This is a genomic window from Pseudobutyrivibrio ruminis CF1b, from assembly GCF_000424005.1.
Classification (GTDB): Bacteria; Bacillota; Clostridia; order Lachnospirales; family Lachnospiraceae; genus Pseudobutyrivibrio; species Pseudobutyrivibrio ruminis_C.
Genome location: NZ_AUJB01000009.1, coordinates 345,438 through 403,108, shown reverse-complemented (window position 1 = coordinate 403,108; position 57,671 = coordinate 345,438). Strand labels below are relative to the sequence as shown.

Sequence of the window (57,671 nt, the reverse complement as noted above, 5' to 3'; positions counted from 1 at the left end):
CAAATGGATAAAATCCCTGGAACAACAATGTATTTTTCTTTGTTAAATGGTATCTGATAAATACCACATTAAAAGTATCTCTCAAATCAATCCACCTTCCATTTACCGGTTTCAACGTCAAATCTTTGCACTCCGCCACGTGAGTAGCCATCCTCCACAGTGAGGCTCTCGGCAATCTCAGATGTTAAAGTGCCAGCCGCTATTATATCATAGAATAAATCTTCTACAAGTACCGCATCTACAACCTGCTCATCAGCCAGGTACTTTGTGCCAGTGGCATACTGAGTCACATAATCCAAAATGCCCTTCTGAAGCAGCTTCACATCCTCGCTTACAAAGTCATCTCCCTTGAAACTTGGCTTTGGCTGACCATTTTCCATGGTGAAATTAATAAGCTGGCCAAATGGCGCAGATAAAGCATTCTCCAAAAACAGCTGATATTTCATCAGCTTGCTCTCGTCGATGAGACGAGGATCAGTGATTTCGAAGATGGCGTTAGCCTTTCCACCGATACGCTCTGGCTTATTTGAATGAAGAGCCAGGTAGTGTCCTCTGATGTCCCTGCCAGTAAGCTTCATAAGGAAGTACTGGATTGTGCCGGAAAATCCCACGTCTACCACGGCGATTTCCTTTGATGTCAAAAGGAAATCCTCAGCGTAATTCATATATGCAATCTTCTCTTTTTTAGCCCTGTCGAAAATCTCATCCTTGTATGGTTCCAAGGCTGCCATCAGCTCTTCAGGCTTTGTCTCGTAGTCAAACTGGCGGTCAGTATCGTCGCTGTGAAGCTCCAATCCGAAGCGTTCCACCAAAAGATTACTGAATGTGCCCTGATATTTCTGGGAGATAAGCTCTCTGATATCCTCATCATTTTCAAGAGCTGGCACAGCGCAGGCTCTGCGGGATGTAAGGAAATAGTGAATGTCTGGCACCTCGATGCCCTTTCCCTGACAGTATCCGCGGATAAGCTGCTCTAACATATAACCTTCGCGGGCAAGAAGAAGCAGTCTCTCGCCACTCTTTTTATTTTCATCTACAATCCACTCTACAAAGCGGGCCATAAGTGGGCCCATGGTGGTGTAGCCCATGTCGTACATATTCTTAAAGTGAAGCTGTCCCTTATCATCGAAGGCAAATGGAGAGTTGAAGATTCCTCCATTTATGGCCTGGCCTACCACTACAGAATCAGCAAGGCTTCTCTTTGCCAGCTTATCAAAATAAGCAAAATCAGAAAGAGCCAGCAAATCTCTTGGGTTCATTACAATGTGTGTAGCCACATGTCTGTCCATGAGAATCTGTGAATCCGAGCGGAAATTGTCTCCCACATGGATAAATGAATCTGCTGGTACATTTGAAAGCACCAGATTCCACATGCTTCCGTCGTCCTTGCGGGCGCCCACCTCACATGAAATAAGAAGCTCATCATAATATGCTATACCACACTTGTGTAATAATCCTACAACCTCCACACGGTTGAGGTACATATCGCTAACCAGGATTACACGCTTGCCCATTGATTTCAGGGCGTTGTAAACCTCCACCATGTCTTTTCTAGGAATGCATACAGCAGTCTCAATATCGATTTCCAGCTTCTTGATATCCATAGCGATATCGCCGATGGTCTTGTCCTTGGAAACCTCCACGTATATCTTGTCGATTGTGGTGAGGGCACCGTACTGTGCTGCGGCAGCAGCCTCAGCAGATTTTCTCAGTTTCAGGAAATCCACCTGCTTGCCGTACTTATTGGCAATGACCTTCTCCACGATTCTAAACACATCATCTGGCTCATACACTGTTCGAGTGATGAGTGTGTCGAAAATATCAAATGAAATAGTCTCATAAGCTGAAAGCTTCATAATGAGAAGCTCCTTGTCCACCTTGAAATTGCTATAGAATGGACGAAGGCTCTTATTGACCTGTGTATCCTTATCCTCTAAATAAAGGATGAAATCGTCATAACCCTGCTTTCTTGAAATGAAAGGAAGGATGCGCTCCAAAGCGTGAGCAAGTGTGCCGTCAGTCTGGCCTGCCTCCTCAGGGAAATCCTCATAGCTGTAGCCATGATCAAAAACAGGCTTCAGCGCATCGGTACGAGCCCAGAAGAATGAGCCTGCTGGGTAATTGAATACAGATGGCATCTCACCTAAATCGTACTCAGCAAAAAGCTGCTGACCCAGGCCTGCATTAGCAAGCCATGAGTAGGCAATCATAGGTACTTCTTCATGGATATCTGGGTATACCAAACCTGCATTTTTATTCTTAAATAAATCAAATATAGAATTAACTTTCTCAGGAGAGCCTAATAATATCTCAAGTGAGAACTGTCTCCAGCCTCCCTTTTCCTGTCCCGAGTAAAGAGACTTCTTGCTGTGTACATGGAGGAAATAATCGTGCTGCTTTATCTCCTCAGCAAAGGCCACATAAAGAGGTGCGAGATCGCGTCCCCTGTTCTGAAGCGGACGAACCACCGTCTTGTTGGCCATCTTAAGGTCCTTCAACCCGGCCTTAATCACATTGATATCAGCGTCAGGCTGACATGAGATATAAAGGTCAAAGCGGAATGGAATATTTGAAAAATAGCTTACAAACTCTGGAAGTAAATCCACATAGAAAAGATGAAGATGCACTGCGATAGATGGTGCTTCCTCTCCTCTCGCTGCAGCCTTCTTAGCCTCACGGGCAGCAATCTTCGCTGCTTTCTTGGCTTCCTTCTCAGCCTTTTTTGCATCTCTTGCTGGGCTAGGCTTGCCTCGCAGGAATGCTGCCAAGGCACGGAAGCTCTCCAAAGTCTTGTAGCCTCTGGTGTTTACAGTGTTGTCGTATATTGTGCGAAGCTGGTCATTCACAGCCTCGATGTTTCTGATGTGCACATCCTTTGCAGCGATAAGATCCTGTAGCTGCTTTATCTGATAATCACGGCTGGCGATGGCAAAATCAGCGCTTGTCTTGCTGCGGCCTTCCGCATGTTCTCTCAGCTCCTTCAGATTCTTCACATCCTTGAAGCAGTATCTGCTCTGGAAGTGATCCTCCATCTTCTGATACTCTGCCTTTTCTGCATCAGAAATAGCCACCAGATTGCCTGGAAGCTGGCTGAATTTCACCACACGGTAAAGCATGTAATTGATGGGAATAGGGAAATCAAAAGTCCACTCGTAATCAATAATCTGCCATCCCTTGTCAGTCTTGATGATGTTGTCAAAAATTAAATCTATATCTAAGTATTTGCACGCAAGCACTCCCCTAGGCAAATCCACCTGTCCGAAGACCTTCTCGAACTCTGGAGTACTTACAAACTCAGTAGCCTTTGGGATAAATGCCCCCTTCACTGCTGCAAGGAAATCTTCTGCATCTTCCGCAGTCAAATGCTGTCCCTCAAGGAATTCACTTTCAATGGAATCCCCCACAAGCTTACTGTCATTTACGCAAAAATCAGAGCCCTGCAGTAATTCCTGCAAGCCTCTGTAGCTATCGAATACTCTATGTATATGCTCCACAGCCTCTGAGTCGTAGGGCCTTTTCACAACAACCTTTGTGCCGTCACGCTCCACAATATCTGTGATGATGTTGTATTTTGGGTTTCTCTCATTGGAGAGCTTCTCGTATAGTAATCGTTCCATTTTTTATTTAGCAATGAGCAGATAGTCGCCTGCTCCTCCCCCTAAATAATCCTCTGCATATATTTCTGTGGTAAACAGGTAATCTGGGCTCACTCTGAAAGTAGTGATGTCATTGAAGCCCGCTTCTTTTAAAAGGTTCTTTACAAAGTTTGAAAGTCTGTCTTTTTCAGAGAATGCATATACTAGTCTGCCGCCGTCTGACAGGTGTTTCTTCAAAGCTGAAGGAGTCTCTGAAAGGTGTCCAAGATTGATAATGATATTAAATCGTTCTTTAATATCCTCTATGGAATCTTCCATGGCTACAGTAACCTGAGCAGCCTGTTCCTGAAGCCATTCCACCAGGGACTCGCAGTCCGGCTCTATAATAAGCACACTGTCTCCCTTTGTGATACCCACAGGGGAAAGCACGTTGCTTCTCATATGACTAAGATTCTCAATGGCCTCAATGGTTCCCTCTTCAAAGATTCGTCTATTATACTTTTCTTGTATCATAGGCACACTCCTTAAATCAATCCTTAACTTTTGTTACAGTAACCTTTGAATTCATATCATAATATCCCACAGTGTTCTTAGTGCTGACCACTGTAATATTCATAACATCGTAAAGTCTGTGATATGCCACGAAATCCACACCGTCATAACCTGTGCAGCTGATAGACATCAGATACTCGCCGCCCTGCATATCCATCTTCTGGGTGAAGGTAGCCACATATTCGCTGCCCTCCTTGCAAAGACCCACATCGCACTTTTCGTACATGGTGTTGGTGCCTGTCACATCGATTCCTTTAAGAGTCTTAAATGTAAGTGTAAAGATAGGATTCTCGATATCTGTATTGAAGTGCACCTTTGACTTTACTGTGAAGGTGCTGCCCTTCATAATGGCGTTGGTGTAATTGCCATTGTCATCGATAACTGCAAAATCAACGATGCTGGCTCTGCCATCGCCGTACTCATTAACATTTGGATTGAGCTGGTAGTTTGACTTCCAGTTTGTAGAGCCTGGCTGGTCTGAATTAACGATACTGTCCTGGCTGTCTGCCCCAAAAGCGTCTGCCAGATCCACCTTGCTAGAAAGCACTGGCTCCTGACCAACAAGAATCTTTTTATAGATATCAATCATATCCTTTGGTGTGCCCTCAGCCACCTTATCACCCTTGTTGATAAGGACTGCTCTGTCGCAGTATTTGCTGATGGCGCCCAAATCATGGGATACGAAAAGAATAGTCTTTCCTGCTTCCTTAAACTCTTCGAACTTCTTGTAGCACTTTGCCTGGAAGAAAACATCACCTACAGAAAGGGCCTCATCTACGATGAGAATCTCTGGATCGATGTTGATAGCTACTGCAAAAGCCAAACGGACAAACATACCTGAAGAGTATGTCTTTACCGGCTGGAAAACGAAATCGCCAATATCTGCAAAACTAAGGATATCATCAAGCTTTGCATCGATTTCTTCCTTGCTGTAACCAAGCATGGTGCCGTTCAGATATATATTTTCAATTCCTGTATATTCCTGATTAAAACCTGCTCCCAGCTCAAGAAGTGCTGAGATTCTGCCATCCACACGGACATCACCCTTTGTAGGTGAAAGCACGCCTGTAATAATCTTTAAAATGGTGGACTTTCCAGAACCATTGGTACCGATAAGACCCACGCACTCTCCCTGCTTTACAGCAAAGGACATATTTTTGAGAGCATAGTGCTCTTTATAATTCTTTTTTCTTGTAAGACCGAGAGTATCAGCTACTCGGGCTTTATTGCTATCGAAAAGCTTGTAGACTTTGTCTACGTTGTTAACCTCTATAACGTAATCGCTCATATCGTCTCCTATGTTGCTATATGAGTCAATTCTATCATAATTTACAAAAAAAGGACACCGGTTTCCCGATGCCCTCTTTTATCTCAGGTGACCCCAACACCTGAGATGGGTGAAAATTTAGCTTTATAATCATGGCAACTTAAAGCCTCATGATTCCTAAGCCTGCGCCCCCACCAATACTAATTAACTTCCAAATAGTCGGTGATTACGCCGTCCACACCAAGACGCTGAAGGGATAACATCTGTCCCTTTGTCTCTGGTGCATAAGAATAAACCTTTCCCCCTGCCTCATGAATGGCTCTTACTGTTCTAGGTGTAAGAGTCTTCATATTAACCCCGTAATACTCAGCTGGGTATTTGGTAGGAAGTGTAGACTTTCCAAATGAAGCCAGTTTCATAATTGGCTGATCTGGATTAATAGCCTTAATTCCTGCTAGGTAGTCATAATTGAATGATAAAAATACTACCTTGTCTAAAAGTCCGTACTGCTGAACTTTCTCATATACCTGACCTGCAAACTCAGGATCTTCTCCAATATCCTTCAATTCGCAGAACATACGCATATTTGTAGACTGTAACAGATTCAGTACCTGGTCCAGTGTAGGAATGCGCTCCATAGCATATTCCTTGCCGTACCACGCTCCTGCATCAAGCTCCAAAAGCTCCTCATAGGTGTGGTCAGCAATTGTTGTTTCTCCGCCGTCAACCTTCTCTAACGTGTCATCGTGGTAGATTACAAGCTCTCCATCTTTTGTCTTTCTTACATCAAATTCTACCGTTTTTGCCCCGTGTGCATAAGCCCCCGCAAAAGCACTAAGGGTGTTCTCCGGATAAGCCCCAGAATACCCCCTGTGAGCTACTACCTGAACTACAATATCTTCATCAGCATCAGCTGGTAAATAATTGAACTCATTGCAGAATGCAAAAGAACAAAGCAAGGCGACCATGCTGACTGCGACGGTTCTCCCTACTTTAGAAAAAAACTTACCCCTCATACGCAAGTCCCCCCTTCTCTAGCTAGTTATATTTTAGCACATTAGGGCAAAATCAACTTGATTTTGAGCACAAAAAAATGCCCGAAATCATCGGGCATTTTTTAGTAAATATTCCGCCAGTTACTGGCTAATTATTATAAAACATCTGCAAACTGACTCTGTAATTTTTTGAATACATGTGTGCCTAATAAAAATATAACAAGTGTAACCACCCAAAAATATGCTGTCATTACTGGTCTTGTCCAAAATCCAGTCTGTCCAATAATGCTGTCGCGGTATCCGCTTGTGATGTAGAACATTGGGTTCAGCTTAAGCACATAGTTGAGCCAAAGGGGAATCGAACCCTTCTGCACCATATAATCAAAGTTCCACATGATTGGTGTAGCCCAGATACCTACCTGTAGGAAGATATTTATGAGCTGTGCCATGTCCTTAAAGAATACACAAAGCGCACTGGTAAGATAAATCAAACCAATAACAAGCACCATCATGGCGAAGGAATAATAAATACATTGGAAGATATATGGTGTAAATCCAAATCCATAAAGAAAAGCCACCAACAATGTGAATACAACGAAAAAGCCGTGGACAATCAGGGATGAAACAGCCTTTACGATAGGCAACACATTAATTGGAAATACAACTTTTTTCACAAGATAATTGTATTCGTGAAGCACCACCGTTCCAGCTGAAAGCACCTCGCTGAAATAGAACCATGATACAATACCGGCTGAGAGCCAAAGTACAAATGGCGCGTCAATGCCTCCCTTTGTACCCTGAGTGCCCTGGCTCAGCGCCTTATCAAACACTATCCAGTATACCAGGACTGTGATAACCGGCTGTACAAAAGCCCAGATTACTCCAAGTGTAGAGCCTGCAAACTTCTGCTTAAAATCGTTCTTTGCAAGCTTTGTTATTAATTTTCTGTTTGTGATAATGTCTTTAATCATACTTGTAAATCATTACCTCTGAATTATTAAATACTAATTTAAGATTCCGGCTAGTAACCTGATAATCAGGATGTTCCTGCTTTGTAACCACCAGATAATCCACTCCGGTCACTTCAAAAGCAGCATCAACAGCAAGGACGTCCTCACTGTAAAATTTCTCGTTCATTGAAAGCTTTGCTTCTACCTGATCCTCAGCCACATCAGAATAATCATATCCCTCTATGTAACACTGGCGCTCAGCAAATGCGCTGGCGTAGAAGAAAATGCTTCTGTAGTCATCCTTCTGCTTTTCAGAAAGTCTGTCCACCGCGATGACCGAATCCTCAGGAGTGTTTTCCTTAATCCAGTCATAAGCTTCCATAGTCTCGGCAGAAACCATATCAGCCCTGTCTCCAGCTTCCTGCTTATAAACTGCATTTTGCTTAACATCTGCGTAGCAGAAATATACCACATCCACCGCAAGAAGCACAGTTCCTATAGCAAACCATATATGCATTACCCTGTAAAGGAAATCCATGCGGTGACCAATCATATATTTTACAGAGCAATAGAACAAAAGTCCCGCTCCTGTAATCACGAAATAGCCCTGTGAAAGACCCGGCACACTTACTGCAGAAAATCCGATGACGCCCATCAGCACCATACCGATGGCGAACCAGTCAAATATATCTCCGATAACACCTTCTTTAATAAGAGTGCTAAATTTCTCAACTGTAAAAGCCACAAATGTAATCACACATGGGCCCAGGATGCAGATGATAGATAAAATCACTGCGATGATCACCCAAGGGAATGCCATGTAATCAAGGCCAAGCTTTGTAAAAAGCTGTCCCACACGACCTGCCTCAAGAGTACCTTCTGTTGTCACAACCATTGAGCGGTTGTTGGCTCCTGATGGATGCAAACCAACAGTAACAGTAAAGTATGTAAGGATAAATCCTAAAGTTAAAGCTACATTATATAAAAGCTGCTGTATATGGAAATTCTTGGTAATTATCCACTCGATAACAAATACTGACCATGTGATACCCACAAGCATTGTGGCTGTAGTGCCCTTAAAACCAGTGGCCGCTACGGATAAGATAAACAGCAAAATAAGATTTGTGAAAGCCAGCTTGTCGTACCAGATCTCAGCCAGCACGTCGATTACTAGTATGGTCAGGGCAAGGGCCAGTCCCATTGCATTTATATTGCTGAAAATATGATTTCCAAGCCATGATACAGGAAGTCGGCCACCCACTACCACAAGTGGAAGCATGGCAATTCCTGATGCCAAAAGTCCCGAACAATAGAAGAAATATCTAAGAGGTGTAACCTCCTTCACCCCTCTGATTCTGTCTCCAAGTGTAACCAGCGCCATTGTCAGCGGAAATGCACATATAATAGCATTTCCATTAAGATAAAGCCTGAATGCATCTATCCTGAAAATGTGCTTGCACATGGCAAAAATCAGCTCGTAGAAATAATGATAATAGAATGTAAGTCCTTCGATTCTGATATCAGTATTTGGAAATGAGCGGCTCAGGGATACTATATTTCCTGTATGAAACAGCGCATCATGATAAACCTGAGTAGATGCGCCAGAAAGTGCAAATAAATATTTAAACTGGAAATTCATCATCGAAACTATATAGATAAATGCGAAGATAATCACATAAGTCCATCTAAAACGCTCCGACGCATTAAAAACTGAAGGACGGTCATTTTTGAAATAACAAAAAATCCCGATAGCCGAAGTGATAGGGCCTGCAAACATAATGATACCTGTAAGACCTGTGAGAGACTCTATCAAATAGAGGGCCGCCATATATATGAAGCCGATGAAAAATCCGGCTAGCAATCTTGTAGAAAACTTAAATCTTCGCTGCAGAAGCATAGTGGAAAACAGCATACCCGGAATCTCTATCCAGAAGATGCTGTAAAGCAGGAAGACGAAAGTGATACCTAAACTAAAAGTCATTTAATCCCTCCGCTAGTTACACTAACAAGTCTAATGATTTCTTCCAGTCACTAGATGTTCCTTTCAGAAATATTAGAACTTGTTAGTTACTAGCTATTTTATTAATTATCATTAAGCTGTCCAAGCTTAAAATGCTTTCTACATAACGCCACATATGAATCGTTGGCTCCAAGCATAACCTGTGGGCCAGAGCGAACCACGCCGTTTTCATTGTAACGGCAGTTGCAGGTAGCTTTTCGACCACACCAGCATACTGTCTTAACCTCATGAATCACATCTGCGATAGCGATAAGTCTCTTTGAACCTGGAAACAGCTCGTTTTGGAAATCCGCACGAAGTCCGTAGGCAACCACTGGAACATCCATGAAATCAACTATATCTGAAAGATAATCAATCTGCTCAGGAGTAGCAAACTGCACCTCATCAACAATGATGCAATCGTATTTCTTAATCTCCTCCTCAGACATTTCCACTAAGTCCTCAAGAAATACACACTCGTGCTCAAGACCGATTCTGGAATGAACGATTCGCTCTCCATCTCTTGTGTCCACCGCTGGCTTCACAAGAAGAGCATTCTGTCCAACCTCCTCGTAATTGAAGTGTGTCATAAGCGCATTGGCTGTCTTAGAAGAGCCCATTGCACCATAGTAAAAATAGAGCTTTGCCATAAAATTATTTCCCTTTTCCCCTTACATAAATTGACAGAAGGCAAGTAAACTACCTTCTGTCTAATTAATTACATATTTTAATCTTTCTCTAACATCCTGTCAAAATACTTTTCCAGCTCGTAGCCGTTGTGGATGAGTTTAACATTGGCCTTGCCATGCTCCTTAACATAGTACAAAGCGTAATCTGCTGCATTAAGGAAATCCCATGCTCTATTCAGAGGATCAGGAACTCTGTTTACGATCCCCTGAGAAACGGAAATCTGCTCGATTTCTAGCTCCTTACCAATCTTGGCAACCATGTCTCTGATTCTGTCAGCCACCTGGAGAATCTCATCATCTTCCATATCGTAATAGTACAGGATAAATTCGTCACCGCCGTAGCGGGCAACGAAGACTTTCTCGAATTCCTCGTTTATCTCTCTAAATCCACGGCCCATTGCTGCAAGAAGCTGATCGCCCTTGGCATGTCCATAGTTATCATTTACCTGCTTGAAGAAATCCACGTCCATCATCTCGACGCCCAGCTTGTGGCCCTTATCTACAGCCATCATAAACAGCTCGTCGATAACGTTGTTGAGTTTCATTCTGTTGGCAAGACCTGTAAGTGTATCTGTCTCAGCCTGGGCTGAAAGGAACAGATTCTTGGTCTTCTGCTGAACAAGCTCTGTCTTAAGACGAAGTGTTGTGGTAAATGACTTTCTGTTTGCTCTGGATTTCATAGAATCATATCTATAATAATTGTATGAACACTGAGCAATCTTTACTCTGTCATCAATCGCTTCGTACATCTTGATTTTCCAGCTTTCCAAACGGAGACGGATGTTGATTACCTCGTCCTCACCAGCCTTAAGATCAATATGATCAAACATCTTCTCAAGTGTGACGTATTCGCGCTTCTCAAGAAGTAAAAGTACCAGCGCCTCGATTTCATCGAAGTAAACTACCACATCTGTAACCGAATAGAAGGCCTTGATACTGTCTTCCTTATATCTATCTGAAAGCTCTTTCTCTTTAATAGCATCGTAATAATACAGGCGCGCAAGGGAAACTCCAAAGAAGTTTTCCTCATCTGGATATTCCTTATCCAGTCTGTCCATTTCATCAAGAATAGCCTTCGCCTGAGTTAAATCGCCACTGATAACATAAAGCTTTGTAAGCTGGGCATACTCCATAACAAGCAGGCTGTTCTTAAGGGCCTCATCCTCAATAAACTGACAGCACTCGATAGCTCTGTAGTGGTACTCCAAAGCCTCGCCTCTGGCACCCATCTCCTCGCAGAGGGATGCGAAATTACCGCAGGCAAGAGCCTCCTGATAATACATACGATGAGCTCTGGCCATGTCTATACTATTTACATAATTTTCCTGACTTGTAATGAAATGGCCCTCACTCCGCATTATGATACCCATTTCATTGTAGCAACGACAAATAAGACGATATTCATCAGTGTTAATTATCCCCTGCAAACCTGCTGAAAGATAATAAACAGCCTGTGTGAACTCGTTATTCTGGCAAAGCGCATCGCCGAGCGTACAGCTGGCAAAATTGCGCAAATCTTCGTTGCCTTCCTCTTGAGCCATATCAAACAGATCGCACGCCAGGTCAACATATTTCTCATTTTCGACCTTGCGAACAGCCTCCATCTGTTTTATCAGCTCCACCACTTGCGGTGATTTTTTACTTAATAAAACATCATTCAAAACTATCATCCTCGCGTATAAATCCAAACAACTCGGATAGTATACCATAGGTTTAGTTATATTTCCACCACAAATTTGAATTAGTTTTCTAAATATAACGCCGCTGTAAGTTTGCCACCGCCGGCAATTTCATAGACTACGATGTTTTTCTTGTAAGTATTTTTAAATTTTAAATCTAAAGAGTTTCCTGAAATTGTCGCATCCCATCCTTCTGGTAAATAATACACAGGAAGAGAATGTGGGTGTCTTTCTGTAGCGTTTACTCCAGCCATTTTCATAGCTGCATAAATTGTAGATGAAACCTGACAAACACCGCCGCCAACTCCAATTGCATGCTCCTTATTAATGAAAACTGGTGCATCAACAAATCCGTTTTCATGTGTTCTAGGGCCAATGGCCTTGTTTGCTGAAAATGTCTGTCCTGGCTTTACAACAGTTCCATTTACATGTGATGCTGCAATCTCGATGTTTTTGCCGCGGGCTGCCTCTGGATCATACTCTGTTGAGTATACTCCCAGCAATGTGTAGGTTGCTGGTACCACTAATTCAGTGCCTGTAGATGGCGTTCCATCTCTGCCTTCAGCCTTGCCTGCATTTGCATAATGGAAAGCGTAGCCTGGCAGATAATCTCCATAAAGAGCTACCAAATCGGCGTTTTTGTTCTTGTAGTCTGTGGCATTGAAGGTTGCAGATGCATTTCTTCCTTCATATATTCCACAGCGAACATAATGACTTAAAAGCCAAAGCTTGTTGCCATTTGATGCTGCCCCTATATCTGGGTACATTGTAGCGTAATAATCTGCATCAAAAATCTTTGAACATGCCAACAGCTCATCATTATAAGCCGCCTTCACGGTAAGCTTTGGAGACAGCGCTAATACAGCGCTGCAGATCATAACCGACAAGACAGCTCTCATCTTCATTTTCTTCATTTTATTTTCCCCCATGAATTTGTGGCCATTATCAGCCATAATATAAATTACATTTTACAAATTATGTGAATATTCTAACACGTATTGAGTATTTTTAGAATATAGCCTCTGTGAAAATTGTGTTACTTCTATTATGCAAACAATTTAAGTGCGGCATATAATACAAAAAAGGAGCTCTCCAATTGGAGAACTCCTTTGATTTCTGTTTTACTTATTCTTGCTTTCAGCTTCAAGCTCTTTGCGCTTGTTTAATGCCCAAGCTCTGAGGCCCTTTTTCTTTTTAGTATCAACTGGTGCGTTTCCACCGCGAAGACCACGAACCTTTGTGATGTAAAGACCAGAAACTGTAGCCTTTACTTCCTTCTTAACTGGCATCTCGTCAAAAATCTCTGCGTCGCAGATGAGTGTCATCATCTGTGGGCCTACCTTAGCCTTAACAACTGGTATCTTAGAATTCTTAGCATACCATGGTGTAGCTGAGATAACTGCCTCTGGGAGACCTGAATCTTTCATTTTTAAGCGCTTCTTATCAATGATAAGCATAGACACCTGCTGTGCAACAGCTTCCATCTGAGCTCTCTGCTCTTCCTGACGTGTCTGTGCCTTCTTACCCATGAAGTAAAGAGCAACCAATGCTGCAATCATTACTACCAGGATTACAAGCAAAACGATAATTCCTGTGCTCATTAAAATATCCTCCTACCTAAGCCCACTTCGGGCCACACTAAGTGGTATTTTAACATGATAAAGCCTTTAAATCAACTACAAACCTACGCCAGTTACAGTCTCAAGCCTGAATAATGCTCCGCTCGATTAACACATCTCACTGTGCATCATTCAGAGCTTGATACTTACTGGCTTCTTATTATAATTTCCAGATATCCTCATTGTACTGAGCTATGGTTCTATCGCTAGAGAAGAATCCGGCATTGGCGATGTTCTTGATCATCTTGCGGCCCCACTCTGTGCGGTTTTCGAACTCTTTGTAAGCCTTTTCCTTTGTCTCGCAGTAGTCCTTGAAATCTGGGAATGTCATAAACCAGTCCTTGTTAAGGAGCTCATTGTAAAGTCTCTCAAGGTTCTCCTTCTGACCAACTTCCATAAGCTTGTCTGAAACGATGAAATCAACACACTTCTTGAGGTTTGCATCCTTCTCGTAGTAGTCGCGTGAGCAGTAGCTGGCATCAGCGTAACGCTTGATAACTGTGTCTGAATCCTCACCGAAGATGTAAATATTATCGTCTCCAACGAAATCGTGCATCTCAACATTTGCACCATCCATTGTTCCGATAGCAACGGCACCGTTAAGCATGAACTTCATGTTTGATGTACCAGATGCCTCCTTAGATGCAAGTGAAATCTGTTCGTGAATATCGCAAGCTGGGATAAGCTTCTCTGCAAGTGTTACGTTGTAGTTTTCTACCATAACAACCTTAAGGTATGGGCTAACCTCTGGATCCTTTGCAATGATTTCAGAGAGGCAAAGGATAAGGTGAATGATATCCTTAGCGATAACGTAAGCAGGAGCAGCCTTTGCGCCGAAGATTACTGTGATTGGGCGAGCTGGCTTCTTGCCTTCCTTAATCTCGAAGTACTTGTTGATTACATAGAGGGCATTCATCTGCTGACGCTTGTACTCGTGAAGTCTCTTAATCTGAATATCGTAAACAGAGTTGTCGTCGATTTCGATTCCCTGTGTCTTTGCAAGGTAGTTCTTGAGAACTGTCTTTCTTGTGTTCTTTACATCAAGGAACTTCTGAACAACTGCATCGTCATTCATGAACTGCTCAAGTTTCTTAAGCTCTGTAGCGTCCTTCTTGAAACCTGGTCCGATAAGCTCCTCGATAAGCTTTGCAAGCTCTGGGTTGCAATATAATAACCAACGGCGGAATGTGATACCGTTTGTCTTGTTGTTGAACTTCTCTGGGTAGAGCTTGTAGAACTTGTTAAGCTCTGTCTCCTTAAGAATCTCTGTGTGAAGTGCAGCAACACCGTTGATTGAGATACCATAGTGGATATCCATGTGTGCCATGTGTACAAGGTCGTCCTTGATGATGGCTACGTCTGGATCGTTAACCTTCTTTGCGATTCTGTTGTGGAGCTCGCGAATTATAGGCATGAGCTGTGGAACTGCCTTCATCATGAAGTGGATTGGCCACTTTTCGAGAGCTTCTGCGAGGATTGTGTGGTTTGTATAAGCAGTACACTTAGAAACCACATCAATAGCCTCGTCCATTGTAAGCCCGCGAATCTGAAGGAGTCGAATAAGCTCAGGGATAACCATTGATGGATGTGTATCATTTATCTGAATAACTGCGTAATCAGCAAGGTCGTAGAGGTTTGAACCCTTTTCAACTGCCTCATCCAAGATGAGCTGAGCAGCGTTACTTACCATGAAATACTGCTGATATACACGAAGTAATCTACCGTTATCATCTGAATCATCTGGATAAAGGAAAAGTGTAAGATTCTTTGTGAACTCAGCCTTATCAAAGTTGATTCCGTCCTTGATAATGCTCTCATCTACTGTCTCAACATCGAAAAGATGAAGCTTTGTAGATACTGAATCGTAACCTGTTACATCGATATCGTACATTCTTGACTGAACATTGAATCCGCCGAAATCTACCTGGTATGTCTTCTCTGTCTTTGTCATCCAGCTGTGCTCAGACATCCATGGGTTTGGAACCTCGTTCTGAAGATTGTTCTCAAATACCTGCTTGAAAAGGCCCATGTGATATGCAAGACCTACACCATCACCATTAAGTCCAAGTGTTGCAATTGAGTCAAGGAAGCAAGCTGCAAGTCTTCCAAGACCACCGTTACCAAGTGAAGGCTCAACCTCGATTTCCTCAATCTCTGCAAGTGACTTTCCGCAAGCTTCAAGCTCTGCCTTAACCTCATCATAAAGACCAAGGTTAATTAAGTTGTTTGAAAGAAGCTTTCCGATAAGGAACTCTGCACTGATGTAGTAGAGCTTCTTCTTGCCTCCCTTGATTTCCTTATCTTTAGCCTTGTCCTTTACATACTCCAAAAGACCGATGTAAATCTCCTCATTTGTACACTGGTCCATGTGTCTGCCAAATCTTACTTTGATGTACTCATTTGCTGTCATTTTTATCCTCCTTTAAAGTCCTCAAAACCTTCCCCTTGAGCGGAAGCTGTCAGCGCCAGCTGACTGATGAGGTGTTCTCTCCTTTAACTTAATGACATTATAATGCTACATTTCTATTAAAAACTTGCGCTATGCTATTAAAAAGTGATACTATTCTGCTATGATTAATATAAACGAGTATCAAGCCATACATGAAAACGTTAGTCACTTTGACTACAACATAGCGTATAACACTTACCCTTGTACCATCCCACTAGACTTTGAAAGCGTGCCTCTTCACTGGCACGAAGATGCAGAATTTATCTATATAAAGAAGGGAAAAGGCGTAATAATCATTGATGGAGAAGAGCATACAGTTTCCGCATCTGATATTGCATTTATCTTGCCAGGCAAGGTGCATGGTATTTTTCAGGTAGACGACGAATCTATGGAATATGAAAACATTCTGTTTGATGGAAAAATATTCTCTTCATCATTAGATGACTTTTATGATAGTTTTCTACTTCCATTCTTCGAAAACGCAGTGGAGATTCCTCACATATTCCAAAAGGGAGTTCCTGGCTACGAATCTATGCGCCGCTACTTAGACGCCAACGACAACATCTCCTCCCACCGCGAAGGGGCCTGGGGATTGGCAATAAAAGGAAATCTTTATCTGCTTTTATTTGATCTAGTGACTTTGTATGAGAAGAAGATTGACTCTTCTAATAGAAAAAAAATAGACAAGCTAAAGCCTGTCATTAAACATGTGGAGCTCCATTACAGCGAACCTGCCACCGTTGCCGAGATGGCAGATATCGCCGGCTTCTCAGAGTCCCACTTTATGAGATTTTTCAAAGATACCTTCGGGGTAAGTTTCATCACTTACCTGAATGATTACAGGCTGTCCATGGCAGCCCGCCTGCTGCTTTCTTCCGAAGATACTATATTAGATATTTCTCAGCAGGTTGGCTTTGAAAACCTTTCTCACTTTAACCGAAAGTTTAAGGAGAAGTACAACAAGACACCCAAGGAGTACCGTATAAATAAGTAGGGTGACTAAATAATATGAATCGTGTATGCTGCTCAGGTAATGAAATGCCGGGCAGCATTTTTGAATTTGCCTAAGCTCTTTAAGGTCTACAAATACCGGTGACAGTATTGTTGATAGTATAATTAAAACTGGTGTTAACATTCCTAAAAACTTCTTGCCAGCCCCTATGATTCTTATTGCCATAGAAAAGAAAATAGTTGCCAACACGTATAAAAACAAGGCTGGAACCTCTTTTGCCAAAGTGGTAAAGCTGCCACCATAAATCAGGCTCACTACAGTAATAATAGCAGGAGCTATAAAGGCCACAGCGTAGTATCCAAGGTCTCTGAGGAAACCTATTCGTGAACGCCACCAGATGAAGAGGCCATTTTCCTGATCCTCCAAGTAGTACATAGAAGTAGCGATTCCGCACAGCATCAGCCACATTGCAAGAATACCTCGAAGAGGCATAAGGATTACTGGAGTATCATTGATTTCTGCCGAGTCCAGGTAGCTTGCCTGGAAAAGCTTATTTGAAATACTGTAATTCTCAAAGCTGTTCTCAAGGTGAGCAATCACATCTACAGGCAGCTCATCGTTGCCTGTATAATATTTTGTATATTTCACCAGCAGTCGCTTTGCCACCGATGGGTAAATGCGACTGCAGATTATTTCTTTTCCCAGAAGCTGGGTGACTCCCTGCTCACGAACTACCACCTGTATTCTGTCATGTGGATACTGGTTGTCGGCCATCATACCTACCGTGTAGTCCAGATTCTCTGGCACAACCCAGCCTTCTGTAAGAGTCTGATTGGCCACATCACGTCTGAGAGCATATTCCGAATCGTAATAAACATATTTTATAGCGCCGGACTCGTCATCAAGATTCTCTCGAAGAGACTGGGAGCTAGGGTCAGTACCCGGCAGGTAAACACCAATGGTCATAATGTTTTCCTGCCCCTGGCTCATTTCCTTCAAAAGGAACACCATAAATGGCACCAACAGAAGCATCACTATATAACTTTTCTTTCTGAAGAATCGCTTCAGTAATAGTAAATATCTCATTTTCTAATCTTTCTTCCCCTGATAAAAACTGAACCTAATATAAAGATCAAAGTATAGTTAGCCATCATGAAGATACATCCAGGAATACTGACGTACTCTCCCACCAGCATTTTGCTGGATGACAGTGTCGAGAAGGATTCTCTTTTCAGACCTTCCATGTAGGCAAATGCTACACCGGTTGGAAGATTAATTCCTAATATTCTAAGCCCATCTGGAAAAAATGACTTTGGATAAAAGTATCCTGAGATGTATGCCATACCTATGTATAAAATAAAGGCTGCCAAAAACTTGTTAATTACCCCTGTTACCACCTCAAAAATGAAAAATGCAAGGGCTGAAAACAGGATAACTACTAAAATAATATTAAATTCCGATTTAATTAAAATAGTATCTCCTATAATCTCGCCATTTTGTGTTGGTATTATATTTCTTTCTACGAGTTTTCTCACGAAAAATAAGATCAATTCCACGCAGAAAAGATTCATTAAAAAGTAGGCAAAAAATTCTGCCAGAATTTGCCTGCCCGCTCCAAGGCCCTTTGCACTGATGAATTGGTAAGTAGCTTTTTTCTTGCCAAGGAAGAAACTGATACTACAAAATGACATCAAAAGCAGGAAAAACAAACTCAAGGAAATGCTGTAATATTCAGGTGTTGTAAGACCGTTGGCAAGACCTAATTCGGAAAACTCTGCCATATTTCCACGGGCTATCATAGCACCTACATAAAGCAGTAAAAGCTGGTCAACCTGGGCGTTTATAGCCTCTGACGGAAATCCTGCATTTCTTAAATCTTCCTCCAATACCAATAATCCTTTTTCTGAACTTACCACCAATTCAGATGCAATATCAGCAAGTTCATCAATCATGACGCCAGTTATCCCTCTTTGTCCTGATGTTGCAAAATATTCTAAACTTATGTCGTCTGATAACGCATTCACCGAATTTAAAAATTCGTCGGTTATTAAAACATAAGCCGAAACCTTTCCATTTCTCAAAGCTGCCCTGGCATCATCCTCATCATCGAACCTTACGATATCCAGCATAAATCTGCTATCATCATCGTTTTTCAATAGATTGACGCCCATTGTCAGCATGTTACTATCAGTGGAACCTACTATTCCAAGCTTATATCTCATATGCTGATCCTTGTAGCTTTCGCTGTTAACAATAGCATATCCGATAGCGCTGACCGCAAGGCCTACCACCACTGTCATAATCAGAATGCCTGGCAGCAGCCTTATTATTCTTTTCAGTTGTACGATAAAATAGTCCCAAAATCTAATCATTCTAATATCCCAATCAAATGCTGTAAGTCACCATCATATGTGTATGGATGGAGCACTCCATCCTTCAAAATATAACACTTGTTGCAAAGCTCAATTTCCTGGAGCTCGTGTGTGGAAATAATCATGGAGCCGCCAGTACTTCTGAAGCTCTCAAAGTAGTCGTATATCTCATTTCTGCACACCATATCAAGGGCTGCTGTTGGCTCGTCCAAAAGCATCAGCTCAGGACCGCCATTCATGGCACATCCTATGGTGAGACGTTTCTTCATTCCACCAGACATTTTGCTCACTGGTACCTTCAGAAACTCATCGATTCCCAAGAGCTTTAGCATGCCGTTTTTCAACTCTGCCTTCAATGTTTTCGCGTCATACCACATTCTAAGATTGTCCCAGGCATTCAGCTCTTCTATCAATGGATTTTCCTGTGGCACGTAAGCCACTTTCTTATTTCTAAGCTTGCTGTCCCCCAGCAAATCCTTTCCATCGATGGCAAAGTAGCCGCCATTAGACCGCTGTAAACCAGCAAGAATAGACAGCAATGTCGACTTACCGCTACCGTTTGCTCCCAATATTCCCACGATTTCTCCAGGCGCCACGTCAAACGTAACTCCCTTCAAAACCTGCTTTTTTCCATAGTTCTTTGTAACACCTTTGATTTCTATCATTTTAAAAGTCCCTCGTAATCGAATGTCGTGTAGTAATCCTTCTCCACAGCCAGATAATCCTTGTAATTCTCCTTTGTCAGCTGGTCAGTGCCGCTGTAGAGCCAGCCAAGAATCTGAGAGTTTATCCAATCGCCGTGGTGGCACTCGTCTCTATAATTATTTAAATCTGAGACCACATCAAACTCATTATTAAATGAATATAGGTGGATGTTGTCGCACTCAAGCATCAGCTCAATTGCATACTTTTCTACTGCAAGCCAGCGTTCCAAGGTACCCAGCTCCTTCTGAGAACCCCACCAAGCCACTGAGTATGGTGTGAGATAATAGTAGAAATCCACGTCAGGATTTGCCTGGGCCAGCTCCACTACATTCTGTGTGATGTTGGCATCTACCATTTCTTTTACTTCATCTACGAATGGCTGGTTTTGCTCTGGTGCCTTGTACTCTGTACGACCAAGCAGCGCTGCTTCTGGTCCAAACTCTGCCTCCGCCATCCAGTTGGCATAGTCATCAAAAGATGTGATGCCGGCTGCCTTTCCTGCCTGGGCATCCTCCAGCATAGGAAGACAGATGCCATAGAAGATGTCCTTATTGAAAATATAGTTCACATCATTGAATGGATTGTTATCGTAAAGATAATCTGGGTAATCTCCCAAGTCATCACGAACTCGCGCAGGATCATCCATAAGATATGCGTAATCCAGCGGTCTGATAACTATTTTTAAATCAGGATTATATTTAATAGCCTTAGCAATATTGTCGTTCTGCTCCTTGTAGGTACCGCCTGCGAATGGAACTTTTATAAATGTACCACCCCAGAGTCCCTCAGCTTCGCTGGCCTTGAAATTCTCAGACATGGAAGTACCGATAATCATTCCATCATAGCTGAAATGGCGAATGATTCCATCGTTCTGGCTACGCTCGTTATTTAGTTCGTAGTAAAGACCGGCCTGTGGCCCGTGGTAATGAAAATATGGATCCACGTAGATAATCACACCAGCCACAGCCACCAGGATTACCAGTGTCAGAGCCAGCATGCCTGCCAGCCATTTCTTAACACTCAACATCTAAATCTCCTATAAAAATAGCCCATTAGCTACCTTTGCTTTTTAAAAATTAAAATACAAAAATGTACTGATTCCGCTAAATGATAATATACTTGCGGCCATCAAAAAGCCTGCCCAGATCATGTTCTTCCAGTTTGGCTTGAATGCCTTCATCTTCTCGTATGAATTCTTGAATCCAAGCAGGATAAATAAAGCTCCTATGTAATACAGCCCCACGTATATAAATGGCAGTGAGCGGGTCACAGGTGTGCCGTCCAACAACCATTTCAGTGGTGATGTCTGGAATGCATAGAGAATATTTACATCTATATTTGTAAAATCTACATATAATATTTGCTTAATTACCTTTATAGCGTCGCTTACAGTTTCCGCCCTAAAGAATACCCAAGCAAGGCAGGTAAACACCTGAGTTATCATCCATCCCAATGCTGGGTGCATGGCATCAAACTGCTTCTTAAAAATCCTGTTGATGATAACAAAAATTCCATTCATCACGCCCCACAGCACAAAGGTCCAGGCGGCGCCATGCCACAATCCACTCAGAAAAAATACTATGAAGATATTCACAATAGTTCGTACTTTTCCCTTTCGATTTCCACCAAGTGGAATGTACACGTAGCGGGTAAAGAATCTTGTAAGGGTTTTGTGCCATCTCTTCCAAAATTCTGCTATGGACAGAGACTTATATGGGCTGTCGAAGTTCACAGGCAGCTCGATGTTTAACATCTTTCCAAGTCCGATTGCCATGTCGCAGTATCCGCTAAAATCAAAATATATCTGGAAATAGTAAGCAATTGCTATAAGTATCGCATTTGTAGCCTTCAGATCAGCCACATTCTCATATCCCCAGTTTACGGCATTTCCAAAGACATCAGCTATAAGAATCTTCTTTCCAAGGCCAAGGGCAAAAATATAAAATCCCATGGCCATATTATTCCAGTTAATATGCTTCTTAGCTGGGTTTGTCAGCTGTGGAATCATCTCGTCATGAGTGACAATTGGGCCTGCCACCAGCTGTGGGAAGAAGGTAACATAGCAGGCATATGTAAGGAAATCGTATGTAGGCACCTCTCCTCTGTAGGTGTCTACCACGAATGAAATCTGCTGGAACGTGAAAAAGCTAATGCCAAGTGGCAGTACAATGTGCATTAGTGGCCAGTCAGTCTTGGCGATGGCATTCACATTTTCAATGAAGAAATCCATGTACTTGAAATAACCGATGATTCCAAGATTCACAGCCACTGCCAGCACCACAACAGGCTTGCATTTCTTCAGGTGACCGATAGATGCACTTGCCAGATTCTGCAGCTCGTCATTTTCTGTGACAGCCTCCAGCATGGTCTGCTTCTGCATGCGCTTCATCATCTTGTAAAATGTGAAATTGATGCACACGCTGGAAATAATTATCAGCAGATAAGCCGGATTAAAATAGCCATAGAACCACAGGGACATGCCCAGCAAAAAGGCATTTCCCAAGCGATATTTCCCAGCCTTGTTAATCAGAAAATACCCCGCTATGCAAATCGGTAAAAATAAGAAAATAAATATATAAGAATTGAAAAGCATTTTTCCTCCAAATATTTCCAGTTAATGCATTAAATAATCGAATTTTCTTATTCTCTGATAAAGGATAGTTCTCACCCTTTCAATTATCTCAGGAGAATAGTTAGCAACATCCTCCAGCAAAGCATCAACATCTTTTTTATGGAAATTAAAATGTATATTATAGCCAAATGCACTTTCTACAGCATCTAACTGCTCGTCAAAACTGGTACAAATAGTCTTTGCCTTTACCTCATCAATCATCTCAATCACATCTCCTGATAATGGATAATCAATTGAGAGGTCAGACAATAATCCCGCACCATTATCGAAAATAGGACAATACTCATACTTTGAACCAGGCCCCATCAATACTGCAATATTATGCATGTGCCTATCTTCATTCAGAAAAAAGGCGTCAATGGTAAGCATCTTTGAGATATATTTCCCAAAATCATCCAATCCTGTCAGCTGCACAACCTCATCTACGAAGTATTTTAATCTATTTTCGACATCAGAATGATGCCATACAGATTCTAATAAGCTAGCTCCCTTTCGCATTTTATAAAGGCGTTCTAAAGTGATCAGCTGATAACCATCATTTACAAAATTGACGCTGCTTACACCATTAAATATATTTCTCTTATATTTGATTTCCTCTAAATTGTAATCAATAAATTCACTAGAGTCCAAGCTTGATTTTATCAACAGCTTGCTGATAAGATACTCGGCCAATCCCTCATAACCAGCATAATCTGCCTTGTACCAAATCCCCTTATATTCCCACTTTAATTGATTACCTTTAGAAGATTGTCTGGCAAAATCTCTGAGATATTGCTCTGTCAATTCAATCATATCGCAATTACTCCTCTATATGAATCCAAAAATCATCCTCAGCCATTCTTCCTTCAGTCTTTTTCACTATTAAGAACGGGTCATAAAAAAGGAGGCCCAACTCTTCTAAGATGATTTTATTCTTATCTCTATTTCGAGGAAAACACCTTGACTCTATAAACTCCAGGTAGTCAGCATAGTTTGGCTGATTGTTCACCCCAAAAGCTCGAAACATAATATCATCCACATAGTTTTTTACAAATATCTGCTGAGACGCATCATCTACATCTATAAGTGTGCATGGTCGATTTTTATTCATGTACCACATTCTTATAGGCAGCTCTTTTTCTGGAACTTCCAAATAATCCTTAGCCAGTGATGGTCTGTTTTCCAGTATTCGTACAAGAGCAACAACTGGTCCAGTAATGATTCCTTCTGGTTCCCTCTCCCAGCGTTCAATGGTTGGCTTTGAACTGCATATTAACTTTGCAAAATCTTTTTGAGTGCATCCAAGCTTTAAACGGAGTCGTCTAATGTCTGCACCATTTACCTGTTCTTTAATCATTTTACCTTATAAAACAAAAAACAATCATATCAATGGTTTCTTAAGCAAATTATACCATCAATATGATTGTTTTGTAAATATTTCGGTTTTTTATATTATTTAAGAGCCTGTGCAATATCTGCAATAAGATCTGCGCTATCCTCAAGACCGCAAGATACTCTGATGAGTCCTGCTGGGATGCCAGCTGCCTCAAGCTGCTCATCTGTCATCTGGCGATGAGTAGATGTAGCTGGGTTTAAGCAGCAGCTACGAGCATCTGCAACGTGTGTCTCGATTGCGATAAGCTTAAGCTTCTTCATGAATGATTCAGCTGCTGAACGTCCACCCTTGAGCTCGAATGATACTACGCCACAGCCTCCCTTTGGAAGATACTTCTGAGCAAGCTCATAATACTCATCTCCCTCGAGGCCTGGATATGTAACCTTTGCTACCTCAGGCTGATCCTTTAAGAACTTGGCAACTGCAAGTCCGTTCTCCACGTGGCGTGGCATACGAACATGAAGTGACTCAAGGCCAAGATTTAAAAGGAATGCATTCTGTGGTGACTGGATGCAACCAAAGTCACGCATAAGCTGTGCTGTACACTTTGTGATGAAAGCACCTTCTTTGCCGAACTTCTCAGCATATGTGATGCCGTGATAGCTGTCGTCTGGAGTGCAAAGTCCTGGGAACTTGTCAGCGTGAGCCATCCAGTCGAACTTGCCTGAATCTACGATACATCCACCAACTGCTGCACCATGGCCATCCATGTACTTTGTAGTAGAGTGAGTAACGATATCAGCGCCCCACTCGATTGGGCGGCAATTTACAGGAGTTGGAAATGTGTTATCTACAATAAGAGGAACGCCGTGCTCATGAGCAACCTTTGCGAACTTCTCGATATCCAAAACTGTAAGAGCTGGGTTTGCGATTGTCTCACCGAATACAGCGCGAGTGTTGTCCTGGAATGCTGCATTGAGCTCTTCCTCAGTAGCCTTTGGTGAAACGAATGTCACATCAACGCCCATCTTCTTCATTGTTACAGCAATAAGATTGAATGTTCCGCCGTAGATTGATGAAGATGCTACGATGTGGCTGCCGTTCTCGCAGATATTGAAAAGAGCGAAGAAATTTGCAGCCTGGCCTGAAGATGTAAGCATTGCTGCTGCACCGCCTTCAAGTGCTGCAATCTTTGCAGCTACATAATCGTTAGTTGGGTTCTGAAGACGTGTGTAGAAATATCCTGAAGCCTCCAAATCGAAGAGCTTACCCATGTCCTCGCTTGTGTCATATTTAAAAGTAGTAGACTGAACGATTGGGATCTGACGTGGCTCGCCATTTCCTGGAGTGTATCCAGCCTGCACACATTTAGTGCCAATTCCGTTGTTGCTCATAATTAAAATCCTCCTCATAAACTAAAACAGGAGCTCGTAACACACGAGCTCCTTATACTTTATCACACTAAAGAATATATTTCCATATTCTATTTTAAGCGTCTTGCTGGTATTCCGAAATACCTTCCAGCCACTGTGAGATTCTTCACCACCACAGTGCCAGCGCCCATAAATACATCACTGCAAATGTCGATGTTATTGCTGACGATGGCGCCAATGCCAAGCCAGCAATTATCACCCATTGTGACTGTTCCTGCTGTGTGAGCTCCCACCGAGATGTGACAGTAATCTCCGATTACATTATCGTGATCCACAGAGGAAGATGTATTTATAATACAGCCCTTTCCAATGGTAGTGCCAGGATTAACAACGGCCCCGGCCATCACCACTGTGCCAGCTCCGATTTCCACATCATAGGCTACAACAGCTGCAGGATGAATCAGTGTGACAATGTTCACACCTTTTGACTCCAGCATCTCCTGTACCTTTCGGCGGATAGAAGCCTCTCCGATTCCCACAACGAAATCATATTTCTTCTCGATGTAGTAATCCAGGTCCGTATCCTCATCTGCCACCGGATATTCACCAAGCATGTCGATTTCCGGATTCTTATCCACAAAAACTATATCATCATATCCATTTAACAGGGCCAAATCTGCAACCACTTTACAGTGTCCGCTAGCCCCCATAATTGCGATACTTTTCATATTTTATACTCCAAATGCAGCAATTATAATTCCAACAATGATAATCACAAGTCCAAGTGCTTTCTTGGTGCTGATTTTCTCGCCAAGGAAAACCTTTCCTAAAATGGCCACCCAGATGTAGCCTGTAGCCTCAAGGATTGGTCCGATTGAAAGAGGCACCTTCTTATATCCTAAAACTGAGCAAAGGGATGCTCCAAAGAAAACGATGTAAGCCCCCATAACCATAGGGTTTAAGTACTCTGCTATCTTGCTTGGATATTCCTTTTCAGCAGCCTTCTTTAAGATAATCTGTGAGCAGGATGCAATGAATGTGCCGGTAAGCATAATAAGTGCAAATTTAAGCATTTAAACCATCCTCCTTATCATCAGATTTCTTTCCTGTTACTTCCTCGTCACCTGTGACAACGAAGTAAACTCCGATTATTACAACAATCGCTCCAACGATTTTAAGAGGAGTAATCTTCTCGTGGAAAATTAACGCTCCCCAGACAAGGCCCCACAATGTGGTGGCTGCCTTGTTGGCGTATGTTGTAATCAGTGGAAGATGCTTAAGTACCTGCTGCCATGCGATAGCATAAAATCCGAGGATGCAAATTACCAATCCGTAGTACAAAATCCAGTTTGGACTAAGGAATGGGTACTGCGCAGCAGTCTTTGAAAAAATACCATTAACTGAAAAAATCAGAATAATAATATGTAAAATTATAAACCACTTAATGTTCTCTTTTTTCATTATTTACCCCAGTTTTCTAACATTTCCTTAACATAGTCAGTGCCCATGATCTTGTCGATTGTGCCCTGAACATCAAGTCTCTTTGTGTTGTGTGATGTGTAAGAATCAGAAGCCATTGTCTGAACCTGGCCATCAACAAAGAACTTGTCGTAGTTAAGATCACGACCATCAGGAAGTACACGGTAGTAGTCACCCATATCGATAGCACGAACACACTCCTCGTTTGTAAGAAGTGTCTCGTAAAGCTTCTCGCCGTGACGTGTTCCGATAATCTTTGTACCTGTATCGCCAAATGTCTGCTGAACAGCCTTTGCAAGGTCTCCGATTGTGCAGGCATCAGCCTTCTGAACGAATAAATCACCTGGCTCTCCGTTCTCGAATGCAAACATAACAAGGGCAACTGCCTCATCAAGGTTCATAAGGAAACGAGTCATGTTAGGGTCTGTGATTGTGATAGGATTTCCAGCCTTGATCTGGTCGATGAAAAGAGGAATAACCGAACCACGAGAGCACATAACGTTACCGTAACGTGTACAGCAGATTGTAGTCTTGCCTGCAGCTACACGAGCGTTTGCGCCGATTACCTTCTCCATCATAGCCTTTGAAATACCCATTGCGTTGATTGGGTAAGCAGCCTTGTCAGTTGAAAGACAAACTACTCTCTGAACACCAGCCTCAACAGCTGCGTGAAGAACGTTGTCAGTTCCCTCTACGTTTGTACGAACAGCTTCCATTGGGAAGAACTCGCAAGATGGAACCTGCTTAAGTGCTGCCGCATGGAAAATAAAATCAACACCTGGCATAGCATCCTGCACTGAGCGCATGTTTCTAACATCACCGATGTAGAACTTTACCTTGCCAGCAAGGTCTGGATGCTCAGCCTGAAGCTGATGTCTCATATCATCCTGCTTCTTCTCATCACGAGAAAAAATTCTAATCTCCTTTAAATCAGAGTCCAAAAAATGCTTGAGTACAGTGGAACCGAATGAACCTGTACCTCCAGTAATCATAAGAGTCTTATCTTTAAATAATTCACAGTTCATAATTAATCTTTATCCTTTCTAAACCCCTAAGGCTTCCCCTTGAGGGGAAGCTGTCAGCTTTAGCTGACTGATGAGGTGTTATATTTCTTTTCTCCAAACCATCTTGTTAACAATTCCTGTATAACTCTGGATTATCTTAACTACTTTTGTTGACACATTCTCCTCAACATAATCAGGCACAGGAATACCATAATCCCCAGCCTCATTCATATCAATAGCTGTTGTAACAGCCTGAAGGAGTGATGCCTCATCGATACCAGCGATAAAGAAGCAAGCCTTATCAAGTGCCTCTGGACGCTCTGTCGATGTGCGGATGCACACTGCAGGGAATGGCTTTCCAATGCTTGTGAAGAAGCTTGATTCCTCTGGAAGTGTACCTGAGTCAGAAACTACCGCGAAGGCGTTCATCTGAAGATGATTGTAATCGTGGAAGCCAAGTGGCTCGTGCGTGCGAACTCGTGGGTCAAGCTTGAAGCCTGTAGCCTCGAGACGCTTTCTTGAACGTGGATGACAGCTGTAAAGAATTGGCATGTCGTACTTCTCAGCAAGCTTGTTGATAGCTGTGAAAAGGGATGTGAAATTCTTTTCTGTGTCGATGTTCTCCTCTCTGTGAGCAGAAAGAAGAATGTATTTCTTTGGCTCAAGGCCAAGCTTTGTAAGCACATCTGATGCCTCGATTGACTCTAAGTTCTCGTGGAGAACCTCAGCCATTGGCGAACCTGTCACATATGTGCGCTCCTTTGGAAGACCGCAGTCTGCCAGGTAGCGGCGGGCATGCTCAGAATATGCCATATTTACATCTGAAATAATATCTACGATACGGCGGTTTGTCTCCTCTGGGAGGCACTCATCCTTACATCTGTTTCCAGCTTCCATGTGGAAGATTGGGATATGAAGACGCTTTGCAGCGATAGCTGAAAGGCATGAGTTTGTATCGCCGAGAATCAAAAGTGCGTCTGGCTGAATCTCAACCATAAGCTCGTATGACTTTGCGATGATATTTCCAACTGTCTGACCGAGATTGTCGCCAACAGCGTCCATGTAAACCTCTGGGTCATCAAGCTGAAGATCCTTGAAGAATACTCCATTAAGATTGTAGTCATAATTCTGACCTGTGTGAGCCAATACGCAGTCAAAGTACTTGCGACACTTCTTGATAACAGCCGCAAGACGAATGATTTCTGGACGTGTGCCCACGATGATTAAAAGCTTTAATTTTCCATTATTCTTAAACATGTTATACCTCTTCAAAATATGTATCTGGTCTGTCCTGCTCCAAGAGCTCATTTGCCCACATCAATGTCACCAAATCCTCTGTGTCAGAAAGATTGATGATGTTGTGTGTGTAGCCTGGAAGCATGTGAACAGCCTGAATCTTCTCACCGCTCACCTCATACTCGATAACAGGGAATGGATTTCCATTTTCATCAACACCTACACGGCGCTGCTGAATCTTTCCGTGACCTGAAACCACGATAAAAAATTCCCATTTTGTATGATGCCAGTGCTGGCCCTTTGTGATGCCAGGCTTACTTATATTAACTGAAATCTGGCCGTGATCCGGAGTCTTAAGCAGCTCCGTGAAACTTCCACGCTGATCACAGTTCATTTTCAAATCAAAAATCGCTTTGTCCTTTGGCAGATAGCTGAGATATGTGCTGTAAAGCTTCTTTGCAAAGCTGCCACTTGGAATCTCCGGCACCATAAGTGATGCTGGCTGCTCCACAAAGCTGTCCAGAAGCTCAACGATCTCGCCAAGTGTGACTGTGTGAGTCACAGGAACGTATGCGTATTTACCTGCTGTATCAGGAACCACCTTGCCCTCGTCATCATAATCGCAGCGATGCTCATTTCCCTGCAGCGCATCAATCATCTCGTTCACAAGATCATCGATGTACACAAGTGTCAGCTCTGTAGCTGGATCATTCACTGTTATCTCAAGGCCGTTTGCCTTGTTGTTACAGAAAGTAGCCACTGCAGAATTGTAATTAGGACGGCACCATTTTCCGAAAAGATTAGGGAAACGGTAAACCAAGACCTTGGCGCCGGTCTCCTGCTGATATTTGAAAAACAGCTCCTCGCCTGCGAGCTTGCTTGCGCCGTAATCACTGCCTGCATATCGGCCCAAAAGTGTGGCCTGAATCGATGATGAAAGCATCACCGGGCAGGTATTATTATGCTTTTTTAAAGTATCAAGAAGGGTGCTGGCAAAGCCGAAGTTCCCTTCCATAAATTCGCTATTGTCTTTAGGACGATTGACCCCTGCCAGATTGAAAACAAAATCGCAATCGCTGCAGAAGCGGTCTAATTCCTCAGGAGTGGATTCCTTATCGTACTCGTAGACGGTCAGCTCTTCGCCGAAAGCGTGAAACTTGTCGCGCCCATCCGAAGCACATTTAAGAGTTTCCACAAGATTTTTTCCAACAAAACCGGCTGCACCGGTAACCAGAATTTTCAAAATAGTCTCTCCTATTTTCCAAAAGTGCCTAGGCACCCATAATCCTGTAAATTATATCACACTAGTCTAAATAACAAAAGAGGCGCACATGTTGTGCACCTCTTAGAATATCTCATTTATTTAAATAGTCCGAACAGCTTTCCGAAGAATCCTTCATCCTTCTTCTTTTTGCTGAAATCGATCTTTGAATACTTGGAAAGCACATCTGCTTCAGCATCCATTTTTTCTTTGAAAACAGACATCCAAACCACATCTTCATCCTTGCCCTGAAAATGTTCGAAAGCTACTTTGCCATCTTTCAATGAATTGAATCTGGCCTGAAGATGCTGTAATCGCTTGAAGGTGTCATCCCACTCAGGGATATGTTCTCTGGCCTCGGTGTAGCACTCCTTCATTTTGGCCATGTACTTTACGACACCGCCTTCTTCCAGCTTGAATCGCTGGGCAAGCATATCGTCGAAAAGAATGTAAGCATCATAAAATCTCTCGTTAACTATTCTGTTTTTTGAACTAAGCATAACTCAACCCCACTTATGTAAATTACTTAAGTTCTTCCCCGTCTTTTGTAATTATACTATCAACTATGTATATTGGTCTATTCTTAACTTCTGCAAAAATTATTGCCAAATATTCGGATATAAATCCCAAAATTATGAAAAGCACACCGAACATGAAGCAAAGAACAACGATAAGTGTCGAGTATCCATTAGGCGCGGTGCCAAGGAAATACTGCACGATAGAATAAATCATCAATATAAACGCTAAAATCAGCGAGAATACTCCGGCATAGATTCCCATCTTTAAAGGCACATCTGAGAAATTGCAGATGGCGTTAAGTGAAAGCTTTACGAGAGCACGTAAATTGTAATTGCTCTCGCCGGCCACTCTGGCGCTGGCTTCAAACTCAAGCGTAGTCTTTTTGAAGCCTACGTTCTGTACGTAGCCTCTAAGGAATCTTACACGCTCGCGGTAATCCTGTTTAAGCACTAATGCTACGCGGCGTGAAATCGCAAAGAAATCCGAAGAATTATTCTCGAACTTTGTCTTTCCAGAAAGGGCATTCATCACCTTATAGAATGCAGCTGATGTGATTCTCTTGAAGATTCCCGCATCAGCTCTGGCTGTGCGGATCATGGAAACTACGTCATATCCCTGATTGAATTTTTCAACGATAGCTGGAATAGACTCTGGTGGATGCTGCAAATCTGCGTCCATACAAACCACACCATCCCCAGATGCATAATCAATACCTGCAATCATCGCAGCCTCATGACCACGGTTCGCAGCGAAATTAACAACTGCCACCTTCTCATCCTGGCTTGCAAATTCTTTGAGCAAATCCAGGCTGCCATCGCGACTGCCATCATTTACAAAAATCAACTCATAATCCCAGCCAGACTGCTGTGACATCTCTTTCAAAATAGGAGTAGTGTGCTCATAGAACTGTCTGAGCCCCAGCTCCTCATTATATACCGATACTACTACTGATAGTTTCTTTCCCATATTATTTGGTTTCGTCCCTTTATATTTAATATTGTTTCTGCCAAAAGCTAAACATAAGCTATTATAACATTTTTAAAAGCTTTTCCTCAAGAAGATGCGTATTTAAGGGCGCTTTTCTTGTTTCATATGTGATAAGCAGTCTGTCACCTAGATAGATTCCGGCTTTCTCATAATCAGCTATTTTCTTTACATTCTTAGCAAAGTATTCACCATCATCCATCAGGCCCAAGTGCTCGAGATAGATTTCTCTTCTGTTTTTCACATCAAGAATAGTGAAATCAGGGCGCACTGTTTTGAATTTTGAGAGGGCTACTGACTTCTCATAGATGTATGGAATTCCCTTCTCATCTAATATCTTTGAAATGATGACTTCAGATTTAGAGCGCATCATGACTCCCTTGCCATTGTCATAGATAAGGCCTTCGCTCATGAATGTTTCCTCTAATTTAGTGTTTTGTTCCACCCAGTTTTTAATATACTGTTCATCAGGTTCCTTTATCGGCGAAACCAGTTCTGCCTTATAGGGTCTCATACTTTCAATATATGCATCACAATCACCATTTTTATAAAGATCCTTCAGTTTTGCGAGAAGCTTCAATTCTTTTGTAGCTAAATCATGTACCTTTTGATCATAATCCTTTTGTGCCAGAGCTTTCGCCAATGCAATATTCTCTTTTTTTATATATTTCCCCTGGGAATCATTTATATTTTCTCTAATATAATATTGATAAGTTGAATTGTGCTTAACAATTTTGATTTTACCCTTGGGCGCAATTTTAATATCTCTCGATTTTTCAGAAACAATAGCATCCAAATAGCTCATGCGAGAGTTTAACATCTCTTTTGTATTCAATTTATACCTCATTTGGGATTTTCAAAACGAAAAAAAATATTTTGAAGAAAAAATTTTTATAGAAGTTCTTTTATTTTAAGCTCGAGGACGTTATTTATCTATGGGATATTTCAATAAAATTTCTAAATATCACTCTGTTGCATATGTAATAAATGTATAATCAATGACTCTTGGCATAAATAATTAATTAGTGCCGGATATTTATGCCTTTAGGTACTGTGCTGGCATAAAATATACGCCATTGTCTTTATATTTATGCCTATTCTCACTGCACTGGCATAAATATCTAGCCTTTTCACTTTATTTATGCCGCCACAAAGTAATCAGGCATAAATTCCACAACCTTTCCGTCTTATTTATGCCCAGCCATATAATCCAGGCATAAATAATAAAAACATCATTCCATATTTATGCCCAGCCATATAATTCTCAGCACAATAAAACCAAAACAAAAAGCCTGCAGCCACAACGCCACAGGCTTTACTCCCCCAATAACAACAAAAAGCCTGTGGAACCAAATCCACAGGCTTCTTTTTTACCCAAAATCTATTTCTTAATACAACACTCCACCAGGAATATCCACACTATACCATGCTCCATCCACGCAGACCTTGTTAGTCTTAAGATCCGAATTTGTGATGGCCTGAATACCAAGGGCATCCATGAAGAACTCGAAAGTCTCAGCGTAGCCTTCCTCTAATGTAGGCTGGTTTGTCATAGGGCCAGTGATGTGGTAGCTGCGAGTATCGCCGCAAGAACCATAAGTAATATTAGCCTTCATCCAAGCCTCGACAGCCTTTACCTTCTGGGCATCTGTCATCTTATCATTAACAATAGTGTCGAGAACATCCAATGCAAAAATCTTGTATGCAACAACATCCGACTCAGCGTTAGCCTGAGATTCCAAAACATCCTTTGTAATCTTAACGATGCGGCCTTCTTCTACTCCAAAGAATTTGTAGTGGTTATAGAGAGCTGCTGCATCATCGCCATAAACTGCCTTCACATCAGCATAGCGTGCTGCATAATCTGCTGCAGGAAAATTCTCCTGAGTGATGTCATAGTTATAAACCTTAGCCTCTGCTGAGACTGGATGAGCTATGAAAGCAACACTTGCAATAGACAGAAACAAACAACCTGCTAAAATCTTATTAATATATTTCTTCATAAATCCTCCTTTTGGCTTACAAATACTACTACTTGATTATATCACACCTCATAGATTAATCAAAAATCAGCTACAGTCACAACAAACACCTCAATAAATCTTTTTTATGAAGCATTTATTTCATTGAGTAGTTTTTTCATTTTTTCAGCATTAATGTAATTGATTTCCCAGCCAACTTTTTTGGCATCATCTACTATAGTTTGGACATATTCTTCCTCTTTACAGTTATAATTCCTGAAAGATTCTTTTACCACATCGTAAAGCTTTTTCTTTTTTTCGTTATCAATGCTGCCTTCAAAATTAGAAAGCTTATATAAACAATATTTTCCGCTGTGCTTGTCCAAATACAATTCTGTATTTTTCTCACTTAATGCATCCAAATCTGCACCGATTAATAATAGGCTATTAAAAGAAATTCTCAGTTCCTTTGGCAGTCCCTTAACATCCCCTAAGCAATGGGATTTTAGATCCATCAGGAAGTCTCTCATCCCACTATAGGCAAGTAACTCCGGATGCTTTGATATCTCATTTATAAACATTACCTTAAAGTTCAAGTCTCCCTTTACACCCCATAAGTTGAAATCATTATGAAATACAAGGAGTTTTATTACAATCCAATAAAAGGCCAATTCAGGGAAACTCTTGTATGTATTGTCTATCCATTCTGTAGTTATCGTGACATCAGAAGTGGCGAATATATAGTCCAGCATATCACTTTCAAAACGATGACTAAAACAAGTTTTTCTAATGAATGATTGTACTTTATTTTTGTACCTTATATCCGTTTTCTCATCAAAGGGATATCCTTGCCCTTTAATATTACACACCATTTCCTTCTTGGCTATATTCCGTAATAGATCTATGTCTATGTACTTCCAATCAAATCTGAACTTATATATTGCAAAATACATTACTAACGAAATTAACACGTTCGTAGCCTTAGTTGGATTCAATATTTCAGGAACATTATCGGCAAATTCCTTACTATAATTATTCTCCTTTAAGACATCAAAAATAATATAATCTATACCTAACTCATCGTCCACAAAGCGAAGACTTTTGAATATTTTTTTTACTTCTTCCTCTTCAACTTCTTCGTAAGCGACCTTGTTTAACCACTCTATCAAAATATGGCGTAAAATTGCACATGTGATGTCATTCTTGCCTACTGCCTGCTTGAAGAATTCAATTAACATATTCTTAATATCAGAGTTATTTTCCTTAAAAATATGTTCAGCTATTTCTTCCAACTGCTTATCATATCTATTATTCAAATAATAATCTTTTGCGCCATCTGCTTGGATATATTCTGTATTATCTTCTATCAATTTTTTCAAATTTCGTATCAATAAACCCTGATATTTCTTACAGTCATAGAAATAAGAATTCTCTGCCATATTGCGAAGCAACTGTACTTCCTTATTGAATATATAAGGTTTTCTTTTTCTTTTCTCGATAAAATAAAGAACTCGTACAAGCAAACCATTTTTAATCCCATAGCAGGTATATGGATTCATAACAAGTTCCACCAAATCAGCATAATCCTCCACATAAACTTTGTCCTCATCAGCTTTTGTGAACCCATTGATCATCTCATATTTGTTACATTGGATTTCAATTCGACTCTTACGAATCAAATCCCCTATACAATTCTTCAAGAATCTATGATTACGTTTGGTCTTTATAATCTTTTTATTTTTCGAAAAATAACCGTTAGCATCATACACGTATCGTATGCAATTTAAAATCACATAAATAAAAAGTGTGAAAAAAACAGCGGTGATTCCATACCAAAGACAGTTGAAAAAACACAATTTGCCAGCTTGAAACCTGTGGCCAAACACAGCAACAACCGGTTTGTAGAAAATCTGAAAGATGATAGATAGAAAAAAGACCCGGCTCTTAATTAGACGGGTAATAACACTTAGGTTATCTTTGTAATAAAAGTCGGCCAAATTTACGCCAAGGTATAAATGCTCCCCATTGTCACCATGGCCGGCTATAAACTGACAGAAATTTAAATAGATGGCACTTACAGTTAATTCGCCGATAAGAGTAGTAACATAAACAGATTTGTCTATAACAATGCTGTTGTTAAATAAAAAATCCACAAAATCATACCACATTATATTTATTCCCCCGTTTCAGCTAATTATGTAAGACCATCTAAATAAAAAATAATGCGAAAAACCTATACTATTCAAAACAAGCTCTAACAACTTCGATGATTCTATCCTGCTGCTCAGGTGTCATCTTGTTGTCAGATGGGAGACAAAGTCCTCTCTCGAAAATGTCCACGCCTCTGTCGAGAAGCTTGCCATCAGAGCCCATTATGCCGCCTGCGATGTATGCGTTTGTAACCGCACGTCCATTACCCTCACGAGTGATGAATGGATTGAGACGGTAGATTGGCTGCATGTGCATTGGCTTCCAGATTGGACGACCTTCACCGTTGATGCTGGCGATTGCCTGAAGAATCTCTGTTGGGCAGCTCTTGCCGTGCTCTGGTGTGAAGAGTGCCTCGTGCTCGCCACGTACCTGTGGGCACATAGCCTCCTTATCAATAATGAGACATGAAAGCCAGTAGTTTGGCTCAGAGTTTTCAAGGTCCATAGGATTCATCTGAACTGGAAGTCCCTTGAAACCTTCCTTATATCTCTCGTAGATAGCCTTCTTCTGAGCGATGTGCTCCTCAAGATATGGAAGCTGACCGCGGATAACACCAGCGATAACATTGCTCATACGATAGTTGTAACCAAGCTCCTCGTGCTGATACCATGCTGCAGCCTCGCGAGCCTGTGTAGACCACTTGCGAACCTTCTCAGCAGCTTCCTTAGAATTTGTAAGGAAACATCCACCAGCTGAACCTGTGATAATCTTATTTCCATTAAATGAAATAGTGTTGTAGTGACCGAATGTACCAGTCTGAACACCCTTATATGTAGCACCGAAGGACTCAGCTGCATCCTCTACAAGAATTGCGCCGTGCTCCTTAACGATAGCGTTAATCTCGTCAATCTTTCCAGGTGTACCGTAAAGATGCGCACATACTACTACCTTTACCTCTGGATAAATCTCAAATGCCTTCTTCAAAGCCACTGGATCCATGTTCCATGTATCATCCTCTGTGTCGATGAAAACAGGGATACCGCCCTCGTAAACTACAGGGTTAACTGTGGCATCAAAAGTCATATCTGTACAGAAAACCTTGTGGCCTTCGAGACAGCCATGACCTACTGCTGGCATACCATATGCTTCGATACCTGCAAGCTTCATTGAAAGATGAAGAGATGCTGTACCTGCTGAAAGGCCTACTGCGTATTTCACGCCAACCTTCTCAGCACAAAGTCTTTCGACTTCATTTATGTTTGTTCCTGCTGTGGTCATCCAGTTGGTGTCATATGCCTCCTGGATATACTTCAACTCCTCACCATGCATTGTAGGAGTAGCAAGAAAAACCTTTTCCTCAAACTTCTCAAAATTCTTTGTTAACATTTGAAATTACCTCTATTTAAAATAATTATTAGCTATTTATTTCTCTTCCTGCACAAGGTAGATAGGACGCTTCTTTGTCTCGAGATATGTCTTTGCCAGGTACTCACCAAGAATACCCATGCATAAAAGCTGAATACCTGAAACCAAAAGCATTATACATACCATTGATGGCCAACCACTGGTAGGGTCTCCAAAAATCAGGGTGCGAACAATAATGATAATGATAAACACAAATGCCACAATGCACATGAGCAATCCAAAGATGGATGCCATAATAAGTGGTGCAGTGGAGAATGCTACGATACCATCGATGGCATAAATGAAGAGCTTCCAGAAAGACCATTTTGTCTCGCCTGCGACACGCTCAACATTTTCGAACTCCAGCCACTTGCGTCTAAATCCTACCCAGCCAAAGATACCCTTTGAGAAACGATTATACTCCTTCATAGCAAGGATTGCCTCTACAACCTTGCGGGTCATCATCTGGTAATCACGGGCACCGTCTACGATGTCTGCGTTGGAAATCTTATTCATAAGGCGATAAAACTTTCTTGCAAACCAAGAGCGAATAGGTGGCTCTCCCTTACGGTCTACACGACGTGTAGCCACGCAGTCGTACTCACCTGTGCCTATATACGAAAGCATCTCAGGAAGCATAGCAGGTGGGTCCTGCAAATCTGCATCCATGATAACTACATAATCTCCAGTGGATTTTTCAAGACCTGCATAGATGCCTGCCTCCTTACCAAAATTGCGGGAGAAGGATACATAATGAATCCTGTCGTCCTGCTGGCTAAGATGACGGAACACCTCTAAAGTATTATCTCTAGAACCATCATCAACAAATACGAATTCCAAATTAACTGAGGAAAGCTTTCCCTCATTTTCCATTTCTTTTATTGCCTGATAAAACAGTGGCAAAGACTCTTGCTCATTGTAGCAAGGCACCACGATTGTAAGTAATTTCTTATCCATATAAAAACCTTTTCCAAATAATTATTGATTAGCTTTATGTATTATAACATAACAATTCATTTTAGTAACAATTACTCAACAGATTCTACACATTCCTTTTGTACAATGAACCCATGCACTCGCAAAAACAGTTTATTAAAGGAGATGTATATGTGTGGATTTAAAAAATTTTCTAGTATTGTAATGGCCATCGCACTTGTACTATGCGGCGTTCTGTCGTTTAACGTTTCAGTGGCAAAAGCCGAGGGCGCCGTAGCCATCAACTCCGTCACCATCCAGGGTGGCGCCGTAGTCATCACCACCTCCGGCTCAGCCGCTTCCGAGGACGGCATGTATCACCTGATTGCTTCAGCCGCATGCCAGGTAGCTCCTGCCGGAGATGAGGTAGCCCAGCAGGCTGTGGGAGCCACCGTGTTCTCCATCCCTCTAAATAAGGGCCAGGCCAACTCAGTGCTCTATAAGAAATTCACCATCTGCGTATTGGCAGGCGGCAAACTCGCCCCTGTCTCAAACAGCATGTATATCCTGAACCCAGAGGCATGCGCCACCGTATATCCAGCGCGAATGGACAACGGCATCAAGGGCATTTTCCCTGAGGTCCACTCTGCCATCGCCGACCTGAACCAGGTAGTTCCTCTGGGCATCAAGCAGGTCAACCTAAATGTACCTATTTCCAAGGTAGCCACACTGGGCGTCTACGACAAGCTTGTCATGAAATACAATTCCCTTGGCATCCAGGTCAACATGATTCTCCTGGCAGACAAGGCCGCAGGCAAAGATTACATCAGCCCACTTTCATTTAAGGGCGGCCGCAAGGATACTGTCTTCTACGCCTTCAACGCATCCAGCCCTGAGGCCCTCGAGCGCATCGGAAATGCCGCTACTATCATCGCCAGCCGCTACTCCAATGTAGGCTTTGGCCAGGTAGATAACTTCATCATCGGCAACGAGGTAAATGCTTATCCGCTCTGGAACTATGTGAAAGTAGGCAGCAACGCCGAGTTCGTCAACGAATACTACAAGGCCTTCCGCGTCATGTACAACGCCATCAAAGCCACAAACGGAACAGCCAATGTCTACACCTGCATCGACCACCAGTGGGCAGTTCCTGAGGCATCCTACTACATGTCCGGCAGAGATTTCCTTGTTCAGTTTAACCGCGCAGTCAGCGCCGAGGGAAATATAGATTGGAAAATAGCAGCCCACCCAAACAACTACTGGCTGCTGGCCACAAAATCATGGGAGACCTCAAACAAGGTTACCCACAGCCAGAGCACTCCATATGTCACAATGGCCAATCTCGAAGTGCTCACAGATTTCCTGACCCTGCCAGAGATGCTGAATCCAAAGGGCGAGGTGCGAAACGTGAAGATTGCAGAACTAGGCTATTCAAGCCATAAAGGAGAGGCCGACCAGGCCGCGTCCATCGTCTTCGCCTATCTGGTGGCCTCTAATAATCGATATGTAGACGGTCTTGTCATCATGCGCGAAGCCGATAACAGAACCGAAATAAATCAGGGATTATGGTTTGGTCTTTGCAAAGAAAATGGCACTCCAAAGACCAGCTTCAGCTACTATCAGAACCCTACCGACCCTGTCGTTGTGGCACAGGCCAGCGCCCACGCAGGCGTGGATCTGTACTCACTGGTAGTCCCAAGATAGATTAGCTGTTCTCCAATGTAGCAGGAAGAGGTCTGCGCTTTGCAGTAATCTCATCCACATCGATGCGCATTACAGCTACGATAGATGCCATCTTATCATCAAATGAAAATGATTCCCCTGTCTGTGTGGTCATAAGCACGGACAGGGCTTTTTTCTTCTCTTCCACATCATCCACAATGTGAATCTGCCCTGTACCCATGATGCACTCGTAAGCCACACCATACTGGCACGCCATCCTGCCCTCGAATGGCTGAATATTTCTCTCCATGGTGAAACAACACTCAGAATTCTTCCTGATGATATCCAGCTTGCGCCCAGTCAGTCCGCTATGTAGATAAACCACCACACGGCCATCCTCAGCATGGTCCACCCCATAATTCATCGGCACCACATATGGCTTTCCTTCATCCACCAGCCCCAGGTGCAGATACCCGCAGCTGGCCAGAATCTCTTCTATTTCATTTTTGTCAGTGATTTCTCGTTCTCTTCTAGTCATTATTCGTCCCCTTTATTTATAGCATTATGGTACCATTCCGAGCAGCTGCGCAGGTCTGCCCCCTCCCAGACCACTCGCTGGCGCGAGTAAGGAATGATTGTAATCGGCTCCAGCTCCGCCACATTTCCAAATTGATTATTATATAGCTGATACATTTCATTATATATTCTTGTAGCATTTCTGTATTTGCCAGCTTCATCTCCTTCTCGCAAACCATATATTTCCTCAATGCTATATGACAGCTGTGGCAAACGTTCCCTGGAGATTATCACAAAATAATGATCTGCTGTCTTTACCGCCTTTGCGAATTCCTCTGTAGCTAAAAATGTATTTCCTTCATCTATAAAAAATATTCGCTCTTTGTATGACTCTATAAATAATTTCCAGTTTTCTTCAGTCAACACGCTACAAGCCTTTTCGCTTATCAACGTTATACCCGATGATTCAGGATTTGCGTTGTATGCGCTCAGCAATCTAATGAGCTCTGACTTTCCCGAGGCACTGTCACCTCTCAAAACCGTAATATTCCTTTTTACGTTCAAATGATAATGAACCTTATTGTTATACAGCTCTATATCATATCTTCCAACCATTAAAACAGACCTCCACCGGTTAATACTCTCTTAATCCAATAACCCTTCCGTGATTACCTTCTCCACCAGTTCATACGGTGTGTGTACAATGTCACCCGTATTGGCTATTTTAATATCAAATGATTCTTCCGGAAAATGCATAACATGCCCCATTCTCACAACTATATCCTTATCATTGCCAATCTTTAAAAGCCACTTTGCGCAATTATCACCACAAGCAGATGCATTGAAAATATGCTCACTATCAAAGGCTATTTGTATTAATGTCTTCGCACCACCAGATATTCTAGTAACAGGAATAGAGCCTAATACCGGACTGACCACAAGATTTGGGCCTTCCAAATCCGACTTATCTATATCCTTCACGATGTCTTTGGCCAAGTCTGATTCCAACCACTTGTCCTCATATGTATTATCAAAAAACATGTCAGGATTACTTATGTAATTAGCTTCCTTATAGTCACCAAATATAATAGTTAACATTTTAAGTCTCCCAATCAAAAAAGAATAAGCTGCAGTAAACACCACAGCTCAATTATACACTATATGTTATTCTTATGGTACCATTCCGAGCAGCTGCGCTCTGCCGAAATCCCTTATCTCCCACAACACTTTTTATATTTCTTTCCCGAGCCACATGGACATGGGTCATTTGGATATACTTTCTTTCCAATTTCTACTGTCATTCCCATATTCTCTAACTGAGGCTTGATTTCTCCTAAAATAGCTGCAGCTTTCGTGCTACCCGGAACTATTGTCGGCATTCTATCTAATGGTTCTTTACCAGCAAGTTCAGTTGGCTTATGCCCTCTGTTTTCTCTTAACCTTGTATTATTATGAGCAGCCATCATTAAACCGACAAGCTCATTCATTTGCTCCTCGCTGTCGAATACTACACCTGCCTCATCCAACATTTTCAATACTTCTGTAGGCATATCGCCATTATAACTGCTGAGCCAAACCTGCATGCACCAGTTTATAGCAAGTTCTTCAGACTGTTTTAGTTTCTTTTTGAAGAATTCCTTCAGCTTTTTATAAGCGAGTGAGCTTGACTCATAGCCATTAATAACTATTTCATTAAGTTGTGCAGCAGATGGAATATAAAAATCCTTTCCCACCTGTTCTCTTAACAATGGAAATACCTCTCCATCTTCAAATGACTCAAGATTTACAAGTAGTCCACCCTCCGTATGCAGATATTTATCAATCCCCATCTCATTTATTTGAAACTCGTCTTCAGGAAATATGCAGCAACCAATAATATCCATTGGCATGCTCCATATCAAATCCACCATATCTGCAATATTATCTTTTATCTTCAGGCGATATAACTGATAAATTACTTCTAATGGTGCCACCACATAGTATTTCCTAAAGAAGTGAATACACTTTACCAACCAGCCTCGTTTTTTCTGTTCAGCCACAAAGGCTTGGTCGTTAATCTTCTCAAAAACTTCAGCCATCTCATCATAAACAGTAAAGTAATCTGTCACTTCATCAAAACCGCCAAGCATATATATATACAACTGCATGGCTGGCATAATGTCTTCAATTTTTACATCTTGTGGCTCCTTGATAGATTTCTTAAACAGCGCAAGCTCTTCATCCGTCAGGCATTCAAATCTTATGCGCATCATATCTTCACAACATAACTTAGATATAATTAATTCTATTAAATCGGATTTCTTTAGTTTTGAAATTCCATCTAGTTCTATGCCTCTTGCAATATCTAATAGTTCATCCTTCTTGTATTCATTAAGTCTATCTTTTAATAACATTAATTGTCCCCTTTTTCCTAAACAATAAGCTGCAGTAAACACCACAGCTCAATTATACACTATATATTATTTTATGGTACCATTCCGAGCAGCTGCGCAGGTCTGCCCCCTCCCAGACCACTCGCTGGCGCGAGTAAGGAATGATTTTAATCGGCTTCGCCGATAAGATTAATCCTTTTTCTTTGTATTTTTCCCAGTAGTCAGCATATACTTTTTCCCAATCACAATTATAAAGTTCATTTATCATTTCTTTCCCCTCTATTCGTTATAGTTCATTCACATATGGAGCGTTTTACTCCATATCCACTACCTCATAATCTTGAAACCAACAATCAAAACCGTGTGTCCCACGTTCTACATCCTGAATATGTCTTCTCTTACCATCGACTAATGCGTACTTCATAATAATTCCCCCACAAATATACCTAATAAATCACAAAAAGCTAACCAGCATATGCTGATCAGCTTTTTCACTACTTCATACTAGCTTCTTTGTAGTACTCCAAAACATTTATAAACGGAATAACTATTTTTCCACTGTTTAATACATTTCCTGATATAGCTTCAATCTTACCCCTTGCTATACTTACAAGCGCAGCTGCACCGTTAACCATGACCAGTTGTTCAAATTGTTCTTCATCTATATCTCCTGATGGTACAAACGCACCCTCAAGCGCTATTTCCATATGACATTTTTGTTCTTCTGAGTTGATTAAATCAATTTTAAACTCTATCTCAATTTGCCCCATTAGACCGTCGTCATCTTTTTCAAATCGAGGTTTATTAATACAAAAATCAATTTTCTTTTCTTTAGCATCTGCAAAGTTAACCAAAGAATTCTTTATCACAAGCTTATTTATATTATTCCCCAACAGTTCAATCCCTGCTGTAATCTCATTTAAATTCATTATGCAATCCCCTCTGTAAGTACCATATCCTTAGGTACTCTGAATCTCATAATATTATTTAGGTTCTCTGCTTCCCATTTATCAACAGTATATTCTGACTTCGTGTTTTCTGAATATATGTCAACATTACACTCTAAACCCAATTTCGCACATATTTCATTCAACGACTTAATAGTAAAATTATACTCCCGGCTCTCCCATTTAGAAACCATTCCCTGGGTAACCCCCATAAAATCTGCAAATTCCTTTTGTGTCATTCCTCTATCTAATCGAGCCAACTCTATCTTCGCTGATATTCTAGCCAATTCAACAATTGTTTTTACTTCCTGCTCTTCAAATCCATCTGTAACCCATGTAGTCTTCTTAGCATTAGCAATCTTATCTTTTAAACTCATAGCTTCCTCCATTTAACCCCTGTCATTATTCCTCTAGCTCATCCAATCTCTTATTTGATAGATTAATTCCTCTTCTATAGTCAGAATCATTTTTCTCAAGAAACGCGTGAAGTAAGATAATATCCCCATCCACAATAGTATAAAGAACTCTAACATTCTTCTTAGTTTTAGGGTGCCTGATAGAATACAAATACTTCTCACCCGTTAGTTTCTCATACTGTGGAAGTCTAATAGCACCTTCCAACTCAACACTTAATACCGACAGGTCCTCCATCAATTTTTTCTGATATCTCTTCCATGGCGGTTTATTTTTCCATGCCTCATTGACAGCGTTAGAGAATTCTTTCTCTAGCATAGGAACAGCAAAAATATTGTCTGAACCATATATATCTATATTATGTAGTTCCACTCATTGCACTCCTCCTCAATGTATGTATATACAATAATATTACTTATAGGTAATATCGTCAATAGTGTAGAATTATTTACAACTCACAGTTATATATTCATAACCTATATCAATGCTTTTATCTTACATCAACTCCAGCACCTCAGCCGCAATCTCAGCATCACACACCCTCATGATATTATCCTCTGCATCCTCTTTTGATAGCAGATTAATGCTCCCATACCATACAATCTGATTATCAATAACAGCAAAACGTTCGCAAACCTCTGTCCTAAGTCTCACTTCAAATCCAGCACGTCTTAATCGCTCCAGCAGTTCCATTCTTACATAGTCCTTGCCATATACATAAGCATCTGGATGCCAGGTTAATATTGTTACATTTAACCCAAGCGCATACTTAGGTGCCAGCATCTCTACAAGCTTTTCAACCTTCTTCGTGTTAATACGTGGGCTTGAGATTACAACTGATTCCTTTGCCTCCATCAAGTCTCGATTGTAAACTTCTGCATAGCTTTCAATATCATAGATTGCATTTGCCTCCTGCTTCTCTCCTTCTATTCCAGAACAAATATCATACCCAATCTTTTTATATGCTTTTAATCGAGAATTATACATCTTATTAAACTTTGGAACATGGATATCCACATAATCATATACAATGACATTCTCTTTACTTGGATAGTCACGATTCAATCGGCCCACATACTGTTCCACTACATTTTCACCCCTAATTGGCGTAACCATAAATAATGTATCTAACCTAGGATAATCGAATCCTTCACCAAGTAAAGAGCCGGTACCTACTAATATTAAGCTCTCGTCTTCACTAACTGAATTAAGCTCGGCCACCTGGGCACGTCTTGCTCATATGATGTGTGGCAACGGTTCGTGTAAATCTTGGATATACCAGATGCGGTATTCCTTGTTCCTTAGCTCTGTCCTTCGCAGTAAATCTATACCTGATTGGCCCGATTAAGAATTCATTAGTCTTCTCTTTTCCATCGCCTCTTTTTGGCGTTGCAGTCACACCATATAAATATTTTGCAGGTACTTCTCTCAGAACCTCTATAGCAGAATCCGAAGCACCATGATGACACTCATCCAATATAACTTGACCATACTGTTTTAGGAGTGGATGCATTCCATCTTTCTTTTTCAAGGACCTAATCATAGCCACATCAACAATTCCAGTCATGGAGTCATGTGCACCTTGTAGATTTCCTATTAATTCTTTTCGCTTCTTTATGCGTCCAGATTTAGTCTCATATTCTGGTAACTCCTCATCGATTACTAGGAATTCTTTTAATCGTTCTATCCACTGATTCATCAGCTCTGCTTTATCTACCAGTATCAATGTGTTAACCTGATGTTTCGCAATCAAATCACAACATACTACTGTCTTTCCAAATGCTGTGGCCGCATGAAGAATTCCATCATCATACTTCATAATTTCTTCCAGCGCTTCCTGCTGAGAGTCTTTTAATTTACCTTTAAAAGACACATTAATTCTTCTACCATTTTCACGTTCGTCTCTAATCTCATGTTTAATATCTGCAGCCTTCAGTAGTTCCTCTACCTTTTCTTGTAGCCCCCTTGGCAGTGCTATATAATCCCCGTCATCCTCGCCAAGATATATAAACCTTGGCGTATCATAATTAGGCATACTCATAGCTTGATTTCTAAAATAATCTCTATTTGTATATGCAGAAAGCTGTCGCAGTTTTCGCTTTAACCCATTTGAAATATTACTCTTTTTAATATAAAGCTTTTCAGCTAATGTGATTTCTACAGATCCATCCACATCGACAGCTGAAATGTTATCCGAATCTTTCCAAGGAATGTAGTTCTCATTATCCTCTTCATTTATATTTACCTTGCTCCACTGCAACAGATAATCTTCAACCTCAACCTTTGTTAATCTTCGGACTGCACCTAATGCTTGTAGTTGTTTTGGATATGCATTCCAATTCTCATCAACAAAAGCACTATTACCATCTTGTAATGCTCGTCCCTGCAATGGCAATGCTATTACATTACCTAAACCTCCTGCTGGTAATGTATCTTGTGTAGGTATCATTCTGTCGTAATATCTAAATGATTTTAAATCTACAGACTGTGCGCCTTTTTCAAGCAATGCAAATCCAAATCTTCTCGCCAGTTTTGCAGGAATCTGTTCTTTGAAGAAAATCCACACATGAGCACCATTTCCCGAACGTGAACGCTCCACTATAGCAGGAACTCCCAACTCCTTACAAATAACCATTAGCACATCAACTTCTTCCATCCACTCCTGGTTTTCATTTGCAAAATCTCCCTGCTGCGCTCCCTGAGCATGATTGTCAAAATCAAACACCAGCAACTGACACATATTATCCTCAAGCATGGGATAGATTGCCACAACATCATTACCATTTGGGTCAGCACCTCTTAAATGAGCTTTTATCAAATCCGGCGTGACCGGCTTATATGCCTTAATCTCGCAACCTTTGCATCTAACTCCGTCGTGCTTATTTATATGGCAATCTCTCTCCCATCTATTGAAGCATTGAGTGTAGTAGCCAGTTTTTCCAGTTTTAGGATTACAATAACGAAGATCATAAACATCCTGTCTACCTCTGCAAAAGAGCATGAAGAAATTGTTGGCATTCTTATCATTTATCTCAATTGGCTCAATTCTATCTCCTTGTTTTGGTTCATATTTTTCTTGTTTTGACTCATCCTGGCCATCCGCATTTATCTTCCTACTATAAGAAATCCCTGCCTCATCCAATAATTGTCTGAGGCAGAGATTCTCGTGCTCTAGCTGTTCTATTTTCTGTTTTAGTTCTTTTATAGATTCACCCATACATTCAACCTTCTCAATCCAGTATCCTACTCTTATATTTTCTTTGGGCTCATTATTTTTGTTTTTCTGCACTTAATCAATAGTAATAGCAAATGAATTACCTGATCTCCCAGAAACTACAATCTCGCAGAAACTATATACAATATCTGAAAGAGGAGTGAATCCGAAGATTTCACTCCTTAGCTATATAAATCACTTCCTGTTATCAATTCATATTGCTCATTATAAAAACTAAAGCCATATAAATTTACAAATCCCAACCTTATCCCCGCTAGCTCTTTGATATTATTAACCTGTTCCTCCTCTTTCTTGCATTCTTCCATATCCATTTCATGATCGTAAAACTTACATTCAAAAATATCGTATCCTTCCTTGCGCTGTAGTACCACATCAAATTGACCATTTTTTTGTTCTTCCGGAAGATCATACCAATATGAACCAATATTTAACACATCTCGTATCTCAAAAGAACGAGCTTTTCTTTTAAAATACTGTAAAACTATCCCCTCAAATCTTCTCTGGATAAACTCATCTATACTCTTAGAAATATATCCCTCATAATAAGCAGCCTCCCCCAACATCTTTATAGCAGCATCGTATCCAAAAATATAAGTAAAATAAAAGCGCATCAAATTATCAGATATGACATAAAATTGTTTTTTCTTGTCATTGAGCTTATTTATAGGTGCCAGTTTTTCAATTGCTTCCATCTTTATTAAATGATTTAGCTGTTTGGCAAGAAGTCCTTTATCTTGTCCTCCTAGCCCAGACGTTAAGTCAGCGTATTTTTTTTGTCCGTTTCCTATAAGCTGAAAGATTCTTATATCATAAGATTTTTGAATTTCCTTCAAAATAACATTCTCTATATATGTTCTTAAAATACTAGTTTCTGGCAAAAGATATTTGATTATGTTGTCCCTAATAGACATACTAGAATCAATATTAGAAAGTACATAAGGGCTTCCGCCAAACACTGCATAGTTCTCGCATTTCCTTTTCAAGTCTGCGCTTGGATAAAATAAAGCGGCATCATAATAGTCAAATGCTTCTATATGCATTATTTCCGTAAAGCGTCCAAATAAAGGATTTTCTTCTTCTAGTAACTCCTTCATGACTGTCACATAGGAACCACAAAGAATAAGCTTTACATTCTTAGGAAGCTTATCAATTATTATCTGCATATATGAGTCAATCTCATTCTTTTTACCGGCCTGCTTAAGATATTGATACTCATCGATAACAAACAAAAACTGACCTCTCTGTTTCGATAAATAATCAAAAACATCTTGCAAGCTCATAAAGCGCACTTCCGGTATATCTAACACTATCGAGATTGTCTTAGATAATAATGTAAGATTTCCTTCTAGCGATGACTGGGCACACATATAGCTTATAACACACCCATTAAATTTTTTGGATGCTTCTGCAATTAGTGTAGACTTTCCCACACGACGTTTTCCATATATTAAAACCGCAGTCTTTCCATCACTATTTAATTGTTCACCAAGTATTTTTAATTCTTTCGCTCTGCCTAAAAACATATGCCCCTCTTTTATTGAAATATTTTTCAGTGAATATATATTCATTATATCCTAGATTTGGCATATTTCAAGTATAATATTACTCTTCCGGCGTCCTCACAACCTTCTCAAAATCTGCCTTCGGATGCTTACAAATCGGACAGATGAAATCATCCGGCAGCTCCTCGCCTACCCACTCATATCCGCATATTCGACATCTCCATACAGTCTCCCCCTTAGGCGTCGTCCCAACAGCCTCAGGCTTTGGCTTGATATTATTCTGGTAGTAGTCATATGTCACCGATGACACATCTGAAAGCACAGTCATAAATGTAGGCTCACAGATAAACAACGTATGCGAACCCAAATCAACTGTCTCCTTCACCTTCAGTGAGAAGTACGCATTTGTCCCAACCACAATATAAGGAATTCCATTGTCTGCCTGCTGATAATTCCCCTTTGGATAATCTGCAAACTTGTCTACATCACGCCCCGACTGGAATCCAAAATGCTTAAACAACTCAAAGGACGCATCCTGGCTAATGACAGAAATATTGCATGCCCCTGTCTCCTTCACCATATCATGTGTGAAGTTCGCCTTGTTAATCGCTACGGAAATACGATTTGGCTCCGATGCAACCTGAATAGCTGTGTTTATGATGCAGCCATTAGCTCTGCCATCTCGCACCGCTGTACATACAAACAAACCATAAGATAACTTATACATCGCCTTAGTATTCATTTCTGCCATAACAACCCCTCCTACATTTCAGTAAACATAGAAAATAAACAAGCTGTGACTTATGCCACAGCTCAATTATACAACTTATTAGATTCTTATGGTACCATCCCGAGCAGCTCCGCAGGTCTGCCCCCTCCCAGACCTCTCGCTAGCGCGAGTAAGGAATGATTGTAATCGGCTCCGCCGATGAAACTCTATTGCAACAACTTAACCAAATCCCCTACATCCGTCTGTGGATTGCATTCCTTGGATGGCCATTTCTCGTCCTTAAAATGTACACTTAACTTTTCAGCATTCTTTGCAGCCTGTTCCATCTTATCTTCAAGAATAGCATACACATCTACATTCTTATCATAATTCGGAATATGCTGCCTTTAGTTTTCTTTTGGCTTTGCCTCTCTCCTTAATATGGAAATCTTTTGCCACTATAACTCCTCCCCCCTGATATATGGGATTGCACCATAGCGCCCCAACAGATATCCTTTTTCAATATTATCCGTCTTTCTAACTGAGAACTCATCTAATGAATACAAATCAGACGCACCTGTCGTGTTGTTCTTTTCTGTAAAATACACTTGATCACGTCTGAATGTCGACAGCGAAAGTAAGGACGTATCATGTGTTGTAAATATAAGCTGCGCTCCAGATTTATTAATATCTGGATTCCTAAACATATTAATAATATGCTTAACTATAAATGTATGTAGACTATTATCTATCTCATCGATAAATAATGAAGTACCATTTTCAAAAACATCCTTTAAAACTGGTCCAAGTAAAAACAACTGATTCGTTCCAAGAGATTCTTCTAATAATCCCAAACTATATGTATTTTTATTATCTCCCTCACCTATCACATGCTCGGTTGTGACCTCGATTTGCTCCATCTCTTGGGCTGTTACCGTTGGAATCTGTTGTCCATTCACAAGCAATTGAGGAGTCAGCATCCCAAGAGGCATTTTTGTCTTTTTAACATTAATCTTCAATTTAGAAATATTAATATCCGCAGCATGTAGTAGATCTTCTGTGAACGATAAATATTCTTCTTTCTTAGAACTCTTATATAAATTCAATGATAAATCTGTCAAAACCTGAGCGTCAGTAAATGTGACTATTTTCTCCGATAACCACTTATAAGGTATTGTTGTGCTTTCTGTGTTCCAATTCGTTGCCGTTGCTAAGAAAAGCTTGTTCTGGGTGTTAAATCTAACTAAGGGTTCCAAAACATTCTTCTGAGACTTGAACTCATATTCCTCTCCATGACGCTCAAATATCATGGTTGGCTTTTTACTTTTATATTGATACAAATATTCTTCATGTATTCTTTTTCTATCAGCAGAAAAGCCGTATATATACCTGTTTCCGTCGTCAGCAACAAAAATGAATTCAAATTCAGATGGGTTATTAATATTGTCATCAAACTTAAATGGCATCATGAGACCTATTGGTTGATTCACTTGCATAAAGTTTGAGTTTTTAAGCATATTAACAGCTACTGTCATTGCCTTAAACAGACTAGTCTTTCCAGAAGCATTAGCGCCATATATGGCTATGGTATTTGCCGCTTCATAACCATTATTCTCGTTTATATTCTCTGGGTGCTCTTTATCTACAGAAGGATTTAAAGCTAAGATTGCCTTTTCCTTAAATGACATGAAATTTTTCACCGAAAACTGAATAAGCATATACACAACCTTCCTTTCTATAGTTGAGTATATGCTTATATTTTAAGTATGTCAAATTATAAATCTCATTTTTGCAAATATTTTGCAAAAATACGCTTTATTTTTTTCTATAAATCATTATATTTTTCATTATATTTTTTCACCATTCCCACCCAGGCCTCGCACCCAGGCCTGCCCGAACTCCTCAAACCACTTACTGACGTGAGTAATGTGCTTTATACGTGTAGTTTTTACTACAGCTATAAATTTTTACCTATATGCTTAATGATTACATTACCATTTTTTACTTGTATGTTGTAAGATTGCGCTTTTTAAGCAATTCTGCAAGCGCTTCGCAATCTCTTCCTCTATCAAGTGCGGTTTCCTCCCTTCTGGAGACTTACGTCATAATTATTGTAATGAAAATCACTTGTCTCCGAAATTCCATCATCTTGGAGTATTTATTCCCTTATCATGGAATAGCTCCAAACCCGCACCTGATCAGCAACAGTCCTATATTTATTATATGGTTTTAGTAGCACTAAAAAAGCAGACTCCCACTAAAGGAAGACTGCTTCTCTCTGCTCTTTGACATCACCTGCAATAGTTTGATAATATACAAACTACTATCAGAAGAGTCAGCTTTTATTCTCATAATCAATTCTCTATGAAGATGGACGACACTAAACAAAAAAAGACTCTATTTTCTTCTGATCTATTTTTATAAAATTATGAGCATCCTCACCATCTAATACAATCATATATATTTCATTTTGTACTTCCTCTTGATAATACTTTAGTTCAAAGTCAACCCAGCAAGAAGCTCTTGAGTTTGATGAGCTTAAAAACAATAGCTTTCTTGAGTTTTTCATTCTTGCCTTTAACACTTCTCTAGTAAAATCTGAAACCAAAGATCGCTTTAAGAAATCGCTATCTGCTGTCCAATCCACATAACAATTTAGTCCGCACTTGTTAATCTTTCGTACAATATCATAAACTATTTCCCGATCTAAATAACTGTGTGAAATAAATACATCATATGTCTTTAGCTTCTGTATAGATTTACCATTATTCGCAAGTTTTATAGCAAGACTTTCTGGTGTACCTTCAAATGTGCTTTTTTCAGTCATATACTGTTTTTTCTTTCCAGAAAAATTCTTTCTCAATTTTACGTAATGGCCTGATTTTTGCAAACATTGAAAGGCATAGCCTCTAATCTGGTTATTTTTTTCACTATCATTGAGCTTCCAAAAAAACTCCCAGGTTTTATCACAGTCATACTTGCGTATTTCTTTGCATATTTCTAACTTCTCGTTTATGCTAATACCCTTTATGTGATAAGCATATACAAGAGCGTCAATGAAACCTGGATCTACTTTCTGTTGCTCCTTAGTATATGTTTTAATTGATGTCTTCTTTTTATTTATTTTATGCATTCGCTTATTCTTTAAAGAAGACTCACACTCCATTCTTTTGCTTTCATCATACTGAGATGCGTGTTTTTTTCTGAACCCAACACTTAATAAATATTTGACTTTGGGTAACGAATAAAAGTATTTTTCTGGCTTTTGAGGATTATATCTTTTCTTTTTCCCATTTTTTTCAAGGAACTTGTCTTTTTCCTTATATACCTTGTACCTTTCCCAAATAAGATTCCACTCATATGGATAATAATACCTAAAGGCCTTTAATAGGTCTTCCCTTGAGTAACCTGGCTTCAACGTCTCGACAATTAATGACAGTGGTCTAGTTAAACTTTGCGAAAACCTTACTGTTTCGGCATCATATTTTCGCTTTGCTTCTCCTGGCATTTAAACTCACCTCAAACTCTTAATTAACAGCTTTTTCAACCCATCTGCCAAGATTATTATATCCATCATCATATATATAATCATAAATTCCAGAGGCAACATCATCAAAATACGCAGGTCTACCATTATTATATTGCCCAATTATTGTATGATGACTACATACCGATGATGTTCTGCCATTAAAATCTTTTATTCCATGTATATCAACACCTATAACAGGATTTCCTCTCTTCAGGCTTTCGCAAATCTCATACTGAACATAGGGACGATTTAAAGTATCAGCTCCAATCAAAACAACCGTTACAGATGTACCTTCTAACTGTTTGTCAATCCATCTCTTTATTGCTGCATCACCTTGACGTTTTACTTGCTCAAAATCAGCATGATCAATAACTCCTGAAACGATCTGTCCCCCTTGAGTCACCCATCTATTTCTTACAACCATAACCCTGGTTATATCATTTTGATAATGAAAACTATAAAATACACTTCTTGCCATATTACAAAAATCCCCCCTACATTGTTAGTTGCAATTCAGCAATAATATCTTCACCGCCATAACTATACCTCTTTACATATATCATATTCATCAATATTGTCCTGACGTTCTATTGCTTTTTCAATATATTTTTGATAATCCTTGATAAAGCTAGACCACTTAACAGCTTCGATATAACTGCATGTTCCAGTCCAAATAGTATCCTTGTTGTCACATTTTCTATTGGAAGCATTTTTTACGCGATTAAACTTATTCTTTTTGATTATCATAAATAAACTATTAGTATGGTGCATTGTACAACCACCAGAACAACAGCTTTTAGATTCAAGATAATATGAGTACGAACCTGTCGTGTCCGGCAGAACAACCGCAACCATTGCATTACTGTGACTTGTTATAGGATCACCATTCTTTTTTCTTCGAGATGTCTCTTTAAGCGAATATGAAACTTCCCACGGAATCCATTGATCACGATCATTTTTCCACCACTCCCTCATTCCAGGCGAAATAAATATAACCGTAACCGAACTATCGTATATTCTATCTTTTAATTTTTCCCAAATCGTACTATCCGATAGGTCACTTAAATCTTCTCCGTCACTTTCACCTTTATAAATATTGTCAGATGAATCAAGTTTTCTTTCGAATTCATCTACATAATCTCTAACTGTAGATTCACCATATGAGCTTAAATTCTCTACTTGATTATCCGCATACTTATAAGAAACAAAAATCTTGTTGCCCATTATTTCCCTTTTCTATTCTACAATTCTACGCTTGTTTGCTATTTTCAATACAGTTTCGATTATTTTATTGACATCTTTTTCTTTCTCGAGAATATCTACACTGTCCTCTATATAGCAATATAAATCTTTATCAAGCTTTAAGTCCTCTAGTATTTTTTCTGCAACATTTCCGGTACTTCCAATAGGAATAATTAAACAATCCTTCTGCTTCGCTATTTGGTATTCTTGCCAGCATCCATTTGCTTCAACTTTATTTCCCTTACTATCTTTTTTATTTCCAAATATGAATACAGCTATTCCATTATTGGATAGTATTTCCTCACGATACTTTTTCCATTTTTTTGCTCGCTCATCTGGATCTACTATATTCTGAGGAAAGGGTCTAAGACATAAATGTTCATCGACATGATTGTATTTATTCCTATTAATTTCATCTAACGCGCCATTAATAACTGATGAGCCTATTCCTAACCCAAACCCAGAGGTCACTCTATAGCCTTGTTTTATTAGTTGATTGGATAATTTATAAGCCAATTCCTCTGCTTTCTCCTTAGTCCAATCACCTTCATAAAATTCTGCACTTCCTGAAATGAATACACTACTCGCATTGACTGCTTTTTCTATTTCTCTAAGAATATCTGTAATTTCAGACCAATCATCAACATATACTATTTGAATTCCCTGTCTCGACAAATCCGCTTCGCGCAATTCTTGCTGTGCTTTTTTATACCCAAACTCTTCATCACTTAAAACACCTTTCTTCACTGCTTTCATTATGCAATAATGATTTCGTATATTTTCACCTAGTAATCGCCGAGTCTGGTTTAATACGTAATCCAAATTGGGGTCTTCAAAACTAAACCCAATAAATAAAAAAGTCTTCGATACGAGATCTCCCTTAAGAACCTCTCTAAATAAAGGATACGACGTATCATATTTTACATAATCATCCTTGGTAAGAACTGCTTTTGCAGGATGCTCCATATCCCCATGCATCTTATATACAACTGCATCTCGATCTCTTTTTGTATTTGACAGTTGCTCAGATTCCATTTTCACATCTGCATTTCTATTAGCCTCACGAAGACCGTCTTCTATCAAACGATCGTAATTTGTTGTCCAATATGTTTCGATAGGTAATCGTGTCAAAACTCTGACGTTATCATTCAGGTCTACATCTCTATTAAAGGCTTCCATTATGGATTTGTTAATTACGCCTCTATTTCCAGCCTTATTACGCACATATTGAGCTACCAACGTTAAATCATGTTCATCATCTATATTTAGCCCGATTTCCTCAGCTAATGGTCGAAGTAATTCTTTCCAATCAACAAATCCAGATGGGCGAGACAGACCAGCTCCTGCAAATACAGCAGCATTCCCGTCTCTAATTGCTTTGATATATTCTTTTAAAAACCTACTCTTTGTTGCCATTTACCTTCTCCTCTATACCACATAATTTGACCAATGATAAAGCATTTCATACTAGCCTAATTTATTCAGAATTGTGCTATCATGCTAAATTAGTCCCCAATCTTATCATTTATTTCGTCTATCCACTGAATATTGTCTGTCCCAAGTTTTTCTATGAGCTTTTCAAAATTACTTGAGCCATCCACGTGGTCATTCTGCTCCATACCCTGAACTCTATTACGCATATCTTGGTAGTTATCGGCCGTTATACTCTTCATTACCTTCTCAATCTGGTCACTTCTACCTTTATATCCCTTTACCCCGGTATACCTCTCGATTAGAGGAGCATTAACTGCCTTTGCCGGCTTTTTAATAACCTCATCTGTCCAATGCTTAGATATAATCTGCATTGTACAAGGATTTCCGAAGATAACAATCTCATCAGCAGCATTATCTACGCCATGGAAATCATTTATCTTATTCTTTATGTCATCATACTGCTCATAAGGTTTCTTCTCTGTATCACAGAACACAAGCACAACTTCATAAGACCCATTTTGGTATCTATCTTGATATCTAGCCGGAATATTTCCATTTCCTTCTGCATTTACCAAAGAAATATCATAAATATCGTTCCATACATGAATTTTTTTCAAGCGCTCCAAATACTTATACTCTTCATTGCCCTCGCAGATAATGCATATCTTATGTTTGTCAGATACTTTAGGAAGCCTATTTGTCATTTAAATCAGCCTCCTTTGCATTTCCTTTAATGCTCAGTAATGAATTGATCAGCTCAGGATCAGGTAATGCTGCAAAGGCTCCTTTTCTATATTTCTCTATTATGTCAGATGTATCCCTAACACCATTTTCAGCTGTAAAATCTGCTAAAGAATATACATAAACACCATTTTCATCCTTATCAACAAACCATATCTGCTCTTTTCTGAATAACCTCTTGCAGTCCATAAGATTTATATCATGAACAGTAAAAATCATCTGCGCATCAGTATTGAGTTCGTTGTTAAACATTGCTACGGTTGCTCTTGTAAGCTTAAAATGTATACTGCTGTCCAATTCGTCAACAACCAGTATTCTCCCCTGCTCAAGCGCTTCTATGACATAACTAGCCATAGCTGCAATTTTCTTGGTACCAGTAGAATCGAAAAGCATACTAGGAACCTGCACGCCCTTATATGTGGACACAAGCCTGATCTGATCCATAACCTTATCCGGAATATCTAAAACCTTTTCTTCTGGTTTTTCATCCTCAGAATTGTTTCGCACCTTTATACTTCCCATCTCAACATATTCAAAATTATCCATATAAAGGTCTGCATTCTTGATAAAATCAACAACTTTTTCCTGGAGCTGATTCTTATTCTTCATAAGATTTATAGTGTGCTCCATAGGAATATTATTCATGTTGATGATATCTATCTTCTCAGCAAACTGCACCAAAATTTGCTTCATATTATTAAGAGCAGAAAACTTGCTTGAGTCAACCAAGTGGAATATAACATTATTTTTTGCAACTACAGGCATCATGGATAGAAGCTCTGTATCGATGCAGGTAAACTCATCATTCAAAGTATCTCTCTTAAGCCAGCAGACTTCCTTCTCATTATTGTATTGATCTTTAATGATTTCTAAGAATTCTTCATATATATATTCCTCTTTATCAGCGTCATACTTAAAATCATATGAAAACTTTCTGCCATCATGTAAAAAAGTAATCCCGAGCTCACAAATATCACTCTCAGTAAAGATATTAGACATAAGACCGTTTTTCTTGTTCAGTAGAACTCCCTTTATTGCCTTGATACACCTAATAAGGCATGTTTTACCAGCATTATTTGGACCATATATTCCAGCGGTCTTCAATACATTAAAATTGTTTTCTTTATGCACATTTGAACCAAATTTTTTGTTTCTCATGTCTGCTTTCATAGAAAAAGCAATAGCTTCATCAAATGCAAAACAATTTTTAGCTCTTATTTCGATTATCACAATTTCTTCCTCCGTATTTTATCGCAATTATCTTTCGCTAAGATCCATCTATCTGCCCTAATTATAGCACATATTATTTT

Annotated in this window: 55 protein-coding genes (1 of these 55 only partly in view); 2 read left to right on the top strand and 53 right to left on the bottom strand. The window is 40.4% G+C overall.

Annotation, left to right across the window (positions count from 1 at the left end; translation table 11 throughout):
- The 12 genes from G592_RS0108550 to G592_RS0108495 form a co-directional block, all read right to left on the bottom strand.
- Positions 1-139 carry the beginning of a glycosyltransferase family 2 protein gene (locus tag G592_RS0108550; RefSeq protein WP_242830156.1) on the bottom strand. It extends 2,363 nt beyond the left edge of the window, so the window shows 139 of its 2,502 coding nt (coding positions 1-139); it begins with the start codon at positions 137-139; its stop codon lies off the left edge, out of view.
- Positions 87-3,617 carry a rhamnan synthesis F family protein gene (locus G592_RS0108545; RefSeq protein ID WP_028247463.1) on the bottom strand — a complete coding sequence of 1,177 codons (3,531 nt, stop codon included), beginning with the start codon at positions 3,615-3,617 and terminating at the stop codon, positions 87-89. The genes G592_RS0108550 and G592_RS0108545 overlap by 53 nt, the downstream gene beginning before the upstream one ends.
- Positions 3,618-3,620: 3 nt before the next feature.
- Positions 3,621-4,109 (bottom strand): hypothetical protein, encoded by a 489-nt coding sequence (locus G592_RS0108540; protein ID WP_028247462.1) that lies wholly within the window; start codon positions 4,107-4,109, stop codon positions 3,621-3,623.
- A gap of 16 nt (positions 4,110-4,125) precedes the next feature.
- Positions 4,126-5,436, bottom strand: a complete 1,311-nt coding sequence (locus G592_RS0108535; RefSeq protein ID WP_028247461.1) for an ABC transporter ATP-binding protein — start codon at positions 5,434-5,436, stop codon at positions 4,126-4,128.
- A 179-nt stretch (positions 5,437-5,615) separates the two neighbouring features.
- Positions 5,616-6,431, bottom strand: a complete 816-nt coding sequence (locus tag G592_RS16030) for a glycerophosphodiester phosphodiesterase (protein WP_081660351.1) — start codon at positions 6,429-6,431, stop codon at positions 5,616-5,618.
- A gap of 134 nt (positions 6,432-6,565) precedes the next feature.
- Entirely contained in the window at positions 6,566-7,381 is an 816-nt protein-coding gene (locus G592_RS0108525; RefSeq protein WP_028247460.1) for an ABC transporter permease, read from the bottom strand.
- Positions 7,374-9,341, bottom strand: a complete 1,968-nt coding sequence (locus G592_RS0108520; protein WP_028247459.1) for a hypothetical protein — start codon at positions 9,339-9,341, stop codon at positions 7,374-7,376. Before G592_RS0108520 ends, G592_RS0108525 begins: the two co-directional genes overlap by 8 nt.
- Before the next feature lie 101 nt (positions 9,342-9,442).
- Positions 9,443-10,009, bottom strand: coding sequence for a thymidine kinase (locus tag G592_RS0108515; protein WP_028247458.1), 567 nt, complete (start codon positions 10,007-10,009; stop codon positions 9,443-9,445).
- 77 nt (positions 10,010-10,086) lie between these two features.
- The gene (locus tag G592_RS0108510; protein ID WP_196801830.1) at positions 10,087-11,709 is read right to left on the bottom strand and encodes a GGDEF domain-containing protein; all 1,623 of its coding nucleotides are present in this window, start codon (positions 11,707-11,709) and stop codon (positions 10,087-10,089) included.
- Positions 11,710-11,789: 80 nt separating this feature from the next.
- Positions 11,790-12,641: a VanW family protein gene (locus G592_RS0108505; RefSeq protein ID WP_028247456.1), complete on the bottom strand. Its 852-nt coding sequence runs from the start codon at positions 12,639-12,641 to the stop codon at positions 11,790-11,792.
- A gap of 207 nt (positions 12,642-12,848) precedes the next feature.
- Positions 12,849-13,328 carry a hypothetical protein gene (locus G592_RS0108500; protein WP_028247455.1) on the bottom strand — a complete coding sequence of 160 codons (480 nt, stop codon included), beginning with the start codon at positions 13,326-13,328 and terminating at the stop codon, positions 12,849-12,851.
- A 178-nt stretch (positions 13,329-13,506) separates the two neighbouring features.
- A complete protein-coding gene (locus G592_RS0108495) occupies positions 13,507-15,756 on the bottom strand; it encodes a glycogen/starch/alpha-glucan phosphorylase (protein ID WP_028247454.1) in 2,250 nt (749 codons plus the stop codon).
- A gap of 160 nt (positions 15,757-15,916) precedes the next feature.
- On the opposite strand from G592_RS0108495, the gene G592_RS17370 reads away from it, so the two are divergent.
- The gene (locus G592_RS17370; protein WP_081660348.1) at positions 15,917-16,789 is read left to right on the top strand and encodes an AraC family transcriptional regulator; all 873 of its coding nucleotides are present in this window, start codon (positions 15,917-15,919) and stop codon (positions 16,787-16,789) included.
- On the opposite strand, the gene G592_RS0108490 is transcribed toward G592_RS17370, so the two are convergent.
- From G592_RS0108490 to G592_RS0108390, 21 genes are all read right to left on the bottom strand, one after another.
- A complete protein-coding gene (locus tag G592_RS0108490; RefSeq protein ID WP_028247453.1) occupies positions 16,685-17,833 on the bottom strand; it encodes an ABC transporter permease in 1,149 nt (382 codons plus the stop codon). The genes G592_RS17370 and G592_RS0108490 overlap by 105 nt on opposite strands.
- On the bottom strand, positions 17,830-19,119 hold the full coding sequence (locus tag G592_RS0108485; protein ID WP_028247452.1) for an ABC transporter permease: 1,290 nt from the start codon (positions 19,117-19,119) through the stop codon (positions 17,830-17,832). The genes G592_RS0108490 and G592_RS0108485 overlap by 4 nt, the downstream gene beginning before the upstream one ends.
- Positions 19,116-19,784 (bottom strand): ABC transporter ATP-binding protein, encoded by a 669-nt coding sequence (locus tag G592_RS16025; RefSeq protein WP_036952255.1) that lies wholly within the window; start codon positions 19,782-19,784, stop codon positions 19,116-19,118. Before G592_RS16025 ends, G592_RS0108485 begins: the two co-directional genes overlap by 4 nt.
- Complete coding sequence (locus G592_RS0108475) at positions 19,781-20,851, bottom strand: hypothetical protein (protein ID WP_051194824.1); 1,071 nt, start codon at positions 20,849-20,851, stop codon at positions 19,781-19,783. The genes G592_RS16025 and G592_RS0108475 overlap by 4 nt, the downstream gene beginning before the upstream one ends.
- A gap of 42 nt (positions 20,852-20,893) precedes the next feature.
- A complete protein-coding gene (locus tag G592_RS0108470; RefSeq protein WP_028247450.1) occupies positions 20,894-22,417 on the bottom strand; it encodes an MBOAT family O-acyltransferase in 1,524 nt (507 codons plus the stop codon).
- Between the two features lie 21 nt (positions 22,418-22,438).
- The gene (locus G592_RS0108465; RefSeq protein ID WP_028247449.1) at positions 22,439-23,248 is read right to left on the bottom strand and encodes a hypothetical protein; all 810 of its coding nucleotides are present in this window, start codon (positions 23,246-23,248) and stop codon (positions 22,439-22,441) included.
- 7 nt (positions 23,249-23,255) lie between these two features.
- Positions 23,256-23,792, bottom strand: coding sequence for a helix-turn-helix domain-containing protein (locus G592_RS0108460; protein WP_028247448.1), 537 nt, complete (start codon positions 23,790-23,792; stop codon positions 23,256-23,258).
- A gap of 95 nt (positions 23,793-23,887) precedes the next feature.
- The gene (locus G592_RS0108455; RefSeq protein ID WP_028247447.1) at positions 23,888-25,165 is read right to left on the bottom strand and encodes an O-acetylhomoserine aminocarboxypropyltransferase/cysteine synthase family protein; all 1,278 of its coding nucleotides are present in this window, start codon (positions 25,163-25,165) and stop codon (positions 23,888-23,890) included.
- 89 nt (positions 25,166-25,254) lie between these two features.
- Entirely contained in the window at positions 25,255-25,872 is a 618-nt protein-coding gene (locus G592_RS0108450; RefSeq protein ID WP_028247446.1) for an acetyltransferase, read from the bottom strand.
- Positions 25,873-25,875: 3 nt separating this feature from the next.
- Positions 25,876-26,217: an EamA family transporter gene (locus G592_RS0108445; RefSeq protein ID WP_028247445.1), complete on the bottom strand. Its 342-nt coding sequence runs from the start codon at positions 26,215-26,217 to the stop codon at positions 25,876-25,878.
- Positions 26,210-26,605, bottom strand: a complete 396-nt coding sequence (locus tag G592_RS16020) for a DMT family transporter (RefSeq protein ID WP_036952251.1) — start codon at positions 26,603-26,605, stop codon at positions 26,210-26,212. The genes G592_RS0108445 and G592_RS16020 overlap by 8 nt, the downstream gene beginning before the upstream one ends.
- A complete protein-coding gene (locus G592_RS0108435; protein ID WP_028247444.1) occupies positions 26,605-27,648 on the bottom strand; it encodes a polysaccharide biosynthesis protein in 1,044 nt (347 codons plus the stop codon). Before G592_RS0108435 ends, G592_RS16020 begins: the two co-directional genes overlap by 1 nt.
- Before the next feature lie 78 nt (positions 27,649-27,726).
- The gene (gene wecB, locus G592_RS0108430; protein WP_028247443.1) at positions 27,727-28,884 is read right to left on the bottom strand and encodes a non-hydrolyzing UDP-N-acetylglucosamine 2-epimerase; all 1,158 of its coding nucleotides are present in this window, start codon (positions 28,882-28,884) and stop codon (positions 27,727-27,729) included.
- A 1-nt stretch (position 28,885) separates the two neighbouring features.
- Positions 28,886-30,106: a capsular polysaccharide biosynthesis protein CapF gene (locus G592_RS0108425; RefSeq protein ID WP_028247442.1), complete on the bottom strand. Its 1,221-nt coding sequence runs from the start codon at positions 30,104-30,106 to the stop codon at positions 28,886-28,888.
- A gap of 116 nt (positions 30,107-30,222) precedes the next feature.
- The gene (locus G592_RS0108420) at positions 30,223-30,624 is read right to left on the bottom strand and encodes a DUF6548 family protein (protein WP_028247441.1); all 402 of its coding nucleotides are present in this window, start codon (positions 30,622-30,624) and stop codon (positions 30,223-30,225) included.
- 22 nt (positions 30,625-30,646) lie between these two features.
- Positions 30,647-31,609 carry a glycosyltransferase family 2 protein gene (locus G592_RS0108415; protein WP_028247440.1) on the bottom strand — a complete coding sequence of 321 codons (963 nt, stop codon included), beginning with the start codon at positions 31,607-31,609 and terminating at the stop codon, positions 30,647-30,649.
- A 61-nt stretch (positions 31,610-31,670) separates the two neighbouring features.
- Positions 31,671-32,462, bottom strand: coding sequence for a hypothetical protein (locus G592_RS0108410; RefSeq protein ID WP_028247439.1), 792 nt, complete (start codon positions 32,460-32,462; stop codon positions 31,671-31,673).
- Between the two features lie 553 nt (positions 32,463-33,015).
- Positions 33,016-33,630 (bottom strand): hypothetical protein, encoded by a 615-nt coding sequence (locus tag G592_RS0108405; protein WP_028247438.1) that lies wholly within the window; start codon positions 33,628-33,630, stop codon positions 33,016-33,018.
- Between the two features lie 104 nt (positions 33,631-33,734).
- Entirely contained in the window at positions 33,735-35,756 is a 2,022-nt protein-coding gene (locus G592_RS0108400; protein WP_028247437.1) for a hypothetical protein, read from the bottom strand.
- Positions 35,757-35,826: 70 nt separating this feature from the next.
- Entirely contained in the window at positions 35,827-37,125 is a 1,299-nt protein-coding gene (locus G592_RS0108395) for a DegT/DnrJ/EryC1/StrS family aminotransferase (RefSeq protein ID WP_028247436.1), read from the bottom strand.
- A gap of 36 nt (positions 37,126-37,161) precedes the next feature.
- Positions 37,162-38,100 carry a glycosyltransferase family 2 protein gene (locus G592_RS0108390; protein WP_028247435.1) on the bottom strand — a complete coding sequence of 313 codons (939 nt, stop codon included), beginning with the start codon at positions 38,098-38,100 and terminating at the stop codon, positions 37,162-37,164.
- 150 nt (positions 38,101-38,250) lie between these two features.
- Here G592_RS0108390 and G592_RS0108380 point away from each other — a divergent pair, with 150 nt between their 5' ends.
- Entirely contained in the window at positions 38,251-39,762 is a 1,512-nt protein-coding gene (locus G592_RS0108380) for a DUF5722 domain-containing protein (RefSeq protein WP_155942178.1), read from the top strand.
- Position 39,763: 1 nt separating this feature from the next.
- On the opposite strand, the gene G592_RS0108375 is transcribed toward G592_RS0108380, so the two are convergent.
- From G592_RS0108375 to G592_RS0108280, 20 genes are all read right to left on the bottom strand, one after another.
- A complete protein-coding gene (locus G592_RS0108375; RefSeq protein ID WP_028247432.1) occupies positions 39,764-40,258 on the bottom strand; it encodes a pyridoxamine 5'-phosphate oxidase family protein in 495 nt (164 codons plus the stop codon).
- The gene (locus G592_RS16015) at positions 40,258-40,851 is read right to left on the bottom strand and encodes a hypothetical protein (protein ID WP_196801829.1); all 594 of its coding nucleotides are present in this window, start codon (positions 40,849-40,851) and stop codon (positions 40,258-40,260) included. Before G592_RS16015 ends, G592_RS0108375 begins: the two co-directional genes overlap by 1 nt.
- 30 nt (positions 40,852-40,881) lie before the next feature.
- Positions 40,882-41,334, bottom strand: a complete 453-nt coding sequence (locus tag G592_RS0108365) for a DUF4869 domain-containing protein (protein WP_028247431.1) — start codon at positions 41,332-41,334, stop codon at positions 40,882-40,884.
- A gap of 113 nt (positions 41,335-41,447) precedes the next feature.
- Entirely contained in the window at positions 41,448-42,629 is a 1,182-nt protein-coding gene (locus tag G592_RS17020) for an SEC-C metal-binding domain-containing protein (protein WP_051194822.1), read from the bottom strand.
- A 52-nt stretch (positions 42,630-42,681) separates the two neighbouring features.
- Positions 42,682-42,876, bottom strand: coding sequence for a hypothetical protein (locus G592_RS0108355; RefSeq protein WP_028247430.1), 195 nt, complete (start codon positions 42,874-42,876; stop codon positions 42,682-42,684).
- 226 nt (positions 42,877-43,102) lie between these two features.
- A complete protein-coding gene (locus G592_RS0108345; RefSeq protein ID WP_028247429.1) occupies positions 43,103-43,537 on the bottom strand; it encodes a hypothetical protein in 435 nt (144 codons plus the stop codon).
- Positions 43,537-43,932, bottom strand: coding sequence for a helix-turn-helix transcriptional regulator (locus G592_RS16005; RefSeq protein WP_036952245.1), 396 nt, complete (start codon positions 43,930-43,932; stop codon positions 43,537-43,539). The genes G592_RS0108345 and G592_RS16005 overlap by 1 nt, the downstream gene beginning before the upstream one ends.
- Positions 43,933-43,957: 25 nt before the next feature.
- On the bottom strand, positions 43,958-44,341 hold the full coding sequence (locus tag G592_RS0108335; RefSeq protein WP_028247428.1) for a hypothetical protein: 384 nt from the start codon (positions 44,339-44,341) through the stop codon (positions 43,958-43,960).
- Between the two features lie 123 nt (positions 44,342-44,464).
- Positions 44,465-45,190, bottom strand: a complete 726-nt coding sequence (locus G592_RS17825) for a phospholipase D-like domain-containing protein (protein ID WP_242830155.1) — start codon at positions 45,188-45,190, stop codon at positions 44,465-44,467.
- Positions 45,177-47,186: a TOTE conflict system archaeo-eukaryotic primase domain-containing protein gene (locus tag G592_RS16000; RefSeq protein ID WP_242830154.1), complete on the bottom strand. Its 2,010-nt coding sequence runs from the start codon at positions 47,184-47,186 to the stop codon at positions 45,177-45,179. Before G592_RS16000 ends, G592_RS17825 begins: the two co-directional genes overlap by 14 nt.
- 179 nt (positions 47,187-47,365) lie before the next feature.
- Positions 47,366-48,727: an AAA family ATPase gene (locus G592_RS0108325; RefSeq protein ID WP_028247427.1), complete on the bottom strand. Its 1,362-nt coding sequence runs from the start codon at positions 48,725-48,727 to the stop codon at positions 47,366-47,368.
- A gap of 79 nt (positions 48,728-48,806) precedes the next feature.
- Positions 48,807-49,448 carry a flavin reductase gene (locus tag G592_RS0108320; protein WP_028247426.1) on the bottom strand — a complete coding sequence of 214 codons (642 nt, stop codon included), beginning with the start codon at positions 49,446-49,448 and terminating at the stop codon, positions 48,807-48,809.
- A gap of 194 nt (positions 49,449-49,642) precedes the next feature.
- Positions 49,643-49,786 carry a hypothetical protein gene (locus tag G592_RS17545; RefSeq protein WP_155942177.1) on the bottom strand — a complete coding sequence of 48 codons (144 nt, stop codon included), beginning with the start codon at positions 49,784-49,786 and terminating at the stop codon, positions 49,643-49,645.
- A gap of 87 nt (positions 49,787-49,873) precedes the next feature.
- Complete coding sequence (locus G592_RS15995) at positions 49,874-51,133, bottom strand: AAA family ATPase (protein ID WP_028247425.1); 1,260 nt, start codon at positions 51,131-51,133, stop codon at positions 49,874-49,876.
- Between the two features lie 662 nt (positions 51,134-51,795).
- Positions 51,796-52,923, bottom strand: coding sequence for a toll/interleukin-1 receptor domain-containing protein (locus tag G592_RS15990; protein WP_051194821.1), 1,128 nt, complete (start codon positions 52,921-52,923; stop codon positions 51,796-51,798).
- A gap of 19 nt (positions 52,924-52,942) precedes the next feature.
- Entirely contained in the window at positions 52,943-53,422 is a 480-nt protein-coding gene (locus G592_RS0108300; RefSeq protein WP_028247424.1) for a TIR domain-containing protein, read from the bottom strand.
- Positions 53,423-53,484: 62 nt separating this feature from the next.
- Positions 53,485-54,168 carry a TIR domain-containing protein gene (locus tag G592_RS0108295; protein ID WP_028247423.1) on the bottom strand — a complete coding sequence of 228 codons (684 nt, stop codon included), beginning with the start codon at positions 54,166-54,168 and terminating at the stop codon, positions 53,485-53,487.
- 12 nt (positions 54,169-54,180) lie between these two features.
- Positions 54,181-55,602, bottom strand: coding sequence for an SIR2 family protein (locus tag G592_RS0108290; RefSeq protein WP_028247422.1), 1,422 nt, complete (start codon positions 55,600-55,602; stop codon positions 54,181-54,183).
- 89 nt (positions 55,603-55,691) lie between these two features.
- Positions 55,692-56,324 (bottom strand): hypothetical protein, encoded by a 633-nt coding sequence (locus G592_RS0108285; protein ID WP_028247421.1) that lies wholly within the window; start codon positions 56,322-56,324, stop codon positions 55,692-55,694.
- Complete coding sequence (locus G592_RS0108280; protein WP_028247420.1) at positions 56,314-57,591, bottom strand: AAA family ATPase; 1,278 nt, start codon at positions 57,589-57,591, stop codon at positions 56,314-56,316. Before G592_RS0108280 ends, G592_RS0108285 begins: the two co-directional genes overlap by 11 nt.
- Between the last annotated feature and the right edge of the window lie 80 nt (positions 57,592-57,671).

Bases quoted from the DNA above. Each gene is read 5' to 3' on its own strand.
- G592_RS0108545 (WP_028247463.1), bottom strand. From the start codon at position 3,617: ATGGAACGATTACTATACGAGAAGCTCTCCAATGAGAGAAACCCAAAA.
- G592_RS0108540 (WP_028247462.1), bottom strand. From the start codon at position 4,109: ATGATACAAGAAAAGTATAATAGACGAATCTTTGAAGAGGGAACCATT.
- G592_RS0108535 (WP_028247461.1), bottom strand. From the start codon at position 5,436: ATGAGCGATTACGTTATAGAGGTTAACAACGTAGACAAAGTCTACAAG.
- G592_RS16030 (WP_081660351.1), bottom strand. From the start codon at position 6,431: ATGAGGGGTAAGTTTTTTTCTAAAGTAGGGAGAACCGTCGCAGTCAGC.
- G592_RS0108525 (WP_028247460.1), bottom strand. From the start codon at position 7,381: ATGATTAAAGACATTATCACAAACAGAAAATTAATAACAAAGCTTGCA.
- G592_RS0108520 (WP_028247459.1), bottom strand. From the start codon at position 9,341: ATGACTTTTAGTTTAGGTATCACTTTCGTCTTCCTGCTTTACAGCATC.
- G592_RS0108515 (WP_028247458.1), bottom strand. From the start codon at position 10,009: ATGGCAAAGCTCTATTTTTACTATGGTGCAATGGGCTCTTCTAAGACA.
- G592_RS0108505 (WP_028247456.1), bottom strand. From the start codon at position 12,641: ATGAAGAAAATGAAGATGAGAGCTGTCTTGTCGGTTATGATCTGCAGC.
- G592_RS0108500 (WP_028247455.1), bottom strand. From the start codon at position 13,328: ATGAGCACAGGAATTATCGTTTTGCTTGTAATCCTGGTAGTAATGATT.
- G592_RS0108495 (WP_028247454.1), bottom strand. From the start codon at position 15,756: ATGACAGCAAATGAGTACATCAAAGTAAGATTTGGCAGACACATGGAC.
- G592_RS17370 (WP_081660348.1), top strand. From the start codon at position 15,917: ATGATTAATATAAACGAGTATCAAGCCATACATGAAAACGTTAGTCAC.
- G592_RS0108490 (WP_028247453.1), bottom strand. From the start codon at position 17,833: ATGAGATATTTACTATTACTGAAGCGATTCTTCAGAAAGAAAAGTTAT.
- G592_RS0108485 (WP_028247452.1), bottom strand. From the start codon at position 19,119: ATGATTAGATTTTGGGACTATTTTATCGTACAACTGAAAAGAATAATA.
- G592_RS16025 (WP_036952255.1), bottom strand. From the start codon at position 19,784: ATGATAGAAATCAAAGGTGTTACAAAGAACTATGGAAAAAAGCAGGTT.
- G592_RS0108475 (WP_051194824.1), bottom strand. From the start codon at position 20,851: ATGTTGAGTGTTAAGAAATGGCTGGCAGGCATGCTGGCTCTGACACTG.
- G592_RS0108470 (WP_028247450.1), bottom strand. From the start codon at position 22,417: ATGCTTTTCAATTCTTATATATTTATTTTCTTATTTTTACCGATTTGC.
- G592_RS0108465 (WP_028247449.1), bottom strand. From the start codon at position 23,248: ATGATTGAATTGACAGAGCAATATCTCAGAGATTTTGCCAGACAATCT.
- G592_RS0108460 (WP_028247448.1), bottom strand. From the start codon at position 23,792: ATGATTAAAGAACAGGTAAATGGTGCAGACATTAGACGACTCCGTTTA.
- G592_RS0108455 (WP_028247447.1), bottom strand. From the start codon at position 25,165: ATGAGCAACAACGGAATTGGCACTAAATGTGTGCAGGCTGGATACACT.
- G592_RS0108450 (WP_028247446.1), bottom strand. From the start codon at position 25,872: ATGAAAAGTATCGCAATTATGGGGGCTAGCGGACACTGTAAAGTGGTT.
- G592_RS0108445 (WP_028247445.1), bottom strand. From the start codon at position 26,217: ATGCTTAAATTTGCACTTATTATGCTTACCGGCACATTCATTGCATCC.
- G592_RS16020 (WP_036952251.1), bottom strand. From the start codon at position 26,605: ATGAAAAAAGAGAACATTAAGTGGTTTATAATTTTACATATTATTATT.
- G592_RS0108435 (WP_028247444.1), bottom strand. From the start codon at position 27,648: ATGAACTGTGAATTATTTAAAGATAAGACTCTTATGATTACTGGAGGT.
- wecB (WP_028247443.1), bottom strand. From the start codon at position 28,884: ATGTTTAAGAATAATGGAAAATTAAAGCTTTTAATCATCGTGGGCACA.
- G592_RS0108420 (WP_028247441.1), bottom strand. From the start codon at position 30,624: ATGCTTAGTTCAAAAAACAGAATAGTTAACGAGAGATTTTATGATGCT.
- G592_RS0108415 (WP_028247440.1), bottom strand. From the start codon at position 31,609: ATGGGAAAGAAACTATCAGTAGTAGTATCGGTATATAATGAGGAGCTG.
- G592_RS0108405 (WP_028247438.1), bottom strand. From the start codon at position 33,630: ATGAAGAAATATATTAATAAGATTTTAGCAGGTTGTTTGTTTCTGTCT.
- G592_RS0108400 (WP_028247437.1), bottom strand. From the start codon at position 35,756: ATGTGGTATGATTTTGTGGATTTTTTATTTAACAACAGCATTGTTATA.
- G592_RS0108395 (WP_028247436.1), bottom strand. From the start codon at position 37,125: ATGTTAACAAAGAATTTTGAGAAGTTTGAGGAAAAGGTTTTTCTTGCT.
- G592_RS0108390 (WP_028247435.1), bottom strand. From the start codon at position 38,100: ATGGATAAGAAATTACTTACAATCGTGGTGCCTTGCTACAATGAGCAA.
- G592_RS0108380 (WP_155942178.1), top strand. From the start codon at position 38,251: ATGTGTGGATTTAAAAAATTTTCTAGTATTGTAATGGCCATCGCACTT.
- G592_RS0108375 (WP_028247432.1), bottom strand. From the start codon at position 40,258: ATGACTAGAAGAGAACGAGAAATCACTGACAAAAATGAAATAGAAGAG.
- G592_RS16015 (WP_196801829.1), bottom strand. From the start codon at position 40,851: ATGGTTGGAAGATATGATATAGAGCTGTATAACAATAAGGTTCATTAT.
- G592_RS0108365 (WP_028247431.1), bottom strand. From the start codon at position 41,334: ATGTTAACTATTATATTTGGTGACTATAAGGAAGCTAATTACATAAGT.
- G592_RS17020 (WP_051194822.1), bottom strand. From the start codon at position 42,629: ATGTTATTAAAAGATAGACTTAATGAATACAAGAAGGATGAACTATTA.
- G592_RS0108355 (WP_028247430.1), bottom strand. From the start codon at position 42,876: ATGATAAATGAACTTTATAATTGTGATTGGGAAAAAGTATATGCTGAC.
- G592_RS0108345 (WP_028247429.1), bottom strand. From the start codon at position 43,537: ATGAATTTAAATGAGATTACAGCAGGGATTGAACTGTTGGGGAATAAT.
- G592_RS16005 (WP_036952245.1), bottom strand. From the start codon at position 43,932: ATGAGTTTAAAAGATAAGATTGCTAATGCTAAGAAGACTACATGGGTT.
- G592_RS16000 (WP_242830154.1), bottom strand. From the start codon at position 47,186: ATGGGTGAATCTATAAAAGAACTAAAACAGAAAATAGAACAGCTAGAG.
- G592_RS0108325 (WP_028247427.1), bottom strand. From the start codon at position 48,727: ATGTTTTTAGGCAGAGCGAAAGAATTAAAAATACTTGGTGAACAATTA.
- G592_RS0108320 (WP_028247426.1), bottom strand. From the start codon at position 49,448: ATGAATACTAAGGCGATGTATAAGTTATCTTATGGTTTGTTTGTATGT.
- G592_RS15995 (WP_028247425.1), bottom strand. From the start codon at position 51,133: ATGCTTATTCAGTTTTCGGTGAAAAATTTCATGTCATTTAAGGAAAAG.
- G592_RS15990 (WP_051194821.1), bottom strand. From the start codon at position 52,923: ATGCCAGGAGAAGCAAAGCGAAAATATGATGCCGAAACAGTAAGGTTT.
- G592_RS0108300 (WP_028247424.1), bottom strand. From the start codon at position 53,422: ATGGCAAGAAGTGTATTTTATAGTTTTCATTATCAAAATGATATAACC.
- G592_RS0108295 (WP_028247423.1), bottom strand. From the start codon at position 54,168: ATGGGCAACAAGATTTTTGTTTCTTATAAGTATGCGGATAATCAAGTA.
- G592_RS0108290 (WP_028247422.1), bottom strand. From the start codon at position 55,602: ATGGCAACAAAGAGTAGGTTTTTAAAAGAATATATCAAAGCAATTAGA.
- G592_RS0108285 (WP_028247421.1), bottom strand. From the start codon at position 56,324: ATGACAAATAGGCTTCCTAAAGTATCTGACAAACATAAGATATGCATT.